The 57,671-nt window shown below is 58.9% G+C and carries 51 protein-coding genes (2 of these 51 running past the window's edge); 33 read left to right on the top strand and 18 right to left on the bottom strand.

The annotated features are described in order from the left end of the window. Positions 1-2,129: the 3' portion of an autotransporter outer membrane beta-barrel domain-containing protein gene (locus AF70_RS23220; RefSeq protein ID WP_028940006.1), read on the top strand. The gene continues 445 nt to the left of window position 1, outside the view; the window shows 2,129 of its 2,574 coding nt (coding positions 446-2,574); the start codon falls outside the window, past its left edge; the stop codon is at positions 2,127-2,129. A gap of 60 nt (positions 2,130-2,189) precedes the next feature. Beyond that, positions 2,190-3,005: an alpha/beta hydrolase gene (locus tag AF70_RS23215; RefSeq protein WP_032831039.1), complete on the top strand. Its 816-nt coding sequence runs from the start codon at positions 2,190-2,192 to the stop codon at positions 3,003-3,005. A 42-nt stretch (positions 3,006-3,047) separates the two neighbouring features. Here AF70_RS23215 and AF70_RS23210 read toward each other — a convergent pair whose 3' ends face one another. The 6 genes from AF70_RS23210 to gcl all read right to left on the bottom strand — a co-directional run bounded on the left by AF70_RS23210 (position 3,048) and on the right by gcl (position 10,840). After that, complete coding sequence (locus AF70_RS23210) at positions 3,048-3,932, bottom strand: urea transporter (RefSeq protein ID WP_028940007.1); 885 nt, start codon at positions 3,930-3,932, stop codon at positions 3,048-3,050. A gap of 218 nt (positions 3,933-4,150) precedes the next feature. Beyond that, the gene (gene pyk, locus AF70_RS23205; RefSeq protein ID WP_019648133.1) at positions 4,151-5,566 is read right to left on the bottom strand and encodes a pyruvate kinase; all 1,416 of its coding nucleotides are present in this window, start codon (positions 5,564-5,566) and stop codon (positions 4,151-4,153) included. Next, complete coding sequence (locus AF70_RS23200; protein ID WP_028940008.1) at positions 5,556-6,836, bottom strand: glycerate kinase; 1,281 nt, start codon at positions 6,834-6,836, stop codon at positions 5,556-5,558. The genes pyk and AF70_RS23200 overlap by 11 nt, the downstream gene beginning before the upstream one ends. 216 nt (positions 6,837-7,052) lie before the next feature. Beyond that, a complete protein-coding gene (locus AF70_RS23195) occupies positions 7,053-7,943 on the bottom strand; it encodes a 2-hydroxy-3-oxopropionate reductase (RefSeq protein WP_028940009.1) in 891 nt (296 codons plus the stop codon). 203 nt (positions 7,944-8,146) lie between these two features. Beyond that, positions 8,147-8,929, bottom strand: a complete 783-nt coding sequence (gene hyi / locus AF70_RS23190; RefSeq protein ID WP_019579607.1) for a hydroxypyruvate isomerase — start codon at positions 8,927-8,929, stop codon at positions 8,147-8,149. 135 nt (positions 8,930-9,064) lie between these two features. Then, the gene (gene gcl, locus AF70_RS23185) at positions 9,065-10,840 is read right to left on the bottom strand and encodes a glyoxylate carboligase (protein ID WP_019579608.1); all 1,776 of its coding nucleotides are present in this window, start codon (positions 10,838-10,840) and stop codon (positions 9,065-9,067) included. A 266-nt stretch (positions 10,841-11,106) separates the two neighbouring features. On the opposite strand from gcl, the gene AF70_RS23180 reads away from it, so the two are divergent. The 5 genes from AF70_RS23180 (at position 11,107) to AF70_RS23160 (ending at position 15,825) form a co-directional block, all read left to right on the top strand. Continuing rightward, positions 11,107-11,547 carry a heme-binding protein gene (locus AF70_RS23180; RefSeq protein ID WP_007939170.1) on the top strand — a complete coding sequence of 147 codons (441 nt, stop codon included), beginning with the start codon at positions 11,107-11,109 and terminating at the stop codon, positions 11,545-11,547. Between the two features lie 223 nt (positions 11,548-11,770). Continuing rightward, positions 11,771-12,436 (top strand): arylformamidase, encoded by a 666-nt coding sequence (gene kynB, locus AF70_RS23175; protein WP_028940010.1) that lies wholly within the window; start codon positions 11,771-11,773, stop codon positions 12,434-12,436. After that, positions 12,433-13,287 carry a tryptophan 2,3-dioxygenase gene (kynA, locus tag AF70_RS23170; protein WP_019579610.1) on the top strand — a complete coding sequence of 285 codons (855 nt, stop codon included), beginning with the start codon at positions 12,433-12,435 and terminating at the stop codon, positions 13,285-13,287. The genes kynB and kynA overlap by 4 nt, the downstream gene beginning before the upstream one ends. Before the next feature lie 98 nt (positions 13,288-13,385). Beyond that, positions 13,386-14,789, top strand: a complete 1,404-nt coding sequence (locus AF70_RS23165) for an amino acid permease (RefSeq protein ID WP_019579611.1) — start codon at positions 13,386-13,388, stop codon at positions 14,787-14,789. Between the two features lie 22 nt (positions 14,790-14,811). Further along, positions 14,812-15,825, top strand: coding sequence for a helix-turn-helix domain-containing protein (locus AF70_RS23160; RefSeq protein ID WP_028940011.1), 1,014 nt, complete (start codon positions 14,812-14,814; stop codon positions 15,823-15,825). 13 nt (positions 15,826-15,838) lie between these two features. Here AF70_RS23160 and AF70_RS23155 read toward each other — a convergent pair whose 3' ends face one another. Further along, positions 15,839-16,312 (bottom strand): Lrp/AsnC family transcriptional regulator, encoded by a 474-nt coding sequence (locus AF70_RS23155; protein WP_007939165.1) that lies wholly within the window; start codon positions 16,310-16,312, stop codon positions 15,839-15,841. A 210-nt stretch (positions 16,313-16,522) separates the two neighbouring features. On the opposite strand from AF70_RS23155, the gene kynU reads away from it, so the two are divergent. From kynU to AF70_RS23140, 3 genes are all read left to right on the top strand, one after another. Beyond that, positions 16,523-17,773 (top strand): kynureninase, encoded by a 1,251-nt coding sequence (gene kynU, locus AF70_RS23150; RefSeq protein ID WP_028940012.1) that lies wholly within the window; start codon positions 16,523-16,525, stop codon positions 17,771-17,773. A gap of 106 nt (positions 17,774-17,879) precedes the next feature. After that, the gene (locus AF70_RS23145) at positions 17,880-19,193 is read left to right on the top strand and encodes an OprD family porin (RefSeq protein WP_028940013.1); all 1,314 of its coding nucleotides are present in this window, start codon (positions 17,880-17,882) and stop codon (positions 19,191-19,193) included. 75 nt (positions 19,194-19,268) lie between these two features. Continuing rightward, positions 19,269-20,678: an amino acid permease gene (locus AF70_RS23140; RefSeq protein WP_019579615.1), complete on the top strand. Its 1,410-nt coding sequence runs from the start codon at positions 19,269-19,271 to the stop codon at positions 20,676-20,678. A gap of 71 nt (positions 20,679-20,749) precedes the next feature. Here AF70_RS23140 and AF70_RS23135 read toward each other — a convergent pair whose 3' ends face one another. Beyond that, on the bottom strand, positions 20,750-21,355 hold the full coding sequence (locus AF70_RS23135) for a TetR/AcrR family transcriptional regulator (protein WP_007939160.1): 606 nt from the start codon (positions 21,353-21,355) through the stop codon (positions 20,750-20,752). A 134-nt stretch (positions 21,356-21,489) separates the two neighbouring features. Between AF70_RS23135 and AF70_RS23130 the strand changes: the two genes are divergently transcribed. Further along, positions 21,490-22,404: a DUF808 domain-containing protein gene (locus AF70_RS23130; protein WP_028940014.1), complete on the top strand. Its 915-nt coding sequence runs from the start codon at positions 21,490-21,492 to the stop codon at positions 22,402-22,404. Between the two features lie 223 nt (positions 22,405-22,627). On the opposite strand, the gene AF70_RS23125 is transcribed toward AF70_RS23130, so the two are convergent. Both AF70_RS23125 and AF70_RS23120 read right to left on the bottom strand, forming a co-directional pair. Next, positions 22,628-23,416, bottom strand: coding sequence for a VacJ family lipoprotein (locus tag AF70_RS23125; RefSeq protein ID WP_028940015.1), 789 nt, complete (start codon positions 23,414-23,416; stop codon positions 22,628-22,630). Next, positions 23,409-24,707 carry a serine protein kinase PrkA gene (locus AF70_RS23120; RefSeq protein ID WP_019579617.1) on the bottom strand — a complete coding sequence of 433 codons (1,299 nt, stop codon included), beginning with the start codon at positions 24,705-24,707 and terminating at the stop codon, positions 23,409-23,411. Before AF70_RS23120 ends, AF70_RS23125 begins: the two co-directional genes overlap by 8 nt. A 221-nt stretch (positions 24,708-24,928) precedes the next feature. Here AF70_RS23120 and AF70_RS23115 point away from each other — a divergent pair, with 221 nt between their 5' ends. Further along, a complete protein-coding gene (locus AF70_RS23115; protein ID WP_028940016.1) occupies positions 24,929-25,285 on the top strand; it encodes a hypothetical protein in 357 nt (118 codons plus the stop codon). Positions 25,286-25,379: 94 nt separating this feature from the next. Here the strand turns inward: AF70_RS23115 and AF70_RS23110 are convergent, their stop codons facing one another. After that, positions 25,380-26,975 (bottom strand): beta-1,6-glucan synthase, encoded by a 1,596-nt coding sequence (locus AF70_RS23110; RefSeq protein ID WP_026331728.1) that lies wholly within the window; start codon positions 26,973-26,975, stop codon positions 25,380-25,382. Between the two features lie 285 nt (positions 26,976-27,260). Between AF70_RS23110 and AF70_RS23105 the strand changes: the two genes are divergently transcribed. From AF70_RS23105 to AF70_RS23095, 3 genes are all read left to right on the top strand, one after another. Further along, complete coding sequence (locus tag AF70_RS23105) at positions 27,261-28,112, top strand: glycine betaine ABC transporter substrate-binding protein (protein WP_028940017.1); 852 nt, start codon at positions 27,261-27,263, stop codon at positions 28,110-28,112. Positions 28,113-28,308: 196 nt separating this feature from the next. Then, positions 28,309-28,620 carry a DUF485 domain-containing protein gene (locus tag AF70_RS23100; protein ID WP_007939152.1) on the top strand — a complete coding sequence of 104 codons (312 nt, stop codon included), beginning with the start codon at positions 28,309-28,311 and terminating at the stop codon, positions 28,618-28,620. After that, entirely contained in the window at positions 28,617-30,275 is a 1,659-nt protein-coding gene (locus AF70_RS23095) for a cation acetate symporter (protein ID WP_028940018.1), read from the top strand. Before AF70_RS23100 ends, AF70_RS23095 begins: the two co-directional genes overlap by 4 nt. A 590-nt stretch (positions 30,276-30,865) precedes the next feature. On the opposite strand, the gene gltA is transcribed toward AF70_RS23095, so the two are convergent. After that, positions 30,866-32,155 (bottom strand): citrate synthase, encoded by a 1,290-nt coding sequence (gene gltA / locus AF70_RS23090; RefSeq protein ID WP_018925105.1) that lies wholly within the window; start codon positions 32,153-32,155, stop codon positions 30,866-30,868. A gap of 364 nt (positions 32,156-32,519) precedes the next feature. Between gltA and sdhC the strand changes: the two genes are divergently transcribed. From sdhC to AF70_RS23030, 12 genes are all read left to right on the top strand, one after another. Further along, the gene (gene sdhC / locus AF70_RS23085) at positions 32,520-32,894 is read left to right on the top strand and encodes a succinate dehydrogenase, cytochrome b556 subunit (protein WP_015096190.1); all 375 of its coding nucleotides are present in this window, start codon (positions 32,520-32,522) and stop codon (positions 32,892-32,894) included. Continuing rightward, complete coding sequence (gene sdhD, locus AF70_RS23080) at positions 32,888-33,256, top strand: succinate dehydrogenase, hydrophobic membrane anchor protein (RefSeq protein WP_003210573.1); 369 nt, start codon at positions 32,888-32,890, stop codon at positions 33,254-33,256. The genes sdhC and sdhD overlap by 7 nt, the downstream gene beginning before the upstream one ends. A gap of 3 nt (positions 33,257-33,259) precedes the next feature. Further along, positions 33,260-35,032, top strand: a complete 1,773-nt coding sequence (gene sdhA / locus AF70_RS23075) for a succinate dehydrogenase flavoprotein subunit (RefSeq protein WP_019579623.1) — start codon at positions 33,260-33,262, stop codon at positions 35,030-35,032. Between the two features lie 11 nt (positions 35,033-35,043). Next, positions 35,044-35,748: a succinate dehydrogenase iron-sulfur subunit gene (locus tag AF70_RS23070; RefSeq protein ID WP_007936040.1), complete on the top strand. Its 705-nt coding sequence runs from the start codon at positions 35,044-35,046 to the stop codon at positions 35,746-35,748. Positions 35,749-36,010: 262 nt separating this feature from the next. Further along, positions 36,011-38,842: a 2-oxoglutarate dehydrogenase E1 component gene (locus tag AF70_RS23065; protein ID WP_018925108.1), complete on the top strand. Its 2,832-nt coding sequence runs from the start codon at positions 36,011-36,013 to the stop codon at positions 38,840-38,842. Between the two features lie 42 nt (positions 38,843-38,884). Next, positions 38,885-40,099 (top strand): 2-oxoglutarate dehydrogenase complex dihydrolipoyllysine-residue succinyltransferase, encoded by a 1,215-nt coding sequence (gene odhB / locus AF70_RS23060; protein ID WP_018925109.1) that lies wholly within the window; start codon positions 38,885-38,887, stop codon positions 40,097-40,099. Positions 40,100-40,209: 110 nt separating this feature from the next. Next, positions 40,210-41,646, top strand: coding sequence for a dihydrolipoyl dehydrogenase (gene lpdA, locus AF70_RS23055; RefSeq protein ID WP_018925110.1), 1,437 nt, complete (start codon positions 40,210-40,212; stop codon positions 41,644-41,646). 199 nt (positions 41,647-41,845) lie between these two features. Beyond that, positions 41,846-43,012: an ADP-forming succinate--CoA ligase subunit beta gene (gene sucC, locus AF70_RS23050; protein WP_007919879.1), complete on the top strand. Its 1,167-nt coding sequence runs from the start codon at positions 41,846-41,848 to the stop codon at positions 43,010-43,012. After that, positions 43,012-43,893, top strand: a complete 882-nt coding sequence (gene sucD / locus AF70_RS23045; protein ID WP_007919877.1) for a succinate--CoA ligase subunit alpha — start codon at positions 43,012-43,014, stop codon at positions 43,891-43,893. The genes sucC and sucD overlap by 1 nt, the downstream gene beginning before the upstream one ends. 491 nt (positions 43,894-44,384) lie before the next feature. Continuing rightward, on the top strand, positions 44,385-45,698 hold the full coding sequence (gene brnQ, locus AF70_RS23040) for a branched-chain amino acid transport system II carrier protein (RefSeq protein WP_028940019.1): 1,314 nt from the start codon (positions 44,385-44,387) through the stop codon (positions 45,696-45,698). Positions 45,699-45,864: 166 nt separating this feature from the next. Further along, entirely contained in the window at positions 45,865-46,602 is a 738-nt protein-coding gene (locus AF70_RS23035; RefSeq protein WP_028940020.1) for a DUF599 domain-containing protein, read from the top strand. Beyond that, the gene (locus tag AF70_RS23030) at positions 46,602-47,003 is read left to right on the top strand and encodes an MAPEG family protein (RefSeq protein ID WP_018925113.1); all 402 of its coding nucleotides are present in this window, start codon (positions 46,602-46,604) and stop codon (positions 47,001-47,003) included. Before AF70_RS23035 ends, AF70_RS23030 begins: the two co-directional genes overlap by 1 nt. 78 nt (positions 47,004-47,081) lie before the next feature. Here the strand turns inward: AF70_RS23030 and AF70_RS23025 are convergent, their stop codons facing one another. Next, a complete protein-coding gene (locus AF70_RS23025; RefSeq protein ID WP_018925114.1) occupies positions 47,082-47,324 on the bottom strand; it encodes a hypothetical protein in 243 nt (80 codons plus the stop codon). Between the two features lie 157 nt (positions 47,325-47,481). Between AF70_RS23025 and AF70_RS23020 the strand changes: the two genes are divergently transcribed. The 4 genes from AF70_RS23020 to AF70_RS23005 all read left to right on the top strand — a co-directional run bounded on the left by AF70_RS23020 (position 47,482) and on the right by AF70_RS23005 (position 51,201). Next, positions 47,482-47,970 (top strand): PaaI family thioesterase, encoded by a 489-nt coding sequence (locus tag AF70_RS23020; protein WP_028940021.1) that lies wholly within the window; start codon positions 47,482-47,484, stop codon positions 47,968-47,970. Beyond that, positions 47,967-48,419, top strand: coding sequence for a PaaI family thioesterase (locus AF70_RS23015; RefSeq protein ID WP_028940022.1), 453 nt, complete (start codon positions 47,967-47,969; stop codon positions 48,417-48,419). The genes AF70_RS23020 and AF70_RS23015 overlap by 4 nt, the downstream gene beginning before the upstream one ends. Before the next feature lie 81 nt (positions 48,420-48,500). After that, complete coding sequence (gene htpG / locus AF70_RS23010) at positions 48,501-50,405, top strand: molecular chaperone HtpG (protein WP_028940023.1); 1,905 nt, start codon at positions 48,501-48,503, stop codon at positions 50,403-50,405. 67 nt (positions 50,406-50,472) lie between these two features. Beyond that, positions 50,473-51,201: a dienelactone hydrolase family protein gene (locus AF70_RS23005; RefSeq protein WP_019579628.1), complete on the top strand. Its 729-nt coding sequence runs from the start codon at positions 50,473-50,475 to the stop codon at positions 51,199-51,201. A gap of 109 nt (positions 51,202-51,310) precedes the next feature. Here AF70_RS23005 and AF70_RS23000 read toward each other — a convergent pair whose 3' ends face one another. From AF70_RS23000 to purM, 5 genes are all read right to left on the bottom strand, one after another. Next, a complete protein-coding gene (locus AF70_RS23000; protein ID WP_019579629.1) occupies positions 51,311-52,171 on the bottom strand; it encodes a pirin family protein in 861 nt (286 codons plus the stop codon). Positions 52,172-52,232: 61 nt separating this feature from the next. Beyond that, entirely contained in the window at positions 52,233-52,649 is a 417-nt protein-coding gene (locus AF70_RS22995; protein ID WP_007936063.1) for an OsmC family protein, read from the bottom strand. Between the two features lie 196 nt (positions 52,650-52,845). Next, positions 52,846-53,559, bottom strand: a complete 714-nt coding sequence (locus AF70_RS22990) for a DUF3108 domain-containing protein (RefSeq protein WP_019579630.1) — start codon at positions 53,557-53,559, stop codon at positions 52,846-52,848. A gap of 8 nt (positions 53,560-53,567) precedes the next feature. Then, the gene (gene purN / locus AF70_RS22985) at positions 53,568-54,218 is read right to left on the bottom strand and encodes a phosphoribosylglycinamide formyltransferase (protein WP_018925121.1); all 651 of its coding nucleotides are present in this window, start codon (positions 54,216-54,218) and stop codon (positions 53,568-53,570) included. Then, positions 54,218-55,276 carry a phosphoribosylformylglycinamidine cyclo-ligase gene (purM, locus tag AF70_RS22980; RefSeq protein WP_007936066.1) on the bottom strand — a complete coding sequence of 353 codons (1,059 nt, stop codon included), beginning with the start codon at positions 55,274-55,276 and terminating at the stop codon, positions 54,218-54,220. Before purM ends, purN begins: the two co-directional genes overlap by 1 nt. Before the next feature lie 384 nt (positions 55,277-55,660). Here purM and AF70_RS22975 point away from each other — a divergent pair, with 384 nt between their 5' ends. Further along, positions 55,661-56,710 carry a DUF2066 domain-containing protein gene (locus AF70_RS22975; RefSeq protein WP_019579632.1) on the top strand — a complete coding sequence of 350 codons (1,050 nt, stop codon included), beginning with the start codon at positions 55,661-55,663 and terminating at the stop codon, positions 56,708-56,710. A 32-nt stretch (positions 56,711-56,742) separates the two neighbouring features. Then, on the top strand, positions 56,743-57,671 hold the 5' portion of the coding sequence (locus AF70_RS22970) for an AI-2E family transporter (RefSeq protein WP_019579633.1). Its footprint extends 145 nt past the window's final position; the window shows 929 of its 1,074 coding nt (coding positions 1-929); the start codon lies at positions 56,743-56,745; the stop codon falls past the right edge of the window.

The following is a 57,671-nucleotide window of genomic DNA, read 5'->3' as shown; positions in this document are numbered from 1 at the left end:
CGGGAGCCAATATCTATGGCGAGCCTGAGGGTATCTACCTGCACGGGACCACTATTGGCGGCGATCTGATCAACAGCGGTGTTGTCGACGTGCAGGGCAACTATGCCGTGGGGCTGATTCTGGATTCCCATTCCGGGCAACCCGTGAGCATCGCCGGCAAGCTTCTCAACTCAGGAACGATTCGTGCCACGGGTCAGAACGCCTCCGCTTTTCATGTCGAGACCCAAACCAGCGCGTTGAGGATCGAGAACAGCGGCTCGATCATGAGCGTCGGCAAGAACGCCGAGGCTATCGGGTTTTTGGATGGTTCAGTCGATTATTTGCTCAACACCGGGACTATTGAGGCATCGGGTGAAGACGCCGTTGGCATCAAGCTCGGCGGTGCCACTTTCACGCAGAATGCTGTGTCTGGCGCTCGGGGCATTATCAACTCCGGCAATATCACTGCGGACGGTGTTGCGATCCGGGTCGATGCGGACCAGGTATCAGCGTTTGAGATCAACCAGCAAGGTGGCGAAATTCGCAGCAATCATGCGGCGGCCATCGATGGCGCAGGGTTGGCGCAACTGAACTGGACCGGCGGTGCGATCAAGGGCGATCTGCTCAATCTCAATGGGGTGAATGTTGCAGGTCAAGCCAATTACACCGGTAGTAAAATTGGCAGTACGGTTTCTGTGACGTCAGGCTCTCTGAATTTGCAAAATCAGGGGGTCGTGATTACCGGTGACCTGAACGTCGGAGCCAACAGTGGTATCGATATGTTGCTTTCGGATCGCGTCACGCCCGGTACGCCTTATTTGACGGTGGACGGCAAGGCTACCTTCGCCCAGTCCTCCAAAGTGACGTTGAATGCCAAACCAGGTGATTTCACGCCGACCGCTGCCGGTACTCAATACACGCTGGTCAAGGCGAGCAGCCTGCAGAATAACGGGTTGAGCGTTACCAGTTCGTCCTCGTTGTTGAATGTCGCCAGCTATACAACCGATGCCCAGACCGTTAACGCGCTGGTCACACTGAAAAGTGACAGTCAGGTGGATGAAGAGCAGGGGAACATTGGCACCTCCCGCAGCACTCGCCAGATCCTCAATCGCTTCAAGAATGGCCCGCTGGGACAATTGAACAGTAATGATGCGGTCTTCAAAGCCTTTGCCAACGCCTCTTCCCAAGAGGCGCTGGCGAAGCTCGGTGAGCAACTGGCGCCGGAAGTCAGCGGCGGCGCGGTCAATGCGGCAGTATCGGGTCAGGCGATGATGAATGGAGCGATCAGCAACCGCGTGTCCGGTCTGCGCTCGGGGCTCTCATCAGGGGATTCACTGGCAGATACCGGCGTGTGGGTTCAGGGATTGAGCAGCAATCAGGATCAGGACAGCCGTGATGCAGTCGCCGGTTATTCGGCCAACAGCAGCGGTATTGCTGTCGGGGCGGATGGCAAGCTGAATGCCAACTCCACCGTGGGTCTGGCCTATTCGTATCTGAACACCAACGTCACCTCCGATACTGGTAATAAAACCGATGTACAGGGCCAGGCATTGACGCTGTACGGTAGCTGGGATCTGCGCAACTGGTTTGTCGATGGCAGCCTCAGTTATGGGCGCAATGACAACGACAGCAAACGTTACATTGCCGACAGCGCGGCCAAAGCCAGCTACAACAGTGACGCATGGGCACTGAGTGCCTTGAGCGGTTATACCTTCAAACTCACCGACCAACTGATTGTCGAACCGCGTGTCGCCGCACGTTACACCAATATTCAGCTGGACAGCTTCAATGAGCATGGCTCATCGGCCGCCTTGCACTCCAATGCCCAGCGCTTCGAAATTGGCGAGTTGGGCGCCGGGTTGCGAATGGCCGCTGACGTGCCATTGCTCAATGGCACCCTTACACCTGAAGCGAGCGTGATGGCTTACCATGACTTCATCGGTGACCAGATCAATCAGACCACCAGTTTCACCTTGGGTGGCTCGCCTTTCATTGTCGCGGGAGCCAGTCCGGTGCGTGATAGTTATGAAGGGCGCATAGGGGTGAAGTATCAAGTTGATGCTCTAACCCTGGGGACCAACTATAGCTATCAAGCGAAGACCGGTTTTAACGCCGATACCTTTACCGTTGAAGCGCGCTACGCTTTTTGATCGACTGGATCGCAACGGTTCGCCTGGCGGATCGTTGCGTCTGATCAACAGGTTCAATCCATGTTTAAAGTTCTGGCCGCCATCGGCTTCGCGGTCCTCGGGCTCGGCGGGTGCGCGGGTAAAGTCGACTTGCAGGCGGTAAGCCAAGGCTCTTCGCTTACTCCTGGCACGCTCGATAGTGCACCTTACACACTCATGGCTTTACTGCCGGCACCAGGGGGCTACAAGCATCTGCGTGTTTACATTGAGGGCGATGGTCGGGCATGGGCGACACGGTCTCAACCGAGTATCGACCCGACCCCTCGCGTGTCCTTGATGGCGAGATTGGCCGTTGGAGATCGGGGGCCCAGCGCCTATCTGGCGCGCCCTTGTCAGTTCGTGACATCACCGGGTTGCAACACTGATTTATGGACTTCCGGTCGTTTCAGTTCATCCGTCATAACCACGATGAATGCGGCACTCGATGTTCTGAAAAGCCGCTTTGCAGTGGAGCAGTTCGAACTGGTCGGATATTCGGGCGGCGCCGCGATTGCCTTGGTCCTTGCGGGGACTCGTAACGACGTCACTCAAGTGCAAACAATTGCCGGGAATCTCGACCCGGTAAAGTGGGCAGAGCTGATGCAGCTCGCGCCATTCTCGAAGCCGGTGACACCTCTGCAGTTTCGCGACAAGTTGCGTGCGCTCCCGCAACGTCATTTCGTTGGTTTGAATGACAAGGTCGTGCCACCTCAAATGCTCCAGGTCTACACCACGAAGCTTCAGGGCAAATGCCTGGAAGTCGTCGAAACCCTCGCTACCCACGATCAGGGATACGATGAAAGTTGGGGCTCGCGGTCGGATCGGCCATTGGCTTGTGAGACTGACCCATTGCGCTGAATGTAATTTCAGCCCTTTCAGGCGCCCCCATTGATTCAGCGATCAATAGCGCAATGCGTCGACAGCGGCCTGACGCAACACCCGAATGCCTGCGCGAATCAGCCAGCAGGCAAGAATGAACGGCGCGGTCAGCGTTGCCAGGCCCAGTGCGGCGAACCCCGGCGTGAGCAATACCGCGAGCAGAATGCCGAGCAGCGGCAGCCAAGGTTGGCGGCGTTGCGGGCTGAAGGCGAGGGCGGCGAGTACCGCGTTGTAACCGCTCAAACCCTGCAAGGCATTTGAAGTTTCGCCATGCAGAAGGGCAAATCCGAGGCCGGCAGCGGAGCCCAACAGCGCCCAGACAAAGGCGCGGCGATCGGCGATCAGTAATCCGGCGGCAATCAGCGCGCCGGCCAGGGGATGGCCGAGAAACATGACTTGCCCCAGACCTTTCAATTCGGCGGCGAGCAGGTTGAGGGTGTTCAGTTCGATCAGCGGAACGGGTTGCTGTGGTGCGGTAAAGCCGAGCAATAACCAGCTCAACCCAACGAAGGGTGCGGTATAGGCCGGTAGACATTGATGATCGCGGGCACCTTTGAGCCATTGCTGAGTGAGCATGGCACTCAGGCCGCCGCAGGCGATGATCAGCGGTGGCAACAGTGCTGACCATGGGAAATACAGGCTCAGCAGCAAGCCGAGCAAAATACCGTTGTAACTGAACAGCCCGGCCTGACGATCCGTCTTGGCATACCCGCGACGTTGCGCGGTGAGCAGCCCGGCGACACCGCCCAGCAGCGCACCGCCGAGCAGAGCGGGCGCGGTGAAAAGAATCGCTAACAGACACAACAGCCCGCTCAGCGGATGGCGCTGGAGAAAGATCTGGCTGAAGCCGTTAAGCAGGGCGGTCGCCCAGTCGGGGCAGTGGGTGTTGAAGTGGTTGGCAGGCATGGGTGGGGTCTAGGGCAGAGGAAAATCCAGGGTCTTGCACAAATCTGTGGCGAGGGAGCTTGCTCCCGCTGGGCTGCGGAGCAGCCCTGAAATCAGCAATGCGGTCTTTCTGTTGAAACCGTCATGCCAAAGCGACGACTGCTTCGCAGCCGAGCGGGAGCAAGCTCCCTCGCCACAGGGGTAGTTCTTACCGGGGTAGCTCTTACAGGGGGAGTTCTTTAGAGCAATGTCTCGATGCGCAACGAATTGGTTGACCCCGGCTGCCCAAAGGGCACGCCCGCGGTAATCAGCAACGTATCCCCGCGCTGAGCCATCCCCTGTGCCTGGGCGATTTCCAGCGCCGTCGAGCACACTTCATCCACCTGGCGCAGCCGATCGTTGACCACCGAATGCACGCCCCACGCCACCGTCAATCGCCGGGCGGTTTGCAGGTTCGGCGTCAGGTTGAGGATCGGCACCGTCGGCCGTTCCCGCGCCGCCCGCAGGCTCGAGGTGCCGGACTCGCTGTAGTTCACCAGCACCGCCACCGGCAGCACGTTGCTGATGCGGCGGATCGCGCAGCTGATCGCGTCCGACACCGTGGCCTCGGCTTTTGGCCGGCTCACGTCCAGTTGGGTTTGATAGTCCGGGCCGTTTTCCACCTGACGGATGATCTTGCTCATCATCTGCACGGCTTCCAGCGGGTACTCGCCAGACGCGGTTTCTGCCGACAGCATCACCGCGTCCGCGCCTTCGGCCACCGCATTGGCGACGTCGGTGACTTCGGCACGGGTCGGGGCCGGGGAGAAGCGCATCGACTCCAGCATCTGCGTCGCCACCACCACCGGTTTGCCGAGTTGGCGGCAGGTGCCGATGATGTTTTTCTGAATCTGCGGCACGCTTTCGGCCGGCACTTCCACGCCCAAATCACCGCGAGCGACCATGATCGCATCGCTCAATTCAGCGATTTCCCGCAGCTGAGTCACGGCCGATGGCTTCTCGATCTTGGCCATCAAGAACGCTTTGTCGCCGATCAGCGCGCGGGCTTCGCGGATGTCTTCCGGGCGTTGCACGAACGACAGCGCGACCCAGTCGACCCCCAGCTCCAGACCGAAGCTCAAATCACGGCGGTCCTTGGCGGTCAGCGGGCTCAGGTCGAGCACCGCTTGCGGCACGTTGACGCCTTTGCGGTCCGACAGCTCGCCGCCGTTGAGCACCGTGGTGTCGATGGCGTCGGCGTACTTGGTCACCACTCGCAGACGCAACTTACCGTCATCAAGCAGCAGGTCCATGCCCGGCTCCAGCGCGGCGATGATTTCCGGGTGGGGCAGGTTGACCCGGCGCTCGTCCCCCGGCGTCGCATCCAGATCCAGGCGCAGCGCCTGGCCGCGATATAGCTGCACTTTGCCCTGGGCGAATTTGCCGACCCGCAGTTTCGGGCCTTGCAGGTCCATCAGAATCCCCAGCGGATAATTCAGCTGGCGCTCGACTTCACGAATCCACTGATAGCGCTGCGCGTGGTCGGCGTGATCGCCGTGGCTGAAGTTCAGGCGAAAGATATTGACCCCGGCGCGCACCAGTTCACGGATATCGTCGATCCCGTCGGTGGCCGGGCCGAGGGTGGCGAGGATTTTGACCTTCTTGTCAGGCGTCATGTTTAGGGCTCTCGAGAATCAGAATCGCGCGGAAGTCGTTGACGTTGGTGCGGGTTGGCTCGGTGACGATCAGTGCATCGAGCGCCGCGAAGTAGCCATAGCCATTGTTGTTGTCCAGCTCATCGCTGGCGCTCAAACCGAGAGCGGCGGCGCGGGCATAGCTGTCCGGAGTCATGATCGCGCCGGCATTGTCTTCGGAGCCGTCGATGCCGTCGGTGTCACCCGCCAGGGCGTAGACGCCGGGCAGGCCTTTGAGGCTGTCGGTCAGGCTCAACAGGAATTCGGCGTTGCGCCCGCCACGGCCATTGCCGCGCACGGTGACGGTGGTTTCGCCGCCGGACAGAATCACGCACGGCGCCGCCAGCGGCTGGCCGTGCTGGACGATCTGCCGCGCAATGCCGGCGTGGACCTTCGCCACTTCCCGGGATTCACCTTCCAGGTCGCCGAGAATCAATGGGCTGAAACCAGCCTGACGGGCTTTCACCGCCGCCGCTTCCAGTGACTGCTGTGGGCGGGCGATCAATTGGAAATGACTGCGGGCCAGGCTCGGATCGCCGGGTTTGACCGTTTCCGACTCGGGGCTTTGCAGCCAGTTGCGCACCGAGGCCGGGACTTCGATGGCATAACGCTTGAGGATCGCCAACGCTTCAGCCGAGGTGCTCGGGTCGGCCACGGTGGGGCCGGAGGCGATGACGGTGGCGAGATCGCCTGGCACATCGGAAATCGCATAGGTGTAAACCGTGGCGGGCCAGCAGGCTTTGCCCAGACGCCCACCCTTGATCGCCGAGAGGTGCTTGCGCACGCAGTTCATCTCGCCAATGGTCGCGCCGGATTTGAGCAGCGCTTTGTTGATCGATTGCTTGTCGGCGAGGGTGATGCCGGCGGCGGGCAAGGCGAGCAGGGCAGAGCCACCGCCAGAGAGCAGGAAGATCACGCGGTCGTCTTCGCTCAGGTTGCTGACCAGTTCCAGAACCCGTTTCGCGACGGCCAGACCGGCAGCGTCCGGCACCGGGTGCGCGGCTTCGACCACTTCGATTTTTTCGCACGGGGCACCGTGGCCGTAGCGGGTCACCACCAGGCCAGACACCTCACCCTGCCAGCAGCGTTCGACCACCTGGGCCATGGCTGCGGCGGCTTTACCGGCGCCGATGACGATCACCCGACCGCTGCGGTCAGTTGGTAAATGGGCTTCAAGGACATGCTGCGGATGGGCCGCGTCGATGGCTGTGGCAAACAGCTCGCGCAGCAATTGTTGCGGATTGACCGACATGGCGGGCTCCCGGAATTCTTGTTATTGGAGGGCGACTCGGTTCCCTGTGGGAGCGGCCTGTGGTGAGGGGGCTTGTCGGAACGCCGCACCGCCCCGTTGGGTTGCGAAGCAGCCCCAAAATCTCTGATACACCAAAGATTTTGTGAGCGCTACGCACTCAAACGGGGGCAAGCCCCCTCGCCACAGGCCCGCGCCCACAGGTTTTTGCGCAGGGCGTTATTTATCGCGAATCGAGAAATTCGCCATGTGTTCCAGGCCCTTGATCAGCGCCGAGTGATCCCAGTTGCTGCCACCGATGGCCGCGCAGGTGCTGAACACCTGTTGGGTATTGGCGGTGTTCGGCAGGTTGATGTTTAGCTCGCGCGCACCGGCCAGGGCCAGGTTCAGGTCCTTCTGGTGCAGGCTGATGCGGAAGCCCGGGTCGAAGGTGCCCTTGATCATGCGCTCGCCGTGAACTTCCAGGATCTTCGACGAGGCGAAACCACCCATCAGCGCTTCACGCACTTTCGCTGGGTCGGCACCGTTTTTCGAGGCGAACAACAGCGCTTCGGCCACGGCCTGGATGTTCAGCGCGACGATGATCTGGTTCGCCACTTTCGCGGTTTGCCCATCGCCGTTGCCACCGACCAGGGTGATGTTCTTGCCCATGGCCTGGAACAGCGGCAGGGCGCGTTCGAAGGCATCGGCTTCACCACCGACCATGATGCTCAGGGTCGCAGCCTTGGCGCCGACTTCACCGCCGGAAACCGGGGCGTCGAGGTATTGCGCGCCTTTTTCGTTGATTTTGGCGGCGAAGGTTTTGGTGGCCGTCGGCGAGATCGAGCTCATGTCGATCACGACTTTGCCCTTGCCGACGCCCGCCGCCACACCGTCGGCGCGGAACAGCACGTCATCGACCTGCGGGGTATCGGGAACCATGACGATGATGAATTCGGCTTCCTGGGCGACTTCTTTCGGGTTCGCCAGGGCGACGGCGCCAGCGGCCACCAGGTCGGCAGGCGCAGGGTCGTGGTGCGCCGACAGGAACAGGCTGTGACCGGCTTTCTGCAGGTTCGCCGCCATTGGGTGGCCCATGATGCCGGTGCCGATAAATCCGATTTTAGCCATGAGAAAATCCTCTTGTTTTTTGTGTGGCTCCCGGCTCTGGACCGATGAGCTCTTTGTGGCGAGGGGGCTTGCCCCCGTTGGGTCGCGAAGCGGCCCCAAAACTGTTTGCGCAGTGAATCAGGTAGAGCGCGTGTGCAGGTTTTACGACTGCTTCGCAGCCGAACGGGGCGGTGCGGCGTTCCGACAAGCCCCCTCGCCACACGTCAGATTGCGTTATGGGTTTTCAACCAGCCCAGACCCGCTTCAGTCGTGGTCAGCGGCTTGTATTCACAACCGACCCAGCCCTGATAACCGATGCGGTCCAGGTGTTCGAACAGGAAGCGGTAGTTGATTTCACCGGTGCCTGGCTCGTTGCGCCCCGGGTTGTCGGCCAACTGGATGTGATTGATCTCGTCCAGGCGCGCGGCCATGGTGCGGGCCAGGTCGCCCTCCATGATTTGCATGTGATAGATGTCGTATTGCAGGAACAGGTTGGCGCTGCCGACCTGTTCGCGAATCGACAGGGCTTGCGCCGTGTTGTTCAGGTAGAAGCCCGGAATGTCGCGGGTGTTGATCGCTTCCATCACCAGTTTGATGCCCGCCGCTTGCAGCTTGTCGGCCGCGTACTTGAGGTTGGCGACGAAGGTTTTTTCCACGGTGGCTTCGTCGACGCCTTGTGGGCGAATGCCGGCCAGGCAGTTGACCTGGGTGTTGCCCAGCACTTGGGCGTAAGCGATGGCCAGATCGACACCGGCGCGGAACTCTTCGACCCGATCCGGCAGGCACGCGATACCGCGTTCGCCCTTGGCCCAGTCACCGGCTGGCAGGTTGAATAGCACCTGGGTCAGACCGTTGGCATCGAGCCTGGCCTTGATTTCGGCAGAGCTGAAGTCATAGGGGAACAGGTATTCGACACCACTGAAGCCGGCCTTGGCGGCAGCGTCGAAACGGGCAAGAAAATCCTGCTCGGTGAACAGCATGGACAGGTTGGCTGCGAAACGCGGCATGGTGATCTCCCGTATATGTGTGAGGCCTCCTGTGGGAGCCGGCTTGCTGGCGATGGCGGTGTATCAATCGACATTGATGTGATTGACACATCGCCATCGCCAGCAAGCCGGCTCCCACAGGGGAACGATCAGCAGTTAATCGAGCAACGAAATCGCCGTTGGCGCATCGTTGCCGACCAGCGCCAGGTCTTCGAATTCGTTGACGGCGTTGATCTCGGTGCCCATGGAAATGTTGGTCACGCGCTCCAGAATGATCTCGACGATCACCGGCACCTTGAACTCTTCGATCATCTCCTGAGCCTTGCGCAGGGCAGGCTGGATCTGGCCGGGTTCGAATACCCTCAGGGCCTTGCAACCCAGGCCTTCGGCGACCGCGACATGGTCGACACCGTAGCCGTTGAGCTCTGGAGCGTTGAGGTTGTCGAAGGACAGCTGCACGCAGTAGTCCATGTCGAAACCGCGCTGCGCCTGACGGATCAGCCCCAGGTACGAGTTGTTCACCACGACGTGGATGTACGGCAGCTTGAACTGCGCGCCCACCGCCAGTTCTTCGATCATGAACTGGAAGTCGTAGTCGCCCGAGAGCGCCACCACCTTGCGGGTCGGATCCGCCTTGACCACGCCGAGCGCGGCCGGAATGGTCCAGCCCAGCGGGCCGGCCTGGCCGCAGTTGATCCAGTGACGCGGTTTGTAGACGTGCAGGAACTGCGCGCCGGCAATCTGCGACAGACCGATGGTGCTGACGTAGCAGGTGTCCTTGCCGAACACCTGGTTCATCTCTTCGTAAACGCGCTGCGGCTTGACCGGCACGTTGTCGAAGTGAGTCTTGCGCTGCAGGCTGGCTTTGCGCTGCTGACAGTCTTGCAGCCAGGCGCTGCGGTTTTTCAGCTTGCCAGCGGCTTGCCACTCGCGAGCGACTTCGATGAACACGGTCAACGCGGCAGCGGCGTCGGACACGATGCCCAGGTCCGGGGTGAACACGCGGCCGATCTGGGTCGGTTCGATGTCGACGTGAATGAATTTGCGGCCTTCGGTGTAAACGTCGACCGAACCGGTGTGACGGTTGGCCCAGCGGTTACCGACACCCAGCACAACGTCGGACTTCAGCATCGTGGCATTGCCATAACGGTGCGAGGTTTGCAGACCGACCATGCCGACCATCAGCGGGTGATCGTCCGGGATAGTGCCCCAGCCCATCAGGGTCGGAATCACCGGAATACCGGTCAGCTCGGCGAACTCCACCAGCAAGTCGCTGGCGTCGGCATTGATGATGCCGCCACCGGCCACCAGCAATGGGCGTTCAGCCTGGTCGAGCATGGCCAGGGCTTTTTCCACCTGCACGCGGGTCGCGCTCGGCTTGGCCAATGGCAGCGGCTGGTAGGCGTCGATGTCGAATTCGATTTCGGCCATCTGCACGTCGAACGGCAGGTCGATCAGCACCGGGCCGGGACGGCCGGAGCGCATCTCATAGAAGGCTTTCTGGAAGGCGTAAGGCACCTGGCCCGGCTCCAGAACCGTGGTCGCCCACTTGGTGACCGGCTTGACTATGCTGGTGATGTCGACGGCCTGGAAGTCTTCCTTGTGCATACGGGCCCGCGGTGCTTGCCCGGTGATGCACAGGATCGGGATCGAGTCGGCCGAAGCGCTGTAGAGCCCGGTGACCATGTCGGTACCGGCAGGTCCCGATGTGCCGATGCACACGCCGATGTTGCCGGCCTTGGTGCGGGTGTAACCCTCGGCCATGTGCGAGGCGCCTTCAACGTGGCGAGCGAGGACGTGATCGATGCCACCGACCTTCTGCAAGGCGGAGTACAGCGGGTTGATCGCGGCGCCCGGGATGCCAAAAGCGGTATCGACCCCTTCGCGGCGCATCACCAGAACGGCGGCTTCGATTGCTCTCATTTTGCTCATGGTTTTGTGCCTCTTACGTTTTGTAATTGTATACAAGTGGCTTTGCGCAGAGTGTATTCACGGCGGACGGCGCAGGTCAATCCATTTTCTCAAGCGGCTGTTTCATTCGTCGGAAGCCCAAATAACTGTGGCTTTTCGTCGCATGTCGCGCTTTTCGAAAATTATTGTATACAAAAAAATAATTCATTGTGTTCTATTTGTTGCATCGGATTGCGCAACACAAAGCAATCCAACGGCTTTCCCTATAACAAAATGAGGACGGCACCATGAGCGCTTTAACCTTGAAAGTCGCAGTCAACCTGGCCGATCAGGCCATCACCGCGGGGCGGGCGATCTCTGCCGCGCCATTGACCGTTGCAGTACTGGATGCCGGCGGGCACCTGATTACGCTGCAACGGGAGGACGGCGCCAGCCTGCTGCGTCCGCAGATCGCCATCGGCAAGGCCTGGGGCGCGATTGCCCTGGGCAAGGGCTCACGCCTGCTGGCACAGGACGCCCAACAACGCCCGGCCTTCTTCGCCGCGCTGAATAGCCTGGGGCAGGGCAGCGTCGTCCCGGTACCCGGCGGCGTGTTGGTTCGGGATCAGGACGGGACTGTGTTGGGAGCGGTGGGCATCAGCGGGGATCTGTCAGATGTCGATGAGCAATGTGCGATCCGCGCGATCGAGGGGCAGGGGTTGAAGGCGGATGCGGGGGTGGCTGGTTGATCTTCGGCGCCTGATTTAGCGCTTTCGCGGGCTGGCTCGCGAAAGCGTCTTGCGGACGAAAACAGCTTTTTAGCTGCCTGCTTTCTCCGTTGAAATTTCCATCCGGTAAATTCCGTTTTTTTAGAATTTTGTGCGAAACATTTGGCTGTTGCCGAATATTTTCGCAAGAAAATTCATAGGTATCACTCGTATCATTCTCTCGGAACAGGCCGAGAGCTTTACAATGAAAACAACACTGTCGTGGTGGGATATCAGCCCGCCTCTGAGCACCGCTACACCTACCTGGCCGGGTGACACACCTTTCCAGGAAGAGCGCGTTTGGACGTTCGGCCCCGAGTGTCCGGTGAATGTCGGGCGTATCACCCTGTCGCCTCACACGGGGGCCCATGTCGACGCGCCGCTGCATTACAGCGCTGATGGCGCGGCCATTGGCGATGTGTCGCTCGATGTCTATATGGGGCCTTGCCGTGTGCTGCATTGCCTGAATAGCGGCCGGCTGGTACACCCCGAGCAGCTTGAAGGTCGCTTGCAAGACCTGCCTGAACGGGTGCTGCTGCGCACCTGGCAACAAGCGCCATTGAGCGCCTGGGATCCGGATTTCACCGCCGTCGCCAAAGAAACCGTCGACCTGCTGGCGAACCTCGGTGTGCGCTTGATCGGTATCGATACGCCATCGCTGGACCCTCAGCAATCCAAAACCATGGATTCGCACAATGCCGTAGCCCGACATGGCATGGCCATCCTCGAGGGCATCGTGCTCGATGACGTCCCGGAAGGGGACTATGAATTGATCGCGCTGCCGCTGCGTTTTGCCCATCTGGACGCCAGTCCGGTCAGGGCGATTTTGCGTCCACTGAATAAACCGCAACTTGAGGAGCCGACTCAATGAGCCAATGCCCCTATTCACCTGCAAACCAGACGGAAGAATGGCATAACGCCGAGCTAAATTTTTCCGACTCCATGAGCTACGGCGACTATCTGGATCTGGGGCGCATTCTCAGCGCACAGCACCCGTTATCTCCGGACCATAACGAGATGCTGTTCATCATCCAGCATCAGACGTCAGAGCTGTGGATGAAGCTGATGTTGCACGAGCTCAAAGCCGCTCGTGAACACATTCGACAGGGAGAATTGCCGCCCGCGTTCAAGATGCTGGCGCGGGTCTCGCGGATTTTTGATCAACTGGTGCATGCCTGGACGGTGCTGGCCACCATGACACCCACCGAGTACCACGCGATACGGCCGTTTCTGGGGCAGTCATCGGGCTTCCAGTCGTTCCAGTACCGCGAGATCGAATTCATTCTGGGCAACAAAAGCGCGACCCTGTTGCGCCCCCACGCGCATCGGCCGGAACTGTTGCAGGCGCTTGAAAAGGCGATCGCCACACCGTCGCTGTATGACGAGGCGATTCGCTTGATGGTCAGCGCAGGCTTGACCATCGACCCACAGCGTTTCGAACGCGATCCGAGCAGTCCGACGGCGCATGATGCGTCGGTCGAAGCCGCCTGGCGCGAGGTCTACACCGACCCTTCGCGTTATTGGGATCTCTATCAGCTGGCGGAGAAACTCATCGACCTTGAGGACTCGTTCCGTCAATGGCGCTTCCGGCATGTGACCACGGTCGAGCGGATCATCGGCTTTCAACCAGGGACCGGTGGCACAGAAGGTGTCGGTTATCTGCGCAAGATGCTCGATACCGTGTTGTTCCCGGAGTTGTGGCGAGTGCGCTCAACGCTTTAATTTACCGAGAATGATGTTTGAACGCTTAAACCGAGCGGCAATTGAGTAAATTGACGCATTCAAACCATGCCTGACCATAACAATTAAAAGGTAACCAGATGGCGGATGAAATCTTGCGACAAGGCGAGCTCAAGCGAGGGCTGAAAAATCGTCATATTCAGCTGATCGCATTGGGCGGAGCGATAGGGACCGGGTTGTTTCTCGGCTCTGCCGGAGTCCTCAAATCGGCCGGGCCGTCGATGATCCTCGGCTATGCGATTGCCGGTTTCATCGCCTTTCTGATCATGCGCCAGCTGGGCGAGATGATTGTCGAGGAACCGGTGGCCGGCTCCTTCAGTCATTTTGCCCACAAGTACTGGGGCGGCTATGCCGGCTTTCTGTCCGGCTGGAACTACTGGGTGCTGTATGTGCTGGTGGGCATGGCCGAGTTGACGGCTGTCGGCAAGTACGTGCAGTTCTGGTGGCCGGAAGTCCCCTCCTGGGTCAGCGCGGCGGTGTTCTTCGTCCTGGTCAATTTGATCAATATGATGAACGTCAAAGTCTTCGGCGAGATGGAGTTCTGGTTCGCAATCATCAAGGTCGTCGCGATCATTGGCATGATTGTCCTGGGCTGCTACATGTTGTTCAGCGGAACAGGCGGCCCGCAGGCCTCGGTCAGCAATCTGTGGAGTCACGGCGGCTTCTTTCCCAACGGCACCACCGGATTGCTGATGTCCATGGCGTTCATCATGTTCTCCTTCGGCGGTCTGGAACTGGTCGGTATCACCGCCGCTGAAGCCAGCGAGCCGGGTAAGGTGATTCCCAAGGCGATCAACCAGGTGGTTTATCGCGTGCTGATCTTCTACGTCGGCGCACTCACCGTGTTGTTGTCGCTGTATCCGTGGGATCAACTGCTGCAGACACTGGGCGCTTCGGGCGATGCCTATAGCGGCAGCCCGTTCGTGCAGATCTTCTCCTTGATCGGCAGTGACACCGCAGCGCACATCCTCAATTTCGTGGTGCTCACCGCGGCGCTCTCTGTCTATAACAGTGGCGTCTACTGCAACAGCCGCATGCTCTATGGCCTGGCCGAACAGGGCGACGCACCCAAGGCGCTGATGAAACTGAACAAGCAGGGCGTGCCTCTACTGGCGCTGGGTGTATCTGCGTTGATCACCATGCTGTCCGTGCTGGTTAACTACCTCGCCCCGCATGAAGCGCTTGAGTTGCTCTTTGCACTGGTGGTCGCATCGCTGATGATCAACTGGGCGATGATCAGCCTGACGCACCTGAAGTTTCGCAAAATCATGGGCCAGCGAGGTATCGTGCCGGGCTTCAAGGCGTTCTGGTTCCCTTACAGCAATTACCTGTGCCTGGCCTTCATGGCCATGATCGTCTGCGTCATGTTGATGATTCCAGGGATACGCGCTTCAGTCTTCGCCATACCGGTGTGGGTGTTGATCATCTTTGGTTTTTACCGGATGCGTATGGCCAAGGATCGGGCCTTGCCGATAGTTCAATAGCCTTTGCCGTGGGTGCGCCGTGATGAGTAGCAACGCTGATCCGCAGTTTCGCGACATTCGTATCGATCACTATGACCTCGAGGGTGCGAGGAACTGGATGTCTGGTATCTGTGGGCCGCACCGCCTGCAGACTTCGACGCCCGAGCGGATCCGCTTTCATCACAGCGCCAATGTGTTCAAGTCGATGGCCACGACCCTGGGCACGCTCTCATACGGCACCGATGTCACCATCGATATCGAAGACGCCGAGCATTTCAGCAGTTACAGCCTGAGTTTGCCTTTGGTGGGCGAGCAGGAGCTGAGCAAGAACGGCAGCGTGTCGAAATCCAACCGCGATCAAGGGGTGATTATTTCCCCGAACGAGAACCAGATGCTGGCGATCTCCGGCGACTGCCGCAAAGTTCAGGTGGTGATCACCCGCGTCGCCATGAGCGAGTCGCTGGAGGGCATGCTGCAGCGACCGCTGGATACGCCGCTGCGTTTCGAGCCGGTGATGGATGCGGTGGACGGCGCGTCGGCCTCGTGGTGGCGCATGGCGCGTTATTTCATCGCGGAGCTGGAACGCAGCAATGAACTGTACGAACAGGTGGTCTTCACTCGGGACATCGAAAGCTCATTGATCAAAGGCTTGATCCTCGCCCAGCCGAACAACTACTCCGAAGAATTGCGCAACGTGCTCGGCGTGAAACTGCCGCACTACCTGATCAGGGCCAAGCAATACATTCACGACAATGCGCGCGAAGCCTTGCACCTGGAGGATATCGAGGTCGCGGCCGGGGTCTCGCGTTTCAAGCTGTGCGAGGCGTTCAAGAAGTACTTCGCCCTGTCGCCGATGGTCTACCTGAAAAAGTACCGGTTGAACGCAGTGCGCCAGGAAATCCTCGAACACGGCTCGGCGCGCAATATTTCTGCGATTGCCATGGGCTGGGGCTTTACGCATCTGGGACGTTTTTCCGCCGAATACCGCAAGTTGTTCGACGAGTCCCCCAGCACGACCTTGCAGCGTAACGAAGCCCGGCGCATGCGCGGGGGCTGAATATCCCGGCGGCTCATTTACGCACCACCAAATCAAGCAACGTCTCCCGCTCCTTGATTTTCTGCAACACGATTTCCGAGCGGATATCAGTCACCCCCGCCGTGCGGTTCAGTTGGTTGACGATGAAGTCGGAGAAGTGTTTGACGTTGCGTGCCTGGACCCGCAGAACATAATTGCTCGCCCCGGTAATCACGTAGGCGGTGACCACTTCCGGCCACAACTGGACCTTCTTGATGAAGGTCTCGTGCCAGTCCTCGACGTCCTGTCGCAATGACACATGGACGATGGCTTCCAGTTCGACTCCCAGCTTCTCTGCGTTCAGCATCGCGCGATAGCCGGTGATGATTCCTTCACTTTCCAGCAAGCGTAAACGGCGCAAGCAGGCCGACGGCGACAGTGCGACCTTCTCTGCCATTTCGTGGTTGCTGATACGGCCGTCACGTTGCAAGAGATGCAGGATCCGCAGGTCTGTCGGGTCGAGAGTCATGGTTAGAATAAATCCTCGATATTTGGCGTTGGATTCGAATTTTCTACGAGATAAATACTAGATGGCCGCTTACTTTGCACGAAAATTCTCTAAAGCTTCGTTCATTATTTCCTCACCGTGAAGGCGCAAATAACGCCTGAAACACGACACTCACACCCGACTACCGCGATTTGCCCGGACGGCACTTCTTTCAAAAAAGCAGGACACCCAATGACTACAAGAAACGATTGTCTGGCGCTTGATGCGCAGGACGCTCTGGCCCCTCTGCGTCAGCAGTTTGCGCTTCCTGAAGGCGTGATCTATCTCGACGGCAACTCCCTGGGCGCGCGCCCGGTCGCAGCGCTGGCGCGTGCTCAGGCAGTGATCGCCGATGAATGGGGCAATGGCCTGATCCGCAGTTGGAACAGCGCTGGCTGGCGCGATTTACCTGAACGTCTGGGCAATCGACTGGCGGGGCTGATTGGCGCCGGTGACGGCGAAGTGGTGGTGACCGACACCACCTCGATCAACCTGTTCAAGGTGCTCAGCGCCGCCCTGCGTGTGCAGGCCACGCGGGCGCCGACGCGGCGGGTGATCGTCAGCGAGACCAGCAACTTTCCGACTGACCTGTATATCGCCGAAGGTCTGGCGGACATGCTGCAGCAGGGCTACAGCCTGCGTCTGGTCGACAGCCCGCAAGAGCTGCCGCAAGCGATTGACCAGGACACCGCGGTGGTCATGCTCACCCACGTCAACTACAAGACCGGCTACATGCACGACATGCAGGCCCTGACCGCGCTGACCCACGAATGTGGCGCGCTGGCCATCTGGGACCTGGCGCATTCCGCCGGGGCGGTGCCGGTCGACCTGCATCATGCGCGCGCCGACTACGCCATCGGTTGCACCTACAAGTACCTCAATGGCGGTCCGGGCTCGCAAGCTTTCGTCTGGGTTTCCCCTGAGTTGTGCGATCTGGTGGCGCAACCGCTGTCCGGCTGGTTTGGTCATTCGCGGCAGTTCGCCATGGAGTCGCATTACCAGCCGAGCAGCGGAATCGCCCGCTATTTGTGCGGCACCCAGCCCATCACTTCATTGGCGATGATCGAGTGTGGTCTGGATGTCTTCGCCCAGACCGACATGGCCAGCCTGCGCAGCAAGTCCCTGGCGCTGACGGACCTGTTCATCCAGTTGGTCGAGCAGCGCTGCGCCGCTCATGAGCTGACCCTGGTCACTCCACGCGAACACGTCAAACGTGGCAGCCATGTCAGCTTCGAACATCCCCAGGGTTATGCGGTGATCCAGGCCTTGATCGCCCGTGGCGTGATCGGCGATTACCGCGAGCCGCGGATCATGCGGTTCGGCTTCACCCCGCTGTACACCCGCTTCACCGAGGTCTGGGATGCGGTGCAGATCCTCGGCGAAATACTTGATCAGAAAACCTGGTCGCAAGAGCAATTCCAGATCCGCCACAGCGTCACCTGATACCCCCCGACGCCTTTGTCTTGCTGCCGCGAATTTCCCGGCAGCAGGGCTTCGGTCGCCTCCGATAAGCACTTCTGTGAAAACACAATAATAAGGAACACGCAGAATGAAATTGTCCCTTTGGCCCGCCTTGCCGCTCGCCATTACCAGCTGTCTCGGCCAAGTGGCCTATGCCGCACCCGACAATGGATTCGTTGAAGACAGCAGCCTGACCCTGACCCATCGCAATTTCTATTTCTACCGCAACAACCTCAACAACCCGGGCGGCCAGAACTATCGGGAGGAATGGGCCCACGGACTTATGCTCGATTACCGTTCCGGCTATACCCAGGGCACAGTGGGTTTCGGAGTCGACGCCTACGCGCAGTTGGGGCTCAAGCTCGACAGCGGCAGGGGGCGTACCGGCACCGGTTTGTTGCCGGTCGATTCCGATGGACGCGCCGAGGATGAGTATTCCGAAGCGGGTGGCGCGCTCAAGGCGCGGATCTCGAAGACCGAACTCAAGTACGGCAACCTGACACCGCTCAACCCGGTGTTCGGCACCGGCTCGGCGCGCCTGTTCACCACCTACGCCAATGGTTTCCAGCTGACCAGCAACGAGTTGAAAGGACTGCAACTCGATGCCGGGCACTTCACCTCGGGCAATGACAGTGCGTCGACTAACGACGATGGCGCCCTCAAGGCGCTGTATGCCGGGGTGGAAACCCGCAGCGTCGATTATCTGGGCGGCAGTTATGCCCTGAGCGATCAATTGAGCGTCAGCCTGTACGGTTCGCAGTTCGCTGATATCTGGCGGCAGTACTACGCCAACGCCAACTACAGCTATGCCCTGAGCGAAAACCAGTCGCTGAACCTGGATTTCAACCTCTATCGCACCAACGACTATGGCCAGCGCCTGGCCGGCAAGATCGACAACACCACCTGGTCGCTGGCCGCCGCTTACAAGGTGGGCGCGCACCGCTTGACCCTGGCCTACCAACGGGTCGATGGCGATGAACCGTTCGATTATCTCGGCTTCGATCAGCAGCCGGGCACCTCGATATTCCTTGCCAACTCGGTACAGATCCTCGACTTCAACGCGCCCAATGAGCGTTCCTGGCAGCTGCGTTATGACCTGGACATGGCGCCCTTTGGCGTGCCGGGCCTGAGCTTCATGTCGCGCTATGTGAGCGGTGACCATATCGACGACAGCCACTACGACGGCGGCCCCAATGGTGCCTATGGACGTTACGGCAGTGACGGCAAGCGCTGGGAGCGTGACATTGAAGCGCGCTACGTGGTGCAGGAGGGCAAGGCCAAGGACCTGTCGATACGTGTGCGCCAGGCCAGTATACGTTCCACCGCCCAGGTGGCCCGGGCGGACACCACCGACAACAACGAAGTCCGGGTGATCATCGAGTATCCGCTGAATATTTTCTGATCCGTGGCTGATCCCCACCGGCAACCCAAACGATTTGCTCTCTTCAAGAAAGACAATATTCAGAGGAAAGAAAAAATGACCGATAACGCCGGTTTTGAAAACATCTCCAAGCGTGAGCAGGGCCTCAGGCGCCAGCTCACCTCGGGTCAGATGAGCATGATCGCCATTGGCGGTGCGATTGGCACCGGGCTGTTCATGGGCAGTGCCTACGCCATTGGTTATGCCGGGCCGAGCGTGCTGCTCAGCTATGCGATTGGCGCGATCATCACGCTGCTGTTGATGGGCTGTCTGGCGGAAATGACGGTGGCCCATTCGACCTCCGGCTCGTTCGGCGCCTATGCCGAATTCTATGTCAGCCCATTGGCCGGGTTCCTGGTGCGCTATGCCTATTGGGCGGCGATTGTGCTGGCAGTGGGCACGGAAGTGACGGCGGTGGCGATGTACATGAAGTATTGGTTCGCCAACGTACCGGAATGGATCTGGATTGTTTCGTTCTCGAGCATGCTGATCGTGCTCAACGCCATCAGCGTGAAAACCTTCGGCACCTTCGAGTACTGGTTCTCGACCATCAAGATCGGTGCGATTGTCGGCTTCATCATCCTCGCGGTGTATGTGGTGTTCGGTTCCGGCAACGCGGATTACGGCGTGCACAATTACACCGCCCACGGCGGCTTCTTTCCCAATGGTCTGCAAGGCATGTGGATTGCGGTGATCGTCTCGATCTTCAGCTATCTGAGCGTGGAAATGATCGCAGTGGCCGCCGGCGAGGCGCAGGACCCGGAGCGGGCGGTGAAGAAGGCTTTTCGTGCGACCATCGTGCGGCTGGTGGTGTTCTACCTGCTGACCCTGGCCCTGATGCTGGCGATTGTGCCGTGGGTCCAGGCCGGTCAAGCGCAGAGCCCATTCGTCACCGTCATGCAGACCATCGGCATTCCCGGCGCAACCGGCGTGATGAACTTCGTGATCCTGATTGCGGCGTTGTCGGCGATGAACAGTCAGCTCTACATCACCACCCGCATGATGTTCAGCCTGTCCCGCGGCGGTTATGCACCCAAGTCCATGGGGGTGTTGAGCAAGACCGGAATCCCGCTGAATGCCTTGTTGCTGTCGAGCTCCGGCATTGCCCTGGCAACGTTGCTCAATGTGCTGTACCCGGAAAGCTCCTTCACCTTGATGATGGCGATCTCGATGTTCGGCGCGATCTTCACCTGGTTCATGATCTTCCTGACCCACTACTGTTTCCGTCGCTACCACGAGCGCAACGGTGAACGGAAACTGTCCTTCCGCATGCGCCTGTTCCCGTACACCACGCTGTTGGGGCTGCTGCTGATGGGCGCGGTGATGATCACCACCTACTTCACCGATGCCTTCAAAATGACCTTGGTATTCGGTGTGCCTTTCCTGCTGATCCTCACGATTGTCTACTGGATCTTCTTCAGAAAACCCAGGGCAGCCGTGGCGTTGAATCCGCTGCCGAAGGTTTAGAGGGCGCAAACATGCAATCCCGACCGGCAGTTTTCATGGACTGCCGAGTCGGCATTGATCCTGGGCCGCTATCAGTCCGGCTCACACCCCTTGAGCACCAACCGGATAATCGTCTGTGCCGCCGCCTCATAATCAGCCTCATCCAGCTTGGCCTTGCCGGTCACTGCAGAAATCTGCCAGTCGAAATCGGCGTAGGTCTGGGTCGCGGCCCAAATGCTGAACATCAGGTGGTTGGGGTCGATCGGGGCGATCTGGCCGCGGTCGATCCAGGTCTGGATGCAGTCGATGTTGTGCCTGGCCTGGCCGTTGAGCTGCTCGACCAGGTCGGGGCTCAAATGCGGGGCGCCGTGCATGATTTCGCTGGCGAACACTTTGGAGGCGAAGGGCAGGTCGCGGGAGATGCGGATTTTCGAGCGGATGTAGCCACTGAGCACCTCGCTGGGCACGCCGTCGGCGTTGAACGGCGTCGAGGCTTGCAGGATGGGCTCGATGATGCTTTCCAGGACCTCGCGGTAGAGGTTTTCCTTGGATTTGAAGTAGTAATAGACGTTAGGCTTGGGCAGCCCGGCCTTGGCCGCGATGTCACTGGTTTTGGTCGCAGCGAAGCCCTTGTCGGCAAATTCTTCACTGGCGGCACGCAGGATCAGTTCTTTGTTGCGCTCGCGGATAGTGCTCATAAACCAAGGGGTTCCTTGCCTGTTCTGGCGGTTGCGCATGGTAGCACCGGCCTCGCGCGACGCTCAAGAATGCCCCGTGTGGCCTCGGGTCGCGTTATGCTGCGCACCATTCATTCAAGAAGGAAACCCGATTCATGGCAGGAAGCAGTTTGCTGGTGCTGATCGACGACATCGCCACCGTACTGGACGATGTAGCGTTGATGACCAAAATGGCCGCGAAGAAGACCGCCGGTGTACTGGGCGACGATCTGGCGCTCAACGCCCAGCAGGTTTCCGGCGTGCGTGCCGAACGGGAAATCCCGGTGGTATGGGCAGTCGCCAAGGGCTCGTTTCTCAACAAGCTGATCCTGGTGCCGTCGGCATTGGCCATCAGTGCGTTCATTCCGTGGCTGGTCACACCGTTGCTGATGGTCGGTGGCGCTTACCTGTGCTTCGAAGGCTTCGAAAAACTCGCCCACAAATTCCTGCACAGCAAAGCCGAAGATCAGGCTGAACACGCAGAGCTGGTCGAGGCCGTGGCCAATCCGGCAGTCGATCTGGTGGCGTTCGAGAAGGACAAGATCAAAGGGGCGATTCGTACCGACTTCATTTTGTCGGCGGAAATCATCGCCATCACCTTGGGCACTGTGGCTGACGCTTCGCTGACCCAGCAAGTGATCGTGCTCTCGGGCATCGCCATCGTCATGACTATCGGCGTCTATGGCCTGGTGGCCGGCATTGTCAAACTCGATGACCTCGGTCTATGGCTGACCCAGAAGCCTGGGCAAATGGCCAAAAGCATCGGCGACGGGATTCTGCGCGCGGCACCGTACATGATGAAAAGTCTGTCGGTGATCGGCACCGCGGCGATGTTTTTGGTTGGCGGCGGGATTCTGACCCATGGCGTGCCGGTGGTTCATCACTGGATCGAGAGTGTCAGTGCTGGTGCCGGTGGGGCCGGGTTTATCGTGCCGACGTTGCTGAATGCGGTGGCCGGGATTGTGGCAGGGGCGGCGGTGCTGATTGGGGTAATGGCTGTCAGCAAGGTTTGGAAGACAGTGAAAGCCTGAAGCTTGGCAATACGGTCGAGAGTGGGGTCATGCTTGCTCGCGAGGGCAATCCCGTAGGAGCGAGGCTTGCCCGCGAAGAACGATAATGCGGTCATTCAGTTCAACCGACGCGCTCCATTCGCGGGCAAGCCTCGCTCCTACAGTGATTGGTGGTGTTTGATACGCCGCGCCTGAAAAAGGCCATTCGACGCAAATCGAATGGCCTTTTTTGTTGCCGACGAAGTTACTCGGCGATCTGCAGCTTGCGCGCCTCGGTATACACGTAACGCACTTTTTCATACTCGAACGGTGTGTTCATCTGCCCGTAGCGGAAGCCGTTCTGATAGCGCTTGTCGATAGCGCGCAGTGCCCAGATTTCCGGGTGGTTGGAGCTGACTTCGGACACGTTCAGGAAGTTGATCGCCGATTCGCCGGTGTAGTCGACCGCCAGGCCTGCGGTGTCACGCAGGTTCGACGGGCCGAGGATCGGCAGCACCAGGTAGGCGCCGCCCGGTACGCCGTAGAAGCCCAGGGTCTGGCCGAAGTCTTCATTGCGGCGCGGCAGGCCCATGGCGGTGGCCGGATCCCACAGGCCGGCGACACCAATGGTGGTGTTGAGCAGCAGGCGCGCGGTGGTGTCCAGCGAGCGCTGCCCCTTGAATTGCAGCAGGCTGTTCACCAGGTTTGGCACATCACCGAGGTTGTTGAAGAAGTTGCTGACGCCGGTGCGCAGGAAACTTGGGGTGACGTAGCGATAGCCGTTGACCACGGGCAGGAACACCCATTCGTCGAATCGGTAGTTGAAGTGGTAGACGCGGCGATTCCACTCTTCCAGCGGGTCATAGACGTTCAGTGCGTTGAGCGATGAGCGTTCGAACTCGCGCTGGTCCAGCCCCGGGTTGAATTTGAGTTTGCTCAGCGGTTCCTTGAAGCCGTCTTTATCGATCACCACTGGGGCGTTGGCTTTGCTGTTGTCGGCATTGGCGACGCCTGCACAGAGTAACGCTGCGATCAGCAGGAGGTATTTAGCCACGGAAAAACTCCAGCATGGCGTCGCTGTTGACGCGATAGTTGAGGTTGCCGCAATGGCCGCCCAATGGATAAACAGTCAAGCGGTCGCCAAAGGTGCGGCGCAGAAAGCCCAGGTCGCCAGGGCCGAGGATCACGTCGTCGGCGTTGTGCATGACGGCGATTTTCGGGCTGTCGTGCAGGTAGTCCTTCAGTGCATACAGGCTGACCTGATCGATCAGTTGCAGCAGGCTGCCACCGTCGGTGCGGGCGCGCCACATCGGGATAACCTGCTCGGTGATGTAGCAGTCGAAGTCGCACTGCAGCGCGCGTTTAAGGAACGGCGTGAGGGTTGTGCCTTCGGTGATCGGGAATTTCGGTGGTGTGATCAGGCCGCGACGGTTGATCAGGTCCGAGGTAAAGGCGATGTCCGCCGCCGAGAAACGGAACGAAGTGCCGATCAGCATCGCCATCTGCTCGTTGCTCAGGTGTTGCTTGGACTGCTGGAAGTCGTAGAGCAGGGCATCGTTGAGGTCGATGTAGCCCTTTTGCTGGAAGTAACGGGTCAGTTTCCCCAGCACCAGCTCATAGAAAGTGGTGGTGTTGTTGATGCCCTTGACCTCGGTCTGTACCAGCTTGTCCAGGTTGGTGACCGAGGTGTAAAGGTTGACCGGCGGGTTGAGCAGCAAGACTTTCTTGAAGTTGAAGCTGCGACGGGTTTCGTCCAGGTGTGCAACAAAAGCCGCATCCAGGGCGCCGAGGCTATAACCGGTCAGGAAATAATCGGTGACCGGCAGTTTCGGGTTTTGCGCCCGCACAGCCTGCATCACCCGGTACATGTCTTCGGCATCTTCCTTGGTCACGCCCGGGGTGGCGAAGCGCGAGGCGGCGCTCATGAAGTCGAAGCTGGTGGGCGACGACAGCTGCACCACGTGATAGCCGGCCTTGTAATAGAGCTTTTTCAGGTATTCGTTGAGGGTGCTGTCATAGCGTGCACCGGTGCCGGAGATCAGGAAGATCAACGGTGCGGCATGATCCTGCGTGGCGATGCGATAGGTGAGTTTTTTCACCGGCCAGAAGTTGTCCGGCAGATTGAACTCACGCTCCGGGCGCATCGTGACACTGCGGTCCGACTGATTGATGTCTTCATCCAGCGGCAATTCCGGGCGCAAGTCGGGCGGTGTCGTGGCGATGGTCGCCTCGAACGGGTTGGTCAGGGGGTAGCCATAACTGGCGGCGTCAATATCGGCCGCCAGTACGGACGCACTTAAAAGCAAGCCGCCAAACAGGGCGGCGAAGCGCAAGGAACGGAGCATGACTAGATCCCTTAGAGGAAGGTGCCAGATGAAGTTCGCAGGCTATGACCATCGGATTTGGGCCAAAGTGCCATGCATCGGCCGCAAACAGGCCTGATTTCGGAGCAACGGTAGCGGGACGATACACTTTGCAGTTATTTCATGAACAGTTAATTGATGTTATTTGCTTACCAAGGGCGGGGGATTAAGCTGGCGGCCGATTTCGTTTATTGGAGTGCTTCATGTCCCGCCGTCTGCCTGTGATTCTGCTGCTCGTTCTTCTGCCATTGTGGCTGGCCGCCAGTTATGGCGCGCGTTATGGCTTCATGGAGGATGCTCAATGGGTCGGCATCTGCGTTGACGAGGCCAGTCGCTGGGAATGCCAGGTGCGTTCGAACCTGGGTTTGATGATTCATTTCAAGGTGTTGGGCTGGGCGGCAGTGGCGGCAGCCGTGACCGGTTTTGTGCTGCCAGGGCGGGCAGGGTGGTGGTTGGCGGTATTGGCGCTGGTGTTCGGGTTTCCGGCGCTGGCGTTGTACACCACCACGTTGGCGGTGTTTGCGGTGGTGATTGCTGCTTTGCGTCTGGTTCGGGCATAAAAAAGATCGCAGCCTGCGGCGGCTCCTACACGGGGATATACGTTTCCCTGTGGGAGCCGCCGCAGGCTGCGATCTTTTGATCTTGCTGTGTTGATTACCCTTTGCGAACCCGCAAGCTGCGCCACAACGCCGCGACCATCAACACACTCACCAGCGCCCAGCCCCAAGCCTGCTGATTCTGCAGACCTTCACGAAACAGCTGCGGCGCAATGCCGGCGCCGATGATGAAGGTCAGCACGGCGATTTCCCGACGAGGCACGCTCACCGGCCGGCACAGGTACACCAGTGCCGGCAGGATGAAGGCGACACTCGGGAAGCTGCGATAACGCGGGTCGAACACCAGTTCCAGCATCATCACCGCCGCGGCAAAACCTGTCGCTGCCAGCCACCAGCCGGCTCGACGTTCGAGTGCATTGAAGGCGCGCCCACGCCAACCGGTGCGGGCGCTCAAGGTCAGCGCGGCATGGGCCAGCACCAACAGGTTCAACCCCGTCAGCAACGCTACCCACAACCATTCACTGGCAAAACGGGTGGTGACGCGGGCCAGGTCGCCCCAGGCGCCAATCGAGCAGGCCGCCAGGGCACCGAGCAGTGGCAGCACCAACGCTGCGCGGGTGCTGCGAACCCGACCGCCGAGGATCAGCGTGCCGATGAAGATCAAGCCACCCACCGCCAGCCATTGCGACCAGTACGGCACGTTCGAGACCGGCCCGGCGAGCACGCCCTTGTCCTGGCGATCAGCGTCGAATAGTCCCCAATAACCGCCCACCGCACCTTCGCTGGCGCGTTTCCAGGGCTGGTCGAACGCCTCGATCAGGTTGTAATGCCAGCCTTGCTGCTCGGCCATGATCACAAAGCTGCGGATGAACTTGGCTTCATTGACCCGGCTCGGCAGCGCCGTTTCGCGCTGACGACCTTCGCTCGGCCAGCCGGTTTCGCCAATCATCACGTCCTTGGGCGCGAACTTGTTGCCGAACACCTGGCGCACTTCAGCCACATGTTGCAGCGCGGCGTCGATGTTCGACGGATCGTCTTCCCAGTACGGCAATAAATGGATGGTCAGGAAATCCACTGCCGGGGCGACTTCCGGGTGTTTGAGCCAGAACTCCCAGACGTCGGCGTAGGTCACTGGTTGCTTGATCCGGCTTTTGACTTTATTGATCAGCGTTGCCAGTTGCGCGCCGGTGACTTCCTTGCGCAGCAGGGCTTCGTTGCCGACGATGACCGAGGTCACCACATCCGGGTTGGCATTGGCCGAGGCGATCAGCAGGTCGACTTCCTTGGCGGTGTCCACCGGGTTGCTGTTGACCCAGGCGCCGATCATCAGCTTCAGGCCGTGCTTGCGCGCCAGGTCGGGCAGGGCTTCGAGGCCGGTCATGGAATAGGTGCGGATGCATTCGAATCGGGTCGCCAACAGGGCGAGGTCGGCGTCCATGCGCTCGGGGCGCAGTTTGAACGGCACGTCGAATGGCGATTGGTCCTTGTCGAACGGGGTGTAGGAGGCGCATTGCAGCTTGTGCGTTGCGCTGGCCACGTCCGGCAGGATCACCGGTTTGCCGAGGCCGTACCAGAAGCCGCCGAGGGCAAACAGCCCCAGCAGGCAAGCGAAAAGATAAGCCAAAAAAGGAAAGCGTGATGTCGCGGGCATGTTCAGGCCGTCTGGGAGCAAAGCCGGGCATGTTACCTGCATTTTGCCTACGCTTGGTGGGCTGCTTGGTTTTGACATGCAAAGTTCAGGCGGGATGGCCTATGCATTTTTAGTTGTCGCGATTAATGGCCTTCTGATGTCGTTTCTCGATGTCTTGAGGTCGCTGGCAGAGCAGGTCACTGTTGGCGTCAGGTTGATGATCGACATATCAGTACTCCACTGATAATCGAGCGAGTTTGCGGTCGGCGTGATGGGGGCGCTGTGCACCATAAAAATACGTTGAGCGACTCGGCATCCGTCGAGTGCAGCACTTTCGGGGAAGTAACGATGAAGATGCGACGACTCTTGGGCGCAGGTGCCGCTTTGGTGCTGGCAATCAGTTCTACCGTAGCCAGCGCTGAAGGCAAGGCAGTAACGATCGGTTATGTCGACGGCTGGTCGGACAGCGTCGCCACGACCAACGTGGCTGCTGAAGTGATCAAACAGAAACTCGGTTATGACGTGAAACTGCAAGCGGTTGCCACCGGGATCATGTGGCAAGGTGTGGCCACCGGCAAACTCGACGCCATGCTGTCGGCGTGGCTGCCTGTGACTCACGGCGAATACTGGGCGAAGAACAAGGATCAGGTCGTCGACTACGGCCCGAACTTCAAGGATGCGAAAATCGGTCTGATCGTGCCGGAGTACGTCAAGGCCCAGTCGATTGCGGATCTGAAAACCGACGAGAGCTTCAAGGGCCGTATCGTCGGCATCGACGCCGGTTCAGGCGTGATGCTCAAGACCGATCAGGCCATCAAGGATTACGGTCTGGACAATTACACCCTCAAGGCCAGTTCCGGCGCCGGCATGATTGCCGAGCTGACCCGTGCCGAGAAGAAAAACGAATCCATTGCCGTCACCGGTTGGGTGCCGCACTGGATGTTCGCCAAGTGGAAACTGCGCTTCCTGGAAGACCCGAAAGGCGTTTACGGCGCAGCTGAAACCGTGAACAGCATCGGCAGCAAAGAACTGGCAACCAAAGCGCCTGAAGTCGCGAAGTTCCTGAAGAACTTCCAGTGGGCGTCGAAAGACGAAATCGGCCAAGTCATGTTGGCGATTCAGGACGGTGCCAAGCCTGAAGCCGCAGCGAAAGACTGGGTGGCTAAACACCCGGATCGCGTTGCCGAATGGACCAAATGATTTGAGCTGAAGCGTCTGGTCAGCACCTCCCAAGGCCCCTTGGCTTAAATGCCAAGGGGCTTTTTGCTTTCTGTGGGAATTCGGCGGGGGAGAAGCCGTCATGTCGTTCTAATACTAAGGTCGTCTGGAACCTCTCCGGCAGCCGCATAGAGTGGATAACGTTCCAACTAAAATCTGTGCTGCGAGGATAAAAACAATGAACGACAGCATTTACCTCTCGATTCAAAACAGCCCGCGCTTCAAGGAGCTGGTTAGCAAGAGGGAACGATTCGCCTGGATTCTTTCAGCGATCATGCTTGGGCTGTACTCCGGATTCATCCTTTTGATCGCTTACGGGCCGCATATTCTGGGCGCAAAGATCAGCCCCGAGTCTTCGATAACCTGGGGCATTCCGATCGGTGTCGGGCTGATTGTTTCGGCCTTTGTCCTGACTGGTATCTACGTACGACGCGCCAACGGCGAATTCGACGACTTGAACAATGCGATTCTCAAGGAGGCTCAGCAATGATCCGGCGTCTAATCGCTCTCTTGAGCATCGCAGCCTTTGCACCGGGCGCCTGGGCGGCTGAGGCCCTGACAGGTGCAGTGCAGAAACAACCGCTCAACGTATCCGCGATCATGATGTTCGTGGTGTTCGTCGGGGCAACCTTGTGCATCACCTATTGGGCGTCCAAGCGCAATAAATCGGCCGCCGACTACTATGCGGCGGGTGGCAAGATCACCGGTTTCCAGAACGGTCTGGCGATTGCCGGTGACTACATGTCCGCGGCGTCCTTCCTGGGTATTTCCGCCCTGGTGTTCACCTCCGGCTACGACGGCCTGATCTACTCGATCGGCTTCCTGGTGGGTTGGCCGATCATTCTGTTCCTGATCGCCGAACGCCTGCGTAACCTGGGCAAGTACACCTTTGCCGACGTGGCGTCCTATCGCTTGGGGCAAACCCAGATCCGCTCGCTGTCGGCGTGCGGTTCGCTGGTGGTGGTGGCGTTCTACCTGATCGCGCAAATGGTCGGTGCCGGCAAGCTGATTCAGCTGCTGTTCGGCCTGGACTACCACGTTGCGGTGATCCTGGTCGGTATCCTGATGTGCCTGTACGTGCTGTTCGGCGGCATGCTGGCGACCACTTGGGTGCAGATCATCAAGGCGGTGCTGTTGTTGTCCGGTGCCTCGTTCATGGCGCTGATGGTGATGAAGCACGTCAACTTCGACTTCAACACGCTGTTCTCCGAGGCGATCAAGGTTCACGCCAAAGGTGAAGCAATCATGAGCCCGGGCGGTCTGGTGAAAGACCCGATCTCGGCGTTCTCCCTCGGCCTGGCACTGATGTTCGGTACCGCTGGCCTGCCGCACATTCTGATGCGCTTCTTCACCGTGAGCGACGCGAAAGAAGCACGTAAAAGTGTGCTGTATGCAACCGGCTTCATTGGCTACTTCTACATCCTGACCTTCATCATCGGCTTCGGCGCGATCCTGCTGGTCAGCACCAACCCGGCCTTTAAAGATGCGGCAGGCGCGCTGTTGGGCGGCAACAACATGGCGGCGGTGCATTTGGCCAACGCGGTGGGTGGCAGTGTGTTCCTGGGCTTCATCTCGGCGGTGGCGTTTGCGACCATTCTGGCGGTGGTGGCTGGCCTGACCCTGGCCGGTGCCTCGGCAGTGTCCCATGACCTGTATGCCAGCGTGATCAAGAAGGGCAAGGCCAACGAGAAGGACGAAATCCGCGTCTCGAAAATCACCACCATCGCCCTGGCGGTGCTGGCGATCGGCCTGGGCATTCTGTTCGAGAAGCAGAACATCGCGTTCATGGTGGGCCTGGCGTTCTCCATCGCGGCGAGCTGCAACTTCCCGGTGCTGCTGCTTTCCATGTACTGGAAGAAACTGACGACTCGCGGTGCGATGATCGGCGGTTGGTTGGGGCTGGTCAGTGCGGTTGGCTTGATGGTGCTGGGGCCAACCATCTGGGTGCAGATCATGGGTCACGAGAAGGCGATCTTCCCGTATGAATACCCGGCGCTGTTCTCGATGATCATTGCCTTTATCGGGATCTGGTTCTTCTCGATCACCGACAAGTCGGCTGAGGGTGTAAACGAGCGGGCGCTGTTCTTCCCGCAGTTTGTCCGTTCGCAGACCGGGTTGGGGGCGAGTGGGGCGGTTTCGCACTAAGGCTTCTTATATATAAGCTGCGCTGACACGAATGCCCCGGTCGAGAGATCGGGGCATTTTTATTGGGCGGTTATCGCCCTTTGTGTGTACATATCCGTTTCTGCGGTAACGCCGGCTGGCGGTTTCGCTCTTACAGCGAGTCACTTTGAAAAAGGGGCGGGCAGAGTGAGATCAAAAGCCAGATCAAGATCAAAAGATCGCAGCCTTCGGCAACTCCTACGGGGGAACGCGTTCATTTGAAGCTAGGTCGGCCGGTAGGCCGCCTCGCTTTGCTTTTGAGGTGCACGCCCCCTCGAGAGGCCGAGTGGAGGTTCTGCGCAGTGGGCAACCCGGCATGGATGGCGGCGGGCCCACGGAGCAGGACCGGAGCGAGGGCATGCCGAGCCAAGGCGAGGCACCGAACGAAAGGGGCAAGAGCGCTTTGGTTACTTTCGCGCTTTTCGAAAGTGACTCGCTGTAAGAGCGAAACCATAAGCCGCCGTTACCGAAGAAACGGATATACACACAACCAAAGAGCACAAACAAAAACGGCCTCTATCTACATAGAGGCCGTTCTCGGTGCAACTTAAGACGTTATCGCAAGACAGGTCTTATTTGCGGTCTTCAAGCGGGGTGATGTCACGCGACTCGTAACCGGTGTACAGCTGGCGCGGACGGCCGATCTTGTACGGGCTGGAGAGCATTTCTTTCCAGTGGGAGATCCAGCCGACGGTCCGCGCCAGGGCGAAGATCACGGTGAACATACTGGTTGGAATGCCGATCGCCTTGAGGATGATCCCCGAGTAGAAGTCGACGTTCGGGTACAGCGAGCGTTCGATGAAGTACGGGTCGGTCAGGGCGATCTCTTCCAGGCGCATGGCCAGTTCGAGTTGCGGATCGTTGGTGATGCCCAGTTCCTTCAATACTTCGTCGCAGGTCTGCTTCATGACGGTAGCGCGTGGGTCGCGGTTTTTGTAAACCCGGTGACCGAAGCCCATCAGTTTGAACGGATCGTTCTTGTCCTTGGCTTTGGCGATGTACTTGTCGATGTTCGAGACATCGCCAATTTCATCGAGCATGGTCAACACGGCTTCGTTCGCCCCGCCGTGGGCAGGACCCCACAGTGCAGCGATACCGGCGGCGATACAGGCGAACGGGTTGGCACCCGAGGAACCTGCCAGACGTACGGTGGAGGTCGATGCGTTCTGCTCGTGGTCGGCATGGAGGATGAAGATCCGGTCCATGGCCTTGGCGAGTACCGGGCTGATCGGTTTGATCTCGCACGGGGTGTTGAACATCATGTGCAGGAAGTTTTCCGCGTACGACAGGTCGTTGCGCGGGTACATCATGGGTTGGCCCATGGAGTACTTGTAAACCATTGCTGCCAGAGTCGGCATCTTGGCAACCAGGCGGATCGCGGAGATTTCGCGATGCTGCGGGTTATTGATGTCGAGGGAGTCGTGGTAGAACGCCGAGAGGGCGCCAACTACACCGCACATGACGGCCATCGGGTGGGCGTCGCGACGGAAGCCGTTGAAGAAGGTCTTCAACTGCTCGTGGACCATGGTGTGGTTCTTCACGGTGCCGACGAACTGGGCCTTCTGTTCTGCGGTCGGCAGCTCGCCGTTGAGCAACAGGTAGCAGGTTTCCAGGTAGTCCGACTTTTCAGCCAGCTGTTCGATTGGGTAGCCGCGGTGCAGCAGAATACCGTTGTCGCCGTCGATGTAGGTGATCTTCGACTCGCAGGAGGCGGTCGACATGAAACCAGGGTCAAAGGTGAAACGGCCCGTGGCCGTCAGGCCCCGAACGTCGATAACATCGGGACCAACGGTGCCGGTTAAAATGGGCAGCTCGACGGGGGCTGCGCCCTCGATGATCAACTGCGCTTTTTTGTCAGCCATGTGGCCTCCTATTTATGCTTGAAATCATCAGACAGACCCCCCACGCAGGGCCCGCACCACTATAGTGAGATAAATTCGAATGTCAATTTGCCTAAAGTCTTGCTCCAGAAGGCTTTAACCGCACTTTTTTCTCGAAATTGCCTGCCGTTTACGCCTTTTATGTCACTTGTGCAATCCGCTATTAGGGGAAGGTGAACGCGTTGTCATTAGTAGCCTAACTGTCTATACTCGGCCACCGACCGCCAGGGGCTTTTGGGCCTGCTTTATTGGGGGTCGCATCCCTGGGTGGTGGTTACCTGACCAGTGCACTCCCCAACAACTTTGCCCTGATTGTTAGGGGCTCTTCAGTGTGAAAAAAAAAGCCGTGAAAAGCCAACGACCTGTAAACCTAGACCTAAGGACCATCAAACTCCCCATCACCGGCGTTACGTCGTTTCTTCACCGTGTTTCCGGCATCATCCTCTTCCTGGGCCTTGGCTTCATGCTTTATGCATTGGGCAAGTCTCTGGGTTCCGAGGAAGGTTTTGCCGAGGTGAAGGCATGCTTGACCAGCCCGCTGGCCAAGTTCGTAGCATGGGGCCTCCTGTCCGCTCTTCTGTATCACCTGGTAGCCGGTGTGCGCCACTTGATCATGGACATGGGCATCGGTGAGACGCTGGAAGGCGGCCGCCTGGGCTCGAAAATTATCATCGCCGTTTCCGTGGTGTTGATCGTTCTGGCAGGAGTTTGGATATGGTAACCAGCGTTACGAACCTTTCGCGTTCGGGCCTCTATGACTGGATGGCGCAACGTGTGTCTGCGGTTGTTCTCGCGGCTTATTTCATTTTCCTGATCGGATACCTCGCTGCGAATCCTGGCATTGGCTACGCCCAATGGCATGGCCTGTTCGCCCACAACGGGATGCGTATCTTCAGTCTGCTGGCCCTTGTGGCCCTGGGCGCTCACGCCTGGGTCGGCATGTGGACCATCGCGACCGACTACCTGACGCCGATGGCGCTGGGTAAGTCCGCGACTGCAGTACGTTTCCTTTTCCAGGCAGTATGCGGCGTTGCGATGTTCGCTTACTTCGTCTGGGGTGTGCAGATTCTCTGGGGTATCTGATCCATGGCTAACATTCCAACGATTTCTTTCGACGCCATCATTATTGGTGGCGGCGGTGCTGGCATGCGCGCTGCGCTGCAACTGGCACAAGGCGGTCACAAGACTGCCGTGATCACCAAGGTTTTCCCGACTCGTTCGCACACCGTATCGGCCCAGGGCGGCATCACTTGCGCCATTGCGTCTGCCGACCCGAACGATGACTGGCGCTGGCACATGTACGATACCGTCAAGGGTTCCGACTACATCGGTGACCAGGACGCTATCGAATACATGTGTCAGGAAGGCCCGGCTGCCGTTTACGAGCTGGACCACATGGGTATGCCGTTCTCGCGTACCGAGCAAGGTCGTATCTACCAGCGTCCGTTCGGCGGTCAGTCGAAGGATTACGGTAAAGGCGGGCAGGCTGCCCGTACTTGCGCCGCTTCCGACCGCACCGGTCACGCGCTGTTGCACACCCTTTATCAGGGCAACCTGAAAGCCGGTACCGTGTTCCTGAACGAGTACTACGCTGTCGATCTGGTAAAGAACGGTCAAGGCGAGTTCGTCGGTGTGATTGCGATCTGCATCGAAACCGGTGAAACCACCTACATCCGTGCCAAGGCCACCGTACTGGCCACCGGCGGTGCAGGTCGTATCTACGCTTCGACCACCAACGCCCTGATCAACACCGGTGACGGCGTTGGCATGGCGCTGCGTGCCGGCGTACCGGTACAAGACATCGAAATGTGGCAGTTCCACCCGACCGGCATCGCCGGCGCCGGTGTACTGGTAACCGAAGGTTGCCGTGGTGAAGGTGGTTACCTGATCAACAAGCACGGCGAGCGTTTCATGGAGCGTTATGCTCCGAACGCCAAAGACCTTGCCGGTCGTGACGTGGTTGCCCGTTCGATGGTTAAGGAAATCATCGCCGGCAACGGTTGCGGTCCGAATGGCGACCACGTAATGCTCAAGCTCGACCACCTGGGCGAGGAAGTGCTGCACAGCCGTCTGCCAGGCATCTGCGAACTGTCCAAGACTTTTGCGCACGTTGACCCGGTCGTCGCTCCGGTTCCGGTTGTTCCGACTTGCCACTATATGATGGGCGGCGTTGCCACCAACATTCATGGCCAGGCGATCACTCAGGACGCCGAAGGCAAAGACACCATCATTCCGGGCCTGTTCGCGGTTGGTGAAGTGGCTTGCGTATCGGTTCACGGTGCCAACCGTCTGGGCGGCAACTCGTTGCTCGACCTGGTGGTCTTCGGTCGTGCGGCCGGTCTGCACCTGGAAAAAGCGCTGACCGACGGTATCGAATACGACGACGCCACCGACGCCGACATCAATGCGGCCCTGTCGCGTCTGTCCGCTCTGAACGAGCGTACCGATGGTGAAGACGTGGCAACCCTGCGTCGCGAGCTGCAAAACTGCATGCAGAACTACTTCGGTGTATTCCGTACCGGCGAATACATGCAGAAGGGTATTGCTCAACTGGCTGATCTGCGTGGCCGTATCGCCAACGTCAAGATCAACGACAAGAGCCAGGCGTTCAACACCGCGCGTATCGAAGCGCTGGAGCTGCAGAACCTGCTGGAAGTGGCCGAAGCTACCGCCATCGCTGCAGAAGTACGTAAAGAGTCCCGCGGTGCTCACGCCCGTGAAGACTTTGAAGACCGTGACGACGAAAACTGGCTGTGCCACACCCTGTACTTCCCGGGTGAGAAGCGCGTTGCCAAGCGTGCAGTGAACTTCTCGCCGAAGACTGTTCCGACTTTTGAACCTAAGATTCGGACTTATTAAGGGTGGCCGCCATGTTGAAAGTCAGTGTTTATCGTTACAACCCTGATCAGGACGCTGCGCCGTTCATGCAGGAATTCCAGGTTGATACCGGTGGTAAAGACCTGATGGTGCTGGACGTGCTGGCCCTGATCAAAGAGCAGGACGAAGGTTTCTCCTATCGTCGCTCTTGCCGTGAAGGTGTTTGCGGTTCCGACGGCATGAACATCAACGGCAAAAACGGTCTGGCGTGCATCACGCCGCTGTCTGCCGTCGTAAAAGGTAACAAGCTGATCGTTCGTCCTCTGCCAGGTTTGCCGGTTATCCGTGACCTGGTCGTCGATATGAGCATCTTCTACAAGCAATACGAAAAGGTTAAGCCATACCTGCAGAACGACACGCCGGCTCCGGCCATCGAGCGTCTGCAGTCCCCGGAAGAGCGTGAAAAGCTCGACGGTCTGTACGAGTGCATCCTGTGCGCTTGCTGCTCGACTTCGTGCCCGTCCTTCTGGTGGAACCCGGACAAGTTCCTGGGCCCGGCTGCCCTGCTGCAAGCGTACCGCTTCCTGGCAGACAGCCGCGACACCAAGACGTCCGAGCGTCTGGCTTCGCTGGATGACCCGTTCAGCGTATTCCGCTGCCGGGGCATCATGAACTGCGTCAACGTTTGTCCGAAAGGCCTGAACCCGACTAAGGCCATCGGTCACATCCGTAACATGCTGCTGCAAAGCGGCGTGTGATTCAGCTGCTGTACCCGTAGAACCGCTGTACCCGTAGATGCTACGGCGCAGGCTTCAACCGGCGCCGTAGTTTTAACCTGAGCAGCAGCCCATAAGGCTGCGGCTCTTATTTTGAAGAAATGAGACAAGCAGGGGCATCCGGGCTGGTACCCGGACTATCAGCGTGATCCTAAGTGGCTTGTTTTAGTCGCTGCATTCGGACTTCTGCAAGTTTGCTCGGTGTCGACGCCGGTGGTGTTCCCCTAACCGAGGGTGACCAAGCATGCAAGAAAGCGTGATGCAGCGCATGTGGAACAGCGCCTACCTTTCCGGTAGTAACGCTGCCTATGTGGAAGAGCTCTACGAGCTCTACCTGCACGACCCTAACGCTGTGCCAGAAGAGTGGCGCACCTACTTCCAGAAGTTGCCTGCTGATGGCAACACTGCCACCGATGTTTCGCACTCCACAATTCGTGATCATTTCGTCTTGCTGGCAAAGAACCAGCGCCGCGCCCAACCGGTTTCCGCCGGCAGCGTGAGCAGTGAGCACGAGAAGAAGCAAGTTGAAGTGCTGCGATTGATCCAGGCCTACCGTATGCGTGGCCACCAGGCAGCCCAGCTTGACCCGCTGGGGCTGTGGCAGCGTCCTGCACCTGCAGACCTGTCAATCAATCATTACGGCTTGACCAATGCCGATCTTGATACGACCTTCCGTGCCGGCGACCTGTTCATCGGCAAAGAGGAGGCGAGCCTACGCGAAATTCACGAAGCGTTGCAGCAGACATATTGCCGCACCATCGGCGCTGAATTTACGCACATCACCGATTCCGAGCAGCGCCAGTGGTTCCAGCAGCGTCTGGAAAGCGTGCGCGGCCGTCCGACGTACTCCGCCGACATCAAGAGTCACCTGCTCGAGCGCGTCACTGCCGGCGAGGGTCTTGAAAAATACCTTGGCACCAAGTACCCGGGTACCAAGCGTTTCGGCCTGGAAGGCGGCGAGAGCCTGATTCCGATGCTCGATGAACTGATCCAGCGTTCCGGCTCCTACGGCACCAAGGAAATCGTCATTGGCATGGCCCACCGTGGTCGTCTGAACGTGCTGGTGAACACCTTTGGCAAGAACCCGCGCGAGTTGTTCGACGAGTTCGAAGGCAAGAAGAAGGTCGAGCTGGGTTCCGGTGACGTTAAATATCACCAGGGCTTCTCGTCCAACGTCATGACCACCGGCGGTGAAGTTCACCTGGCCATGGCTTTCAACCCGTCTCACCTGGAAATCGTTTCTCCAGTGGTCGAGGGTTCGGTCCGTGCCCGTCAGGATCGTCGTAACGATCCTACCGGTGAAAAGGTTCTGCCGATCTCCATCCACGGTGACGCGGCATTCGCCGGTCAGGGCGTGGTCATGGAAACCTTCCAGATGTCGCAGACCCGCGGTTTCAAGACCGGCGGCACCGTGCACATCGTGATCAACAACCAGGTCGGCTTCACCATCAGCAACCCGCTGGACTCGCGCTCCACCGAGTACGCGACCGACGTTGCGAAGATGATCCAGGCGCCGATCCTCCATGTGAATGGTGATGATCCGGAAGCCGTGTTGTTCGTGACCCAGTTGGCCATCGACTACCGCATGCAGTTCAAGCGTGACGTGGTGATCGATCTGGTCTGCTACCGTCGTCGCGGCCACAACGAGGCTGACGAGCCAAGCGGTACCCAGCCTCTGATGTATCAGCAGATCACCAAGCAGCGCACCACCCGTGAGCTGTATGCCGATCGTCTGACCCAGAGTGGGGTGCTGGACGCTGAGCGTGTTCAGGCGAAAGTCGACGAATACCGCAACGCGCTGGACAACGGTCTGCACGTAGTAAAAAGCCTGGTCAAAGAGCCGAACAAAGAGTTGTTCGTGGACTGGCGTCCGTATCTGGGCCACGCCTGGACCGCGCGTCACGACACTCGCTTCGATCTGAAAACCTTGCAGGAACTGTCCGCCAAGCTGCTGGAAATTCCGGAAGGCTTCGTGGTTCAGCGCCAGGTCTCGAAAATCTACGAAGACCGTCAGAAGATGCAAGCCGGCGGCCTGCCGATCAACTGGGGTTACGCCGAAACCATGGCGTACGCGACCCTGGCGTTCGAAGGTCACCCGATTCGCATGACGGGTCAGGACATTGGTCGCGGTACGTTCTCGCACCGTCACGCTGTCTTGCACAACCAGAAAGACGCGGGTACCTATATCCCGCTGCAAAACCTGTACAAGGGTCAGCCACGTTTCGACCTGTACGATTCGTTCCTGTCCGAAGAAGCGGTTCTGGCGTTCGAATACGGTTATTCGACCACCGAGCCAAACGCTCTGGTTATCTGGGAAGCCCAGTTCGGCGACTTCGCCAACGGTGCCCAAGTGGTTATCGACCAGTTCATCACCAGTGGCGAGCACAAGTGGGGCCGTCTCTGCGGTCTGACCATGCTGCTGCCGCACGGTTATGAAGGCCAGGGTCCTGAGCACTCTTCGGCTCGTCTGGAGCGTTACCTGCAGCTGTGCGCCGAGCACAACATTCAGGTAGCCGTGCCGACTACGCCGGCCCAGATCTACCACTTGCTGCGTCGTCAGGTGATTCGCCCGCTGCGCAAACCATTGGTAGTCCTGACTCCGAAGTCGTTGCTGCGTCACAAGCTGGCCATCTCGACCCTGGAAGATCTGGCCGAAGGTTCGTTCCAGACCGTGATCCCGGAAATCGATGCGCTTGATCCGAAAAAGGTCACTCGCATGATCCTGTGCAGCGGCAAGGTCTACTATGACCTGCTGGAAAAACGCCGTGCCGAAGGTCGTGAAGACATCGCCATCGTGCGTATCGAGCAGCTGTATCCGTTCCCTGAGGACGACCTGATGGAGGCGCTCGCCCCTTACACCAACCTCGAAAACGTGGTTTGGTGCCAGGAAGAGCCGATGAACCAGGGCGCCTGGTACAGCAGCCAGCATCACATGCGTCGCAGCCTGACCAACCATAAACAAGGCCTGGTCCTGGAATACGCTGGTCGTGAGGCGTCTGCCGCACCTGCTTGCGGTTACGCTTCGATGCACGCCGAGCAGCAGGAACAACTGCTGCAAGATGCTTTCACTGTTTAACGCCTTCGCGCACCTGAAACCGAATTTAAGGACCCACAGATAATGGCTATCGAAATCAAAGCCCCCACTTTCCCGGAATCGGTTGCCGATGGCACCGTTGCCACCTGGCACAAAAAACCGGGCGACGCCGTCAAGCGTGACGAACTGATCGTCGACATCGAAACCGACAAAGTCGTACTGGAAGTTCTGGCCACCGCTGATGGCGTGCTGGGCGCGATCGTCAAGAACGAAGGCGACACCGTTCTGTCCGACGAAGTTCTGGGCTCCATCGGTGAGGGCGGTGCTGCTGCCGCTCCAGCCGCTGCTGCACCTGCCGCTGCTGCCGCTGCTCCTGCCGAAGCGGGCGAAGACGATCCTGTTGCTGCACCGGCTGCTCGCAAGCTGGCTGAAGAAAACGGCATCAACATCGCTTCCGTTGCCGGTACTGGCAAAGGCGGTCGTGTGACCAAGGAAGACGTGGTAGCAGCTGTTGCCGCCAAGAAAGCCGCTCCGGCTGCTGCACCTGCCAAGGCTGCTGCACCGGCTGCTTCGGCTCCGGTATTCGCTGCTGGCGACCGCGTAGAAAAACGCGTTCCGATGACCCGTCTGCGTGCCAAGGTTGCCGAGCGTCTGGTTGAAGCTCAATCGAACATGGCCATGCTGACCACTTTCAACGAAGTCGACATGACCGAAGTCATGGCCCTGCGTTCGAAGTACAAGGACCTGTTCGAGAAGTCCCACAACGGCGTACGCCTGGGCTTCATGTCGTTCTTCGTGAAAGCGGCTACTGAAGCGCTGAAACGCTTCCCGGCTGTCAACGCGTCGATCGACGGTGCCGACATCGTTTACCACGGCTACGCCGACGTTGGTGTGGCTGTTTCCAGCGACCGCGGTCTGGTTGTACCGGTTCTGCGTAACGCCGAACTGATGAGCCTGGCTGAAATCGAAGGCGGCATCGCTACCTTCGGCAAGAAAGCCCGTGACGGCAAACTGTCGATGGAAGAAATGACCGGCGGCACGTTCACCATCACCAACGGCGGTACTTTCGGTTCGATGATGTCGACTCCGATCGTCAACCCGCCGCAGGCTGCGATTCTGGGTATGCACAACATCATCCAGCGCCCTATGGCGATCAACGGTCAGGTAGTTATCCGTCCGATGATGTACCTGGCGCTGTCCTACGATCACCGTCTGATCGATGGCAAAGAAGCTGTGACCTTCCTGGTGACCATCAAGAACCTGCTGGAAGACCCGGCTCGTTTGCTGCTGGATATCTGATTTCGTTGCACGGGCCGTTCAATGATGGGCGGCCCTTCTGTAATGACCAGCTTCGTCCCACGACGGTCCTCAAAAGGGGCCGTCCGGTTTGATTCGAGAAGGAATGACACATGACTCAGAAATTCGACGTGGTAGTGATTGGTGCGGGCCCTGGCGGCTACGTGGCTGCCATTAAAGCAGCGCAACTGGGCCTCACCACTGCCTGCATCGAGAAATACACCGACAAGGAAGGCAAACTGGCCCTCGGCGGTACTTGCCTGAACGTCGGCTGCATTCCATCCAAGGCGCTGCTGGACAGCTCCTGGAAGTTTCACGAAGCGCAAGACGGCTTCGCGATCCACGGTATCAACCACGCTGGCGTGACCATGGACGTGCCAGCAATGGTCGGCCGTAAAGCCAACATCGTCAAAGGCCTGACCTCCGGCGTTGCAACGCTGTTCAAGGCTAACGGCGTCACTTCGATCCAGGGCCACGGCAAACTGCTGGCTGGCAAGAAAGTCGAAGTCACCAAGCCTGACGGTTCGGTTGAAGTCATCGAAGCCGAAAACGTCATCCTGGCTCCGGGCTCGCGTCCGATCGACATTCCACCGGCTCCGGTCGACCAGAATGTGATCGTCGATTCGACTGGCGCTCTGGAATTCCAATCCGTACCAAAACGCCTGGGTGTAATCGGCGCCGGTGTTATCGGTCTGGAACTGGGTTCGGTATGGTCCCGTCTGGGCGCTGAAGTCACCGTTCTCGAAGCACTGGATACCTTCCTGATGGCAGCGGACACCGCTGTTTCCAAGGAAGCGCTGAAAACCCTGACCAAACAGGGTCTGGACATCAAGCTGGGCGCTCGCGTGACCGGTTCCAAAGTGAACGGCGACGAAGTCGTTGTGAACTACACCGATGCCAACGGCGAACAGAACATCACTTTCGACAAGCTGATCGTAGCCGTTGGTCGCCGTCCGGTGACCACTGATCTGCTGGCTGCTGATTGCGGCGTGACCCTCGACGAGCGCGGTTTCGTGCACGTTGACGATCACTGCGCCACCACTGTACCGGGCGTTTACGCCATCGGTGACGTGGTTCGCGGCATGATGCTGGCTCACAAAGCCTCGGAAGAGGGCATCATGGTTGTCGAGCGCATCAAGGGCCACAAAGCCCAGATGAACTATGACCTGATCCCTTCGGTTATTTATACTCACCCGGAAATCGCGTGGGTCGGTAAAACCGAGCAGGCCTTGAAAGCTGAAGGCGTAGAAGTTAACGTCGGCACCTTCCCGTTCGCAGCCTCTGGCCGTGCCATGGCCGCCAACGATACCGGTGGTTTCGTCAAGGTCATCGCTGATGCCAAGACTGACCGCGTATTGGGCGTCCACGTGATTGGCCCGAGCGCCGCAGAACTGGTTCAGCAGGGCGCGATCGGCATGGAATTCGGCACCAGCGCTGAAGACCTGGGCATGATGGTTTTCTCCCATCCGACCCTGTCTGAAGCCTTGCACGAAGCAGCGTTGGCAGTGAATGGCGGCGCCATCCACATCGCCAACCGCAAGAAACGCTAAGCGGATAATAAGAAACCACGGCGGTACGGCCCGTCGTGAGCCTTGCGAGCAAGACTCACCGCGGAATGTCCGCTGGACGCAGTCTTGCGTAGCTGCACCGGGTACCCGGAAAGGTTACGCAAGCAGCAGTCACAGGTGGTGCGGCACTTGAATGAGTGCAGCACCGAATGCGCAGTACCTAACGAAGACGGTAATAAGCATGAATCTTCACGAGTATCAGGGTAAGCAGCTGTTCGCTGAGTACGGCCTGCCAGTATCCACCGGTTACGCGGTAGACACCCCGGAAGCAGCAGCAGAAGCTTGCGACAAAATCGGCGGCAGCGAATGGGTTGTCAAAGCCCAGGTTCACGCCGGTGGTCGCGGTAAAGCGGGCGGCGTAAAGCTGGTTCGCAGCAAAGAAGACGCTAAAGCATTCGCACAGCAGTGGCTGGGCAAGCGTCTGGTGACTTACCAGACTGACGCCAATGGTCAGCCAGTCACCAAGATCCTGGTTGAATCGTGCACTGATATCGCTAAAGAGCTGTACCTGGGCGCTGTCGTTGACCGTTCGAGCCGTCGCATCGTGTTCATGGCTTCCACCGAAGGTGGCGTGGACATCGAGAAAATCGCTCACGACACTCCAGAAAAAATTCTGAAAGCCACTATCGATCCACTGGTTGGCGCTCAGCCATTCCAGGGTCGCGAGCTGGCATTCCAGCTGGGTCTGGAAGGCAAGCAAGTTGCTCAGTTCGCCAAGATCTTCGTAGGTCTGGCCAAGCTGTTCAAGGATCACGACCTGGCTCTGCTGGAAGTGAACCCGCTGGTGATCAAGGCTGACGGCGATCTGCATTGCCTCGATGCCAAGATCAACATCGACGCCAACGCCATGTACCGTCAGCCTAAGCTGAAGACTTTCCACGATCCGTCGCAAGACGATCCGCGCGAAGCGCACGCTGCCAAGTTCGAACTGAACTACGTAGCACTGGAAGGCAACATCGGTTGCATGGTCAACGGTGCTGGCCTGGCCATGGGTACCATGGATATCGTCAACCTGCATGGCGGCAAACCAGCCAACTTCCTCGACGTTGGCGGCGGTGCTACCAAAGAGCGCGTAACCGAAGCGTTCAAGATCATCCTGTCCGACACTAACGTCGCTGCAGTATTGGTCAACATCTTCGGCGGCATCGTTCGTTGCGACATGATTGCCGAAGGCATCATCGGCGCTGTGAAAGAAGTCGGCGTGAAAATCCCGGTTGTTGTTCGCCTTGAAGGCAACAACGCTGAGCTGGGCGCTAAAGTACTGGCAGAAAGCGGTTTGAACATCATCGCTGCTACCAGCCTGACCGACGCTGCTCAACAAGTTGTCAAAGCTGCGGAGGGCAAATAATGAGCGTCCTGATCAATAAAGACACCAAAGTTATCTGCCAGGGTATTACCGGTTCGCAAGGTAGTTTCCACACCCAGCAAGCCATCGAATACGGCACCAAGATGGTTGGCGGCGTAACTCCAGGCAAAGGCGGCACCGAGCACCTGGGCCTGCCAGTGTTCAACACCGTGAAAGACGCTGTAGCTGCCACTGGCGCCACCGCCAGCGTGATCTACGTTCCAGCTCCTTTCTGCAAGGACTCCATCCTGGAAGCAGCCTTCGGCGGCATCAAGCTGATCGTTTGCATCACTGAAGGCATTCCTACCCTGGACATGCTGGATGCCAAGGTCAAGTGCGACGAGCTGGGCGTAGTCCTGATCGGTCCTAACTGCCCAGGCGTGATCACTCCAGGCGAATGCAAGATCGGCATCATGCCAGGTCACATTCACTTGCCAGGCAAGGTTGGTATCGTTTCCCGTTCCGGCACCCTGACCTACGAAGCTGTGAAGCAGACTACTGACGCCGGTTTCGGTCAGTCGACTTGCGTCGGCATCGGTGGTGACCCGATCCCGGGTTCGAACTTCATCGACATCCTGAAGCTGTTCCAGGAAGACCCGAAGACCGAAGCGATCGTGATGATCGGCGAGATCGGCGGTTCGGCTGAAGAAGAAGCGGCTGCCTACATCAAGGCACACGTGACCAAGCCGGTTGTTTCCTACATCGCTGGTGTGACTGCTCCTCCGGGCAAGCGCATGGGCCATGCTGGCGCAATCATCTCTGGCGGCAAAGGCACTGCAGACGAGAAATTCGCTGCTCTGCAAGACGCAGGTGTTAAAACCGTGCGTTCGCTGGCAGACATCGGCAAGGCCCTGGCCGAGCTGACCGGTTGGGCCGTCAAGTAAGCCTCGCGCTTAACTGACGCTCCACCAAACAAAGGCCACCTTCGGGTGGCCTTTGTCATTTCCGGGGTTTGAGATATTCGCAGCGCTTCTTGTGGCGAGGGAGCTTGTCGGATCGCCGCACCGTCCCGCTGGGTTGCGAAGCGACCCCAAAACCTGCACTCGCGTTACATCAGGCAGTTTGTGTTTGTCTGTTTGCGTCTGCTGCGCAGCCGAGCGGGACGGTGCGGCGATCCGACAAGCTCCCTCGCCACAGGGCGGTTGTGAAAATTAGATATGTAAACACGACACTGAAATGTCGCGTATCGGATAGTTCGCCCTGTAATAGTGCGTTTGGCGGGCAAATTCGGTAGGCTAGCCGCCATTTTTGCGTTTGCGGCCCACAAGGCTGCGGCGCGCTAAACGGGTCAGTCCTATACGGATCGACAGCATTTCCCTCACCCATAAGGGAAATCCCTCTCTAAATTCCGATTCAGTAGTGTGGTATTTCCTTAATGAAAGTGTTGAAAGGCCAGGACATCCTGGCACTGGGCTTCATGACATTTGCCCTGTTCGTCGGGGCTGGCAACATCATCTTCCCGCCTATCGTCGGTTTGCAGTCCGGGCCTAATGTCTGGATGGCGGCGCTGGGTTTTCTGATCACCGCAGTCGGTCTGCCGGTGATCACCGTGGTCGCCCTGGCCAAGGTCGGTGGTGCAATGGATGCCTTGAGCAGCCCGATCGGTAAAATCGCCGGTGGCCTGCTGGCAGCCGCGTGCTACCTCGCTGTCGGCCCGTTGTTCGCGACACCACGCACCGCGACCGTGTCGTTCGAAGTGGGTCTGGCGCCGCTGACCGGCGAGAGCCCGCTGGCGCTGTTTCTCTATAGCTCGGTGTACTTCTTGCTGGTGTTCTTCATCTCGCTCTATCCGGGCCGTCTGCTGGACACCGTAGGACGGTTCCTCGCACCGCTGAAGATCATCGCCCTGGCCGTTCTCGGCATCGCAGCGTTCGCGTTGCCGGCCGGTAACATTGGCGTGGCTACCCCTGAATATGTGGCGGCACCGTTCTCCCAGGGCTTCATCAATGGTTACCTGACCATGGATACCCTGGGCGCGCTGGTATTCGGCATTGTCATCGTCAATGCGATCCGCTCCCGTGGCGTGGAATCGCCGGTGTTGATCACCCGTTACGCGATCATCGCCGGGCTGATTGCCGGTGTAGGTCTGGCGCTGGTTTACGTCAGCCTGTTCCGTCTCGGCTCGGGCAGCCATGAAGTGGCCGCCGGTGCCACCAACGGCGCGGCGGTATTGCACGCCTACGTGCAGCACACCTTCGGTTCGCTCGGCAGCGGTTTCCTCGCGGTGCTGATCTCCCTGGCCTGCCTGGTGACTGCGGTCGGTCTGACCTGCGCCTGTGCCGAATACTTCAGCCGTGTGCTGCCACTGTCCTACAAGACGCTGGTGATTATCCTGGCCGCGTTCTCCCTGCTGGTGTCCAACCTGGGCCTCACCAAGCTGATTGCGTTCTCGATTCCGGTACTGACCGCCATCTACCCGCCGTGCATCGCCCTGGTGGCCCTGAGCTTCTGCAAGGACTTCTGGCATGAGCAGGGTCGCATCGTCGGTCCGGTGATGCTGGTGTCGTTCATTTTCGGCATGATCGACGCGCTCAAGGGCGCCGGTCTGGCCGACTGGATGCCGACTCAACTGGCTCACCTGCCGCTGAGCGAGCAGGGCCTGGCTTGGCTGGTGCCGTCGGTCATGACCCTGGCGGTTGCCGTGGTTTGCGACCGTCTGTTGGGCAAGCGCGAAGAAGCGCTGGCTTAAGTCGCTTCATGGCCCGCCACAAGCGGGCTTGAGCTACAAATGGAAATGCCCCGTATCAATCGATACGGGGCATTTTTATGCGCGTGATGCAGTGTCTTTTTCCTTGGGTTAACGTCGAAGCACTATCCGCAGGTTTCATCATCGTCTACACATCACAAGGAACTGCATGTCGTTCATCCACGCCAATCTGATCCACATCCTCGCCGCGCTCTGGTTTGTCGTCTGCTGGGGGGGCTACACCCGTTACGCCACATGGAAGGGCCGCGACACCGCATGCCTGGCCAGTGTTCTGCACCTGTACCGCGAAGACTGGATGCGCCGCATGCTGTTACGCGACAACCGCATCGCCGATGCCAGCGTGATCGGTAACCTGGAGCGCAACGCCTCATTCTTCGCTTCCAGCACGTTGATTATCCTGGCCGGTATTCTCACGGTGTTGGGGGCGTCCGAAAGAGCCGTGTCTTTGCTGGCGGATATCCCGATGGTGCAACAGGCTTCCCAAGGCATGTCGGAGATCAAGTTGTTGTGCCTGGCGCTGGTGTTCGTCTATGCGTTCTTTACGTTCAGCTGGTGCATGCGTCAGTACAACTTTGCGGCCATTCTCGTGGGTTCGGCACCGATGATCGGTGAGCGGCATGTGTCCGAACAAGAGCGTAACGCCTTTGCTTCCCGAGCCGCCCGTGTCATCTCCCTGGCGGCCAACCAGTTCAACTTCGGTCTGCGTTCCTATTACTTCGGCATGAGCATGCTGGCGTGGTTTGTCAGCCCCTGGTTGTTCATGTTGATGAGCGCCGGTGTCGTGTTTGTGTTGTATCGCCGCGAGTTTCACTCCGACGTTCTTGACGTGATGGTCTATACACCTACAGAGGCACCATTGTCTGAGCTGAACAAAGAGGCGGCTTGATGAGTATTCCATTCTGGTGTGTGTTTATCAGTGCCTTGTTGATTTTCGTGGCGCGCATGCCGGTGGCCAAGGCGATGAAAGAGCAGGGCGGTTACAACAATCACCTGCCGCGTCAACAACAGGCGCAACTCACAGGTTTCGGCGCCCGCGCATTGGCGGCCCACCAGAACAGTTTCGAGGCGTTCATTTTGTTTGCGGTCGGGGTGTTGATGGCGCACACCACGCAAACGGCGGGATGGCTGATCGATGCGCTGGCGATCGCCTTCGTGATCGCGCGCGTTATCTATCTACTGTGTTATTGGGCTGATCTGGCCTGGCAGCGAAGTCTGGTGTGGTTCGTCGGATTAGTGTGTTCGTTGTTGCTGATGATTAGTCCGACTTTTAGGACTGTTTTGCTCTAAGGACGCGTTTCGAGCAAAATTTCAGATAAAAGAAAACCCGCACTTGGCGGGTTTTCTTTTATCACGCTAAAAACTGTTTTAGTTTTTAGGTGCTTCTGTAGGCGCTGCCGGAGCGGCTGCGTTCGATTCGGTCTGAGCTTTGGCAGCTTCAGCGTTTTCTTTTGCCGCCTCGTTCACTTTATCCTGAGCTTCGCTCATTTTTTCCTGAACTTGCTCGGTTTGTTTGGTGGCATCTTGAGCTTTGTCCTCGGGTTTTTTACCGCAGGCGGCGAGACCGAGGGAAGCGGTCAACATCAAGGCAATAGCTAAAGTCTTACGCATGGGGTGTTTCTCCTGATGGAAAATATCTACTGGCCTTTCGAGCACCGTTATCAGGGTTAAGTTCCTCAATTCACACAGATATATATGTTTGTTTTGCAACGGAACTTTTGCCCGCTAGCCTGCTACTTTGTCCGGACACTAAGAAGAGTTTTATCAAATGGCCGAAAACCCCGTTTTTGAGCGTGCGACGCGATTCCTGTCGGCGTTGCGCCATTGTCAGGTACTCGGCATGCGCCTTCACAGCGCCAGCAGCGAAGGGCTGACGGTGATTCTGCCGTATAGCCCGCAGATCGTCGGCAACCCGCAAACCGGGGTGATTCATGGCGGTGCGCTGACCTCGCTGATGGACACCGCCTGCGGCATGGCCACTCTCTGCGTGCTGCCCGAGTTCGAAGTCTGCCCGACGCTCGACCTGCGCATCGACTACATGCATGCCGCCGAGCCGCACAAGGACGTTTACGGCTTCGCCCAATGCTACCGAGTGACTACCGATGTGATTTTTGCGCGCGGTTTTGCCTATCAGGACGACCCCGAACAGCCCATCGCCCACGTGGTGGGCACCTTCATGCGCATGGGCAAGGGCATCAAAGGTACTAAAAACTTTGGCGGTGTCATTGCCGGTGCCATTGTTGGAGTTGCGAAATGACCGACACGTTCAACGAACAGCTTCAACAGGCCCATGCGCAGGGGGACTACGCCGCGCTGCTGCAGCTGATTCCTTACGCCGAGCTGATCGGCGTCGAATGTTCGCGGGTAGGAGATGAGCTGCTGTTTCGTCTGCCGGCCAACAAGGACAACATTGGTAACCCTTTACTGCCAGCGATTCATGGTGGGGTGATTGCCGGGTTCATGGAACTCTCGGCGGCGCTGCATTTGTTGATTTTCACCGGCTCGCCCGGTGTGCCGAAGATTATCGACTTCTCCCTCGACTACCTGCGCGCGGGGCAGTTTCGCGATACCTGGGCCCGATGCCAGGTTTGTCGCCAGGGGCGGCGGGTCGCAAACGTGGCGATTACCGCCTGGCAAAGCACTGAAGCCGAGCCCATTGCCACGGCCCGGGCCCACTTCAAAATCGAAGAGCCCTTGAAATCCTGATCTCAGCCCCCAACTCTGAGGACAACCCGCCGCCGACCCTCAAGGTCGCGGCCACTGCCATCTGATTGGAGTTTGATGACCATGAGTGTGGAAACTCAAAAGGAAACCCTGGGCTTCCAGACCGAGGTGAAGCAGCTGCTGCACCTCATGATCCATTCGCTGTATTCCAACAAGGAAATCTTCCTTCGCGAATTGATCTCGAACGCCTCTGACGCTGTCGATAAATTACGTTTTGAAGCGCTGGCCAAGCCTGAATTGCTGGAAGGCGGCGCTGAACTGAAAATCCGTGTGAGCTTCGACAAGGACGCTAAAACCGTCACCCTCGAAGACAACGGCATCGGCATGAGCCGTGAAGATGCGGTCACTCACCTGGGCACCATCGCCAAGTCCGGCACCGCAGATTTCATGAAGCACCTGTCTGGCGATCAGAAAAAAGACTCGCACCTGATCGGTCAGTTCGGTGTCGGTTTCTACTCGGCGTTCATCGTCGCCGATAAAGTTGACGTATTCAGCCGCCGTGCCGGCCTCGCTGCCAGCGAAGGTGTGCACTGGTCGTCCAAGGGCGAAGGCGAATTTGAAATCGCCACCGTCGAGAAAGCTGATCGCGGCACCCGTATCGTTCTGCACCTGAAATCCGGTGAAGACGAGTTCGCCGATGGCTGGCGTCTGCGCAACATCATCAAGAAGTACTCCGACCACATCGCTCTGCCGATCGAGTTGCCGAAAGAAGTGGCAGCCGCCGAAGGCGAAGAGAAGCCTGCCGTTGAGTGGGAAACCGTCAACCGCGCCAGTGCCCTGTGGACTCGCCCTCGCACTGAAGTGAAGGACGAGGAATACCAGGAGTTCTACAAGCACGTCGCTCACGATTTCGAAAACCCGCTGAGCTGGAGCCACAACAAGGTCGAAGGCAAGCTCGAGTACACCTCGTTGCTTTATGTGCCGACCCGTGCTCCGTTCGATCTGTACCAGCGTGAAGCGCCGAAAGGCCTGAAGCTGTACGTGCAGCGCGTGTTCGTCATGGATCAGGCCGAGTCGTTCCTGCCGCTGTACCTGCGCTTCATCAAAGGCGTGGTCGATTCCAACGACCTGTCGCTGAACGTGTCGCGGGAAATCCTGCAGAAAGACCCGATCATCGACTCCATGAAGTCGGCGCTGACCAAGCGCGTTCTGGATATGCTGGAAAAACTGGCGAAGAACGAGCCTGAGCAATACAAAGGTTTCTGGAAGAACTTCGGTCAGGTCATGAAAGAAGGCCCGGCAGAAGACTTCGCCAACAAAGAAAAAATTGCCGGTCTGCTGCGTTTCGCGTCCACTCAGGGCGACGACGGCGAGCAGGTTGTAGGTCTGGCCGACTACCTGGCCCGTGCCAAGGAAGGTCAGGACAAGATCTACTACCTGACCGGCGAAACCTACGCGCAAGTCAAAAACAGCCCGCACCTGGAAGTCTTCCGCAAGAAAGGCATCGAAGTGCTGCTGCTGACCGACCGTATCGACGAGTGGCTGATGAGCTACCTCAACGACTTCGACGGCAAGAGCTTTGTCGACGTGGCGCGCGGTGACCTGGACCTCGGCAACCTGGATTCGGAAGAAGACAAGAAAGCCGCGGAAGAAGTCGCCAAGTCCAAAGAAGGCTTGGTTGAGCGTCTCAAGACCGCTTTGGGTGAGTCCGTTGCTGAAGTGCGGGTTTCCCATCGCCTGACCGATTCCCCAGCGATTCTGGCCATCGGCGAGCAGGACCTGGGCCTGCAAATGCGTCAGATCCTGGAAGCCAGCGGTCAGAAGGTTCCGGATTCGAAGCCGATCTTCGAATTCAACCCGGCTCACCCGTTGATCGAGAAGCTCGACAACGAGCAGAGCGACGAGCGCTTCGGCGACCTGTCGCACATTCTGTTCGATCAGGCGGCCCTGGCGGCCGGCGACAGCTTGAAAGACCCGGCCGCTTATGTGCGTCGTTTGAACAAGCTGCTGGTTGAACTGTCGGTTTAACCACGCTGTATAAAAACCCGCTTCGGCGGGTTTTTTCATTCTGGTGCTTTTTTACAGGGAGTCAGTCATGAGCCAAATCACTGTTCGATCCGTCGCCTATCAGATTGACGGCCAATCGTATGAAAGCCGTCTGGCCTTCGATGCTGACCATAAAGGCCCGCGTCCGGGTCTGTTGATGGCGCCGAACTGGATGGGCGTCAGCTTTGGCGCCGAGGAGATTGCCAAATCGGTGGCATCCAAGGGTTATGTGGTGCTGATCGCGGATCTGTACGGGCAATCGGTTCGTCCGCAGAACGGCGACGAGGCAGGCGCGGCGATGATGCCGCTGAAGAATGATCGCGCCTTACTGCGCAAACGCATGCAGGCAGCTTTCGAACAACTGCAAGGGCAGGGCGAGGCGGCGGTTGATACCTCGAAACTGGCGACTTTTGGTTTCTGCTTCGGTGGTTGCTGCGCGCTGGAGCTGGCGCGTAGCGGTGCGCCGGTGAAGGCTGCGGTGTCGTTCCACGGCACGCTGGATACGCCGAATGTGAACGATGCGAAAAGCATCAAGGGTTCGGTGCTGGTGCTGCATGGCGCTGCCGATCCATTGGTGCCGAAAGAGCAGCTGCCAGCGTTTGAAGCTGAGATGAATGCTGCCGGTGTGGATTGGCAATTGCTAAGCTATGGCGGCGCGGTGCATTCGTTCACCGACCCGCACGCCAACGTGCCGGGCATGATGATGTATGACGCGAAAACAGCGGCTCGCGCGTTCACGTCGATGCATAACTTGCTGGATGAAGTGTTCAAGGGCTGATTGCTCCTCGGAACAAAAGATCGCAGCCTCGTTTCACTCGACAGCTCCTACAGGGGGCGCGTACCTCTGTAGGAGCTGCCGAAGGCTGCGATCTTTTGATGTTTACGCGCTACGGCAACTCAATCCGCTCACTTTCCCCCGGCACCGTCGGCCAATCCCCGGCCGCCCAGCGCCGACGTGCTTCATCAATCAATGCCGGATCACTGGCCACGAAGTTCCAGTTGATCCGTCGTGGCCCGTCCAGTGGCGCTCCGCCAAACAGCACGGCATGGCAGTCGCTCTCGGCGAACAGCGTCATCTCTTCCCCGGCCGGCAGCACCACTAGCGTGTAGGGCTCCAGCAGCTCGCCATCAAGCTGCGCCTCGCCGCTCAACACATACAACGCCCGTTCTTCATGCTCGGTGGGAATCAGCAGCGTGGTCGCCGTTTGCAGGTTCAATTCGGCATACAGCGTAGGCGAAAGCACCGGGACCGGTGATTCAAGGCAAAAGCCCTTCCCGGCGATCATTCGTATCTTCACGCCAAGGTTTTCGCTGACGGGCAGCGTGGCTGCTGGATGGTGGCTGTAGTGTCCTGGACCGTGCTCACGGTCCTTGGGCGAAGCCAGCCAGATCTGTAAGCCGTGCATCGTACCGCCACTGTTCTTCAATGCTTCGGGCGTGCGTTCGACGTGGGCAATCGCACTGCCGGCGGTCATCCAGCTGACATCGCCGGCATTCACCACCTGATCGGAACCGAGGCTGTCCTTGTGCTGGATTTGCCCTTCAAACAGGTAGGTGAGGGTGGACAGCCCGATGTGCGGATGCTGACGGATGTTCATGCCTTTGCCCGGTGGATAACGGGTTTCGAGCATGTGGTCGAAAAACACGAAGGGCCCGACGTTGCGGCATTTGGCTGACGGCAAAGGGCGAAGGATCGGCTGGCCCTCGACATCTTCGGCGCGGGGGCGGATCACGAGCGGAGTGTTCATGGTGCATTCCAGGCTGAGCGGGTGACGCAGGGAGCATAACCCGCTTGCGCAGACGTTGCCGCTATTGGCTGAAGGCGCCTTCGGACAGATGAGTTTCGATACTGACTTCAGAGGTGGTCATCAGCTTGTGTACCGGGCAGCGGTCGGCCACGCGGTGCAGCTCGTCGCGCTGGGCATCGGTGAGTACGCCCTTGAGCGTGAGTTTGACGTGCAGGGCATATTTGCCTTTCTGCTCTTCACTGTTGTCGCGCTTGACCTCGACCCCGACGCCGGTCAGTGGAATGCCCTTCTTCTTCGCATACAGTTTCAGGGTCAGGGCCTTGCAGGCGCCGAGGGCCGCGTCGAAATAGTCATGGGGCTCAGGTGCGGTGCCTTCACCACCACTGGACTTGGGGACATCGGCAAACAGTTCATGGTCATCGATCTGGACGCTGTGACGAAAACCTTCGGCGGAGACAGTATTGACGGTAACAGTCATGGGAAACCTCGCAGGGATCAGGAAAAGTCATTCGATCAAAAAAGACCCTGAATTTATAGAGCATTCCTTCACGTTCGCGTTCCTATTTCTTGCCGGACGATTTGGCCACAGCTCAAAGTTGTCATTGTCCTGTCCCCCCGCTTAACGCCAGACGAAAAAAAGCCCCGCGTTTGCGGGGCTTTCATGTCGGTCCGGATCAGCTGCCTTTGACCGTCTTGCCGTTGACCGTACCGTCGAGGAGCATGATGTTGTACTCCTTGCCGTCGGTTTCGACCTGTTGCAGACGGACCAGCAGGTAATCCCAATCCTTGGCGAACCACAGCACGGTGATGCGCTTGCTTTGTGTCGGATCGCGCACGCGCTCGACCTTGATCGCATCGATCTGGCCAGCCTTGGTGTCGACTTTCTCCGAACCCAGCACGCGGAAGTCATAGGTATCGACTTCGCCGGCATCGACGACCTGATAGCTCATGCTTTTCTTGCCGGCGGCCACGTCATGCTGCAGCGCCAGTTGATAGGTGGACTTGTCGACCATGCCGCGGTTGAGCGGGAGCTTGACGGCGTCACCGCGATCGGTGCCGGTGACCATCTTGTTGGTCCAGTCGAAATCCAGATCAGCCTTCTTGGCTTTGCCCAGGCCACCGCGTTCGAAGTGGTAGGACTGCGGCAGCAGCGTGTCCTTGTCCAGGGTCAGGGTACTTTCTTCGGTCAGGCTGGCGATCATCATCGAGGCTTTGAAGCTGAGCTTCCAGGCGCCATTGGCTTGCTTGGTCAGGCTGCGCTCGGCGGTACCGCTCATGGGCAGCTGTTTCCAATCGGCGGTGTAGCTGGCGGAGAAGGGTTGAAGGTCTGCGGCCTGCGCAAACGGCAGGGCGAGCAGAGCGCAAGCGAAGAGCAGGGCACGACGCATAAAATCTCCTAGGTTCGAATCAAGTGGCCGCTGGCCGCGAGTAACTGTCCGTCCAGTAAAGCACCTTGTTCGCCGAGTGATAAACGGCCTTCGGCAAACCAGCGTACGGCCATCGGGTAGATCAGGTGTTCCTGGGTGTGGACTCGCTGCGCCAGACTCTGCGGCGAATCGTGCAACTCTACCGGTATTACTGCCTGTACGACCAGTGGTCCGCCATCGAGTTCCTCGGTGACGAAGTGCACGGAGCAGCCGTGTTCCGTATCGCCGGCCTCCAGCGCGCGCTGATGAGTGTGTAACCCTTTGTATTTGGGCAGCAGCGAGGGATGGATATTGAGCAGGCGACCCTGGTAATGGCGCACGAAGTCAGCGCTGAGAATGCGCATGAAGCCGGCCAGTACCACGAGTTTGGGGTTGAAGGCGTCGATCAGTTCGATCAGCGCGGCATCGAAGGCCTCGCGGCCCTCGAAAGCCTTGTGATCCAGGGTGCGGGTGTCGATACCCGCGTCCCTGGCGCGTTGCAGGCCGTAGGCGTCGGCGCGGTTGGAAATCACCGCAGCAATGCGGGCCGGGCTGTCGCCGGTCCGCGTGCTGTCGATCAAGGCCTGCAAGTTACTGCCGGTGCCGGACAGCAGCACCACCACATCACAGGTCTGGGACATTAATGAGCCTTGAGGTTCTTCAGTTCGACCTGAGCCGCGCCTTCGGCAGCGGTGGCGATCTGACCGATGACCCATGGCTGCTCGCCAGCTTCACGCAGGACATTCAGCGCGGTTTCAACGTGTTCTTGAGCCACGCAGATAACCATGCCGACGCCGCAGTTCAGCACGCGGTGCATTTCTGTTTCGTCGACGTTGCCTTTCTCTTGCAGCCAGTCGAACACCGCCGGGCGGGTCCAGCTCGCGACGTCAACCACCGCTTGAGCGCCTTTTGGCAGCACGCGCGGGATGTTGTCCAGCAGGCCGCCACCGGTGATGTGGGCCATGGCTTTGACGGCGCCGGTGTCCTTGATCAGCTTGAGCAGCGGCTTCACGTAGATACGGGTCGGAGCCATCAGCAGGTCGGTCAGCGGTTTGCCGTCGAGCTGGATGTTCTCGATGTCGGAACCCGACACTTCGATGATCTTGCGGATCAGCGAGTAGCCGTTGGAGTGCGGGCCGGAAGACGGCAGGGCGAGCAGGGCATCGCCGGCAGCGACTTTCGAACCGTCGATGATTTCGGATTTTTCCACGACGCCGACGCAGAAGCCGGCCAGGTCGTAGTCTTCACCTTCATACATGCCAGGCATTTCAGCGGTTTCGCCGCCGACCAGGGAGCAGCCGGACAGTTCACAGCCGGCGCCGATGCCGGTTACAACCTGAGCAGCGGTGTCGACGTTCAGTTTGCCAGTGGCGTAGTAGTCGAGGAAGAACAGCGGCTCAGCGCCGCAGACCACCAGGTCGTTCACGCACATGGCCACCAGGTCGATGCCGATGCTGTCGTGCTTGTTCAGGTTCAGCGCCAGGCGCAGCTTGGTGCCGACGCCGTCAGTGCCCGATACCAGCACCGGTTGTTTGTAACCGGCCGGGATTTCGCAGAGGGCGCCGAAACCGCCCAGGCCGCCCATGACTTCCGGGCGCGCAGTGCGCTTGGCGACGCTCTTGATGCGTTCGACCAATGCTTCACCGGCGTCGATGTCTACACCGGCGTCCTTGTAGCTCAGGGAGGGTTGCTTGCTCATGATCCAGGCCTTTAGGGGGGATTCAGGGGTAACGACCGAGTTCAGCGGGCCTGTCGAAATTGATGAGGCAATTGCCTCACGCGCTATTTCGACACCACCCGGCTGTAGCCGGTCTGCGAAGGCGCGCGATTTTATCAGGCTTGAGGGGCAGCGGCCATCCTCGTGCCGACGGGCAGGGGCATATCGCGTTAAAAAAACTGATATTGCCCGTGTTGGCGGCGTCCCACATGGCTGTATAAGGTACGACGTTAACCGTCTATCGTTATGACAGTGCGAAAACTTACCGCGATCGCGTGAATGTTTTGCTTGGGCCTGTGGTCACAACCCTGGCTCAATCGTCTTCATGCGGTCTGTTCCAGCCGCTCTTGTCGTCAGGAATCTTCCATGCGTTTTCTTAAATTCTTGTTCGTGGGCTGTTTATCCGTGGTCAGCCTGGCCAGCCATGCCGAAACCGTCAAAGGCCTCTATCAAGTGCGCCAACCGGTCAGCGGCCAGACACCGGAGGAGCGCGACCAGGCGACTCAGCAGGCGCTGGAAACGCTGGTGTTGCGCTTGACCGGCGATCCCAAGGCGGCCCAAAGCCCAGGCCTTGCGGCCGTGCGCAAAGACCCTCAGCAGATCATCAGTCAGTTCGGCTACGACGCCGGGCCGCCGCAAGTGCTGAAAGTCGATTTCGATCCGGCCACCACCGAGCAGGCCTTGCGTCGTGCCGGGCTGGCCGTGTGGGGGGCCAATCGGCCGTCGATCCTCGGCTGGTGGTTGAACGATTCCACCGAAGGTTCGAGCCTGGTCGGCGATGGTCAGGCCAGTGCTGCGCCTTTGCGTCGGGCGGCTCAGCACCGTGGCCTGCCGCTACGTTTGCCGCTGGCTGACCTGAATGAACAGATCGTCGCCACGGCACCGAATCTGGAAGGTGCCGACCCTGCGCCACTGCGCAGTGCCTCCGATCGTTACAATGCCGATGCCTTGCTGGCGGTGCATGCCCGTGAAGAAGGGGGACAATGGCAAGCCAAGTGGCGACTGTGGCTGGGCGATCAGAAAGAGGCCGGTAGCGTGCAGGGCGCCGATACCGCCGCCGTGGCCGATGCGGTGATGCTGGCGGTCAGCGAGCGTCTGGCGTCGCGTTTCGTCGCCAAGCCAGGTGCATCGGGCGAGCAATTGTTGGAAGTGCAGGGCATGAATCTGGAGCGTTATGCGACGCTTGGGCGTTTGTTGGAGCCTTTTGGCGCGCGTCTGCAAAGTGTCGATGGCGACCGCGTGCTTTATCGCGTCAACGGCAGCGCCGATCAGCTGCGAGCTCAGTTGTCCCTGGCGCAATTGCAGGAAGTTCCGGCCAGTCAGGCGCCGGCACCTGTTCAACCCGTGACTGCGGGTTCGGCGCCGGCCGCAGCGCCAGCGCCTGCGCCGACGCCGCAGTTGCATTTCCGTTGGTGAGTTTTTTCTTTATATAGAAGCAGGAGTGGTACATGGCCGATACGCGGCGTTGGTTCTGGCTCGGTGGGGTGGCCCTGCTTTGCGCGTTTGTTTACCTGTTGCATCCGATCCTGACGCCGTTTCTGGTGGCGCTGTTGCTGGCCTATCTGTTCGATCCGCTGGTGGATCGGCTGGAGACGTTCGGTCTGTCGCGGACCTGGGGCGTGGTGGCAGTGTTTGCGTTGTTCACGTTGATCCTCACCACGCTGTTGTTGGTGTTGGTGCCGATGCTCGCCAAGCAGCTGTTTCGCTTGTATGAACTGGCGCCGCAGATGCTCGACTGGTTGCAGCACACCGCGTTGCCGTGGGCGCAATCGAAGTTGGGTTTGTCAGAGGGCTTCTGGAAGTTCGATAAGCTCAAGGCGGCGATCAGCGAGCACATGGGCCAGACCACCGACATTGTCGGCGTGGTGCTGAGTCAGGCGACGGCTTCAGGCCTTGCGCTGATCGGCTGGCTGGCCAATCTGGTGCTGATCCCGGTGGTGAGTTTTTATCTTCTGCGCGACTGGGACCTGATGATGGCCAAGATCCGCAGTTTGCTGCCGCGTGATCGTGAAGAGCGTGTCATGTCCCTGGCTGGGGAATGCCATGAAGTGCTTGGGGCGTTTGTGCGCGGGCAGTTGCTGGTGATGCTGGCGCTGGGTGTGATCTACGCCGCTGGCTTGATGATCGTCGGGCTGGAACTGGGGTTGTTGATCGGTCTGATTGCCGGCCTGGCGGCGATCGTGCCGTACATGGGGTTTGTCATCGGAATTGGCGCGGCGTTGATTGCCGGCCTGTTCCAGTTCGGTGGCGATCTGTATCCCATGATCGGTATCGTTGCGGTGTTCATGGTCGGCCAGGCGCTGGAAGGCATGGTTCTGACGCCGTTGCTGGTGGGTGACCGGATCGGCCTGCACCCGGTGGCGGTGATCTTTGCGAT

The organism is Pseudomonas sp. KD5 (assembly GCF_012932895.1).
Lineage (GTDB): Bacteria > Pseudomonadota > Gammaproteobacteria > Pseudomonadales > Pseudomonadaceae > Aquipseudomonas.
The sequence above is the reverse complement of the archived record's forward strand: the minus strand, read 5'-3'. Positions and strand labels throughout refer to the sequence as shown.

Coding starts and splice junctions, on each gene's coding strand:
- kynA (WP_019579610.1), top strand. CDS start 12,433: ATGAGCCAATGCCCCTATTCACCTGCAAACCAGACGGAAGAATGGCAT.
- kynB (WP_028940010.1), top strand. CDS start 11,771: ATGAAAACAACACTGTCGTGGTGGGATATCAGCCCGCCTCTGAGCACC.
- AF70_RS23180 (WP_007939170.1), top strand. CDS start 11,107: ATGAGCGCTTTAACCTTGAAAGTCGCAGTCAACCTGGCCGATCAGGCC.
- sdhD (WP_003210573.1), top strand. CDS start 32,888: ATGGTAACCAGCGTTACGAACCTTTCGCGTTCGGGCCTCTATGACTGG.
- AF70_RS23035 (WP_028940020.1), top strand. CDS start 45,865: ATGTCGTTCATCCACGCCAATCTGATCCACATCCTCGCCGCGCTCTGG.
- sucC (WP_007919879.1), top strand. CDS start 41,846: ATGAATCTTCACGAGTATCAGGGTAAGCAGCTGTTCGCTGAGTACGGC.
- AF70_RS23110 (WP_026331728.1), bottom strand. CDS start 26,975: ATGCAGGTAACATGCCCGGCTTTGCTCCCAGACGGCCTGAACATGCCC.
- AF70_RS22990 (WP_019579630.1), bottom strand. CDS start 53,559: ATGCGTCGTGCCCTGCTCTTCGCTTGCGCTCTGCTCGCCCTGCCGTTT.
- pyk (WP_019648133.1), bottom strand. CDS start 5,566: ATGACGCCTGACAAGAAGGTCAAAATCCTCGCCACCCTCGGCCCGGCC.
- AF70_RS23215 (WP_032831039.1), top strand. CDS start 2,190: ATGTTTAAAGTTCTGGCCGCCATCGGCTTCGCGGTCCTCGGGCTCGGC.
- AF70_RS23100 (WP_007939152.1), top strand. CDS start 28,309: ATGAACGACAGCATTTACCTCTCGATTCAAAACAGCCCGCGCTTCAAG.
- AF70_RS23165 (WP_019579611.1), top strand. CDS start 13,386: ATGGCGGATGAAATCTTGCGACAAGGCGAGCTCAAGCGAGGGCTGAAA.
- AF70_RS23025 (WP_018925114.1), bottom strand. CDS start 47,324: ATGCGTAAGACTTTAGCTATTGCCTTGATGTTGACCGCTTCCCTCGGT.
- AF70_RS23105 (WP_028940017.1), top strand. CDS start 27,261: ATGAAGATGCGACGACTCTTGGGCGCAGGTGCCGCTTTGGTGCTGGCA.
- AF70_RS23160 (WP_028940011.1), top strand. CDS start 14,812: ATGAGTAGCAACGCTGATCCGCAGTTTCGCGACATTCGTATCGATCAC.
- gltA (WP_018925105.1), bottom strand. CDS start 32,155: ATGGCTGACAAAAAAGCGCAGTTGATCATCGAGGGCGCAGCCCCCGTC.
- odhB (WP_018925109.1), top strand. CDS start 38,885: ATGGCTATCGAAATCAAAGCCCCCACTTTCCCGGAATCGGTTGCCGAT.
- AF70_RS23095 (WP_028940018.1), top strand. CDS start 28,617: ATGATCCGGCGTCTAATCGCTCTCTTGAGCATCGCAGCCTTTGCACCG.
- AF70_RS23210 (WP_028940007.1), bottom strand. CDS start 3,932: ATGCCTGCCAACCACTTCAACACCCACTGCCCCGACTGGGCGACCGCC.
- AF70_RS23065 (WP_018925108.1), top strand. CDS start 36,011: ATGCAAGAAAGCGTGATGCAGCGCATGTGGAACAGCGCCTACCTTTCC.
- AF70_RS23115 (WP_028940016.1), top strand. CDS start 24,929: ATGTCCCGCCGTCTGCCTGTGATTCTGCTGCTCGTTCTTCTGCCATTG.
- AF70_RS23015 (WP_028940022.1), top strand. CDS start 47,967: ATGACCGACACGTTCAACGAACAGCTTCAACAGGCCCATGCGCAGGGG.
- brnQ (WP_028940019.1), top strand. CDS start 44,385: ATGAAAGTGTTGAAAGGCCAGGACATCCTGGCACTGGGCTTCATGACA.
- kynU (WP_028940012.1), top strand. CDS start 16,523: ATGACTACAAGAAACGATTGTCTGGCGCTTGATGCGCAGGACGCTCTG.
- AF70_RS23200 (WP_028940008.1), bottom strand. CDS start 6,836: ATGTCGGTCAATCCGCAACAATTGCTGCGCGAGCTGTTTGCCACAGCC.
- gcl (WP_019579608.1), bottom strand. CDS start 10,840: ATGAGCAAAATGAGAGCAATCGAAGCCGCCGTTCTGGTGATGCGCCGC.
- AF70_RS23020 (WP_028940021.1), top strand. CDS start 47,482: ATGGCCGAAAACCCCGTTTTTGAGCGTGCGACGCGATTCCTGTCGGCG.
- AF70_RS23130 (WP_028940014.1), top strand. CDS start 21,490: ATGGCAGGAAGCAGTTTGCTGGTGCTGATCGACGACATCGCCACCGTA.
- AF70_RS23005 (WP_019579628.1), top strand. CDS start 50,473: ATGAGCCAAATCACTGTTCGATCCGTCGCCTATCAGATTGACGGCCAA.
- AF70_RS23120 (WP_019579617.1), bottom strand. CDS start 24,707: ATGCTCCGTTCCTTGCGCTTCGCCGCCCTGTTTGGCGGCTTGCTTTTA.
- AF70_RS23000 (WP_019579629.1), bottom strand. CDS start 52,171: ATGAACACTCCGCTCGTGATCCGCCCCCGCGCCGAAGATGTCGAGGGC.
- AF70_RS23145 (WP_028940013.1), top strand. CDS start 17,880: ATGAAATTGTCCCTTTGGCCCGCCTTGCCGCTCGCCATTACCAGCTGT.
- AF70_RS23135 (WP_007939160.1), bottom strand. CDS start 21,355: ATGAGCACTATCCGCGAGCGCAACAAAGAACTGATCCTGCGTGCCGCC.
- AF70_RS22975 (WP_019579632.1), top strand. CDS start 55,661: ATGCGTTTTCTTAAATTCTTGTTCGTGGGCTGTTTATCCGTGGTCAGC.
- AF70_RS23140 (WP_019579615.1), top strand. CDS start 19,269: ATGACCGATAACGCCGGTTTTGAAAACATCTCCAAGCGTGAGCAGGGC.
- AF70_RS23155 (WP_007939165.1), bottom strand. CDS start 16,312: ATGACTCTCGACCCGACAGACCTGCGGATCCTGCATCTCTTGCAACGT.
- AF70_RS23195 (WP_028940009.1), bottom strand. CDS start 7,943: ATGGCTAAAATCGGATTTATCGGCACCGGCATCATGGGCCACCCAATG.
- AF70_RS22995 (WP_007936063.1), bottom strand. CDS start 52,649: ATGACTGTTACCGTCAATACTGTCTCCGCCGAAGGTTTTCGTCACAGC.
- AF70_RS23030 (WP_018925113.1), top strand. CDS start 46,602: ATGAGTATTCCATTCTGGTGTGTGTTTATCAGTGCCTTGTTGATTTTC.
- lpdA (WP_018925110.1), top strand. CDS start 40,210: ATGACTCAGAAATTCGACGTGGTAGTGATTGGTGCGGGCCCTGGCGGC.
- hyi (WP_019579607.1), bottom strand. CDS start 8,929: ATGCCGCGTTTCGCAGCCAACCTGTCCATGCTGTTCACCGAGCAGGAT.
- purM (WP_007936066.1), bottom strand. CDS start 55,276: ATGAGCAAGCAACCCTCCCTGAGCTACAAGGACGCCGGTGTAGACATC.
- AF70_RS23070 (WP_007936040.1), top strand. CDS start 35,044: ATGTTGAAAGTCAGTGTTTATCGTTACAACCCTGATCAGGACGCTGCG.
- purN (WP_018925121.1), bottom strand. CDS start 54,218: ATGTCCCAGACCTGTGATGTGGTGGTGCTGCTGTCCGGCACCGGCAGT.
- sdhA (WP_019579623.1), top strand. CDS start 33,260: ATGGCTAACATTCCAACGATTTCTTTCGACGCCATCATTATTGGTGGC.
- htpG (WP_028940023.1), top strand. CDS start 48,501: ATGAGTGTGGAAACTCAAAAGGAAACCCTGGGCTTCCAGACCGAGGTG.
- sucD (WP_007919877.1), top strand. CDS start 43,012: ATGAGCGTCCTGATCAATAAAGACACCAAAGTTATCTGCCAGGGTATT.